Annotated in this window: 53 protein-coding genes (2 of these 53 only partly in view); 41 read left to right on the forward strand and 12 right to left on the reverse strand. The window is 65.9% G+C overall.

The window, feature by feature from the left end:
* Both rpoC and GGR90_RS16275 read left to right on the forward strand, forming a co-directional pair.
* On the forward strand, positions 1–1,339 hold the 3' portion of the coding sequence (gene rpoC, locus GGR90_RS16270; protein ID WP_167922432.1) for a DNA-directed RNA polymerase subunit beta'. Its footprint begins 2,948 nt before the window's first position; only the last 1,339 of its 4,287 coding nucleotides appear in the window; its start codon lies off the left edge, out of view; its stop codon occupies positions 1,337–1,339.
* Between the two features lie 310 nt (positions 1,340–1,649).
* On the forward strand, positions 1,650–3,245 hold the full coding sequence (locus GGR90_RS16275) for a helicase HerA-like domain-containing protein (protein WP_381448620.1): 1,596 nt from the start codon (positions 1,650–1,652) through the stop codon (positions 3,243–3,245).
* On the opposite strand, the gene GGR90_RS16280 is transcribed toward GGR90_RS16275, so the two are convergent.
* On the reverse strand, positions 3,238–3,399 hold the full coding sequence (locus tag GGR90_RS16280) for a hypothetical protein (RefSeq protein WP_167922433.1): 162 nt from the start codon (positions 3,397–3,399) through the stop codon (positions 3,238–3,240). The two genes, GGR90_RS16275 and GGR90_RS16280, sit on opposite strands and share 8 nt — an antisense overlap.
* Before the next feature lie 271 nt (positions 3,400–3,670).
* On the opposite strand from GGR90_RS16280, the gene sucC reads away from it, so the two are divergent.
* The 8 genes from sucC to GGR90_RS16320 all read left to right on the forward strand — a co-directional run bounded on the left by sucC (position 3,671) and on the right by GGR90_RS16320 (position 13,197).
* A complete protein-coding gene (gene sucC, locus GGR90_RS16285) occupies positions 3,671–4,876 on the forward strand; it encodes an ADP-forming succinate--CoA ligase subunit beta (protein WP_167922434.1) in 1,206 nt (401 codons plus the stop codon).
* Positions 4,877–5,100: 224 nt separating this feature from the next.
* Positions 5,101–5,850 (forward strand): electron transfer flavoprotein subunit beta/FixA family protein, encoded by a 750-nt coding sequence (locus tag GGR90_RS16290; RefSeq protein WP_167922435.1) that lies wholly within the window; start codon positions 5,101–5,103, stop codon positions 5,848–5,850.
* A complete protein-coding gene (locus GGR90_RS16295; protein ID WP_167922436.1) occupies positions 5,847–6,776 on the forward strand; it encodes an electron transfer flavoprotein subunit alpha/FixB family protein in 930 nt (309 codons plus the stop codon). Before GGR90_RS16290 ends, GGR90_RS16295 begins: the two co-directional genes overlap by 4 nt.
* Positions 6,777–6,782: 6 nt before the next feature.
* Positions 6,783–8,123: a DUF389 domain-containing protein gene (locus GGR90_RS16300; protein ID WP_167922437.1), complete on the forward strand. Its 1,341-nt coding sequence runs from the start codon at positions 6,783–6,785 to the stop codon at positions 8,121–8,123.
* Positions 8,124–8,215: 92 nt separating this feature from the next.
* Entirely contained in the window at positions 8,216–9,496 is a 1,281-nt protein-coding gene (locus GGR90_RS16305; protein ID WP_167922438.1) for a serine hydrolase domain-containing protein, read from the forward strand.
* Positions 9,497–9,581: 85 nt separating this feature from the next.
* Positions 9,582–10,469, forward strand: coding sequence for an energy transducer TonB (locus tag GGR90_RS16310; protein WP_167922439.1), 888 nt, complete (start codon positions 9,582–9,584; stop codon positions 10,467–10,469).
* A gap of 68 nt (positions 10,470–10,537) precedes the next feature.
* Complete coding sequence (locus tag GGR90_RS16315; RefSeq protein WP_167922440.1) at positions 10,538–11,881, forward strand: phosphotransferase family protein; 1,344 nt, start codon at positions 10,538–10,540, stop codon at positions 11,879–11,881.
* 20 nt (positions 11,882–11,901) lie between these two features.
* Positions 11,902–13,197 carry an acyl-CoA dehydrogenase family protein gene (locus GGR90_RS16320; protein WP_167922441.1) on the forward strand — a complete coding sequence of 432 codons (1,296 nt, stop codon included), beginning with the start codon at positions 11,902–11,904 and terminating at the stop codon, positions 13,195–13,197.
* Between the two features lie 149 nt (positions 13,198–13,346).
* Here the strand turns inward: GGR90_RS16320 and GGR90_RS16325 are convergent, their stop codons facing one another.
* Both GGR90_RS16325 and GGR90_RS16330 read right to left on the reverse strand, forming a co-directional pair.
* Positions 13,347–13,658, reverse strand: a complete 312-nt coding sequence (locus GGR90_RS16325) for an alkylphosphonate utilization protein (RefSeq protein WP_167922442.1) — start codon at positions 13,656–13,658, stop codon at positions 13,347–13,349.
* A gap of 17 nt (positions 13,659–13,675) precedes the next feature.
* Positions 13,676–14,425 (reverse strand): class I SAM-dependent methyltransferase, encoded by a 750-nt coding sequence (locus GGR90_RS16330; RefSeq protein WP_167922443.1) that lies wholly within the window; start codon positions 14,423–14,425, stop codon positions 13,676–13,678.
* Positions 14,426–14,549: 124 nt separating this feature from the next.
* Here GGR90_RS16330 and GGR90_RS16335 point away from each other — a divergent pair, with 124 nt between their 5' ends.
* Positions 14,550–16,289 (forward strand): N-acyl-D-amino-acid deacylase family protein, encoded by a 1,740-nt coding sequence (locus tag GGR90_RS16335; RefSeq protein WP_167922444.1) that lies wholly within the window; start codon positions 14,550–14,552, stop codon positions 16,287–16,289.
* Positions 16,290–16,395: 106 nt separating this feature from the next.
* Here the strand turns inward: GGR90_RS16335 and GGR90_RS16340 are convergent, their stop codons facing one another.
* Together GGR90_RS16340 and nhaA are read right to left on the reverse strand one after the other, a co-directional pair.
* The gene (locus GGR90_RS16340; protein ID WP_167922445.1) at positions 16,396–17,745 is read right to left on the reverse strand and encodes a DUF885 domain-containing protein; all 1,350 of its coding nucleotides are present in this window, start codon (positions 17,743–17,745) and stop codon (positions 16,396–16,398) included.
* A gap of 10 nt (positions 17,746–17,755) precedes the next feature.
* On the reverse strand, positions 17,756–19,000 hold the full coding sequence (nhaA, locus tag GGR90_RS16345) for a Na+/H+ antiporter NhaA (protein WP_245198734.1): 1,245 nt from the start codon (positions 18,998–19,000) through the stop codon (positions 17,756–17,758).
* Between nhaA and GGR90_RS19550 the strand changes: the two genes are divergently transcribed.
* The 6 genes from GGR90_RS19550 to GGR90_RS16370 all read left to right on the forward strand — a co-directional run bounded on the left by GGR90_RS19550 (position 18,921) and on the right by GGR90_RS16370 (position 25,317).
* Positions 18,921–19,124 carry a hypothetical protein gene (locus GGR90_RS19550; RefSeq protein WP_245198778.1) on the forward strand — a complete coding sequence of 68 codons (204 nt, stop codon included), beginning with the start codon at positions 18,921–18,923 and terminating at the stop codon, positions 19,122–19,124. The genes nhaA and GGR90_RS19550 overlap by 80 nt on opposite strands.
* A 42-nt stretch (positions 19,125–19,166) precedes the next feature.
* Positions 19,167–20,591, forward strand: coding sequence for a glycosyl transferase family protein (locus GGR90_RS16350; protein ID WP_167922447.1), 1,425 nt, complete (start codon positions 19,167–19,169; stop codon positions 20,589–20,591).
* Entirely contained in the window at positions 20,591–21,733 is a 1,143-nt protein-coding gene (locus tag GGR90_RS16355) for a hypothetical protein (RefSeq protein WP_167922448.1), read from the forward strand. Before GGR90_RS16350 ends, GGR90_RS16355 begins: the two co-directional genes overlap by 1 nt.
* Before the next feature lie 106 nt (positions 21,734–21,839).
* The gene (locus tag GGR90_RS16360; RefSeq protein WP_167922449.1) at positions 21,840–22,748 is read left to right on the forward strand and encodes a sulfite exporter TauE/SafE family protein; all 909 of its coding nucleotides are present in this window, start codon (positions 21,840–21,842) and stop codon (positions 22,746–22,748) included.
* Complete coding sequence (locus GGR90_RS16365) at positions 22,745–23,518, forward strand: TIGR02186 family protein (protein WP_167922450.1); 774 nt, start codon at positions 22,745–22,747, stop codon at positions 23,516–23,518. Before GGR90_RS16360 ends, GGR90_RS16365 begins: the two co-directional genes overlap by 4 nt.
* Before the next feature lie 209 nt (positions 23,519–23,727).
* Positions 23,728–25,317: an ATP-binding protein gene (locus GGR90_RS16370; RefSeq protein ID WP_245198769.1), complete on the forward strand. Its 1,590-nt coding sequence runs from the start codon at positions 23,728–23,730 to the stop codon at positions 25,315–25,317.
* Between the two features lie 106 nt (positions 25,318–25,423).
* On the opposite strand, the gene GGR90_RS16375 is transcribed toward GGR90_RS16370, so the two are convergent.
* Entirely contained in the window at positions 25,424–25,810 is a 387-nt protein-coding gene (locus tag GGR90_RS16375; protein WP_167922451.1) for a VOC family protein, read from the reverse strand.
* A 42-nt stretch (positions 25,811–25,852) separates the two neighbouring features.
* Positions 25,853–27,004 carry a cell wall hydrolase gene (locus tag GGR90_RS16380; RefSeq protein ID WP_245198735.1) on the reverse strand — a complete coding sequence of 384 codons (1,152 nt, stop codon included), beginning with the start codon at positions 27,002–27,004 and terminating at the stop codon, positions 25,853–25,855.
* 261 nt (positions 27,005–27,265) lie between these two features.
* Between GGR90_RS16380 and rimP the strand changes: the two genes are divergently transcribed.
* From rimP to rbfA, 6 genes are read left to right on the forward strand one after another with little or no spacing between them, the layout of a single operon-like run.
* On the forward strand, positions 27,266–27,811 hold the full coding sequence (rimP, locus tag GGR90_RS16385; RefSeq protein WP_167922452.1) for a ribosome maturation protein RimP: 546 nt from the start codon (positions 27,266–27,268) through the stop codon (positions 27,809–27,811).
* Positions 27,811–29,472, forward strand: coding sequence for a transcription termination factor NusA (nusA, locus tag GGR90_RS16390; protein ID WP_167922453.1), 1,662 nt, complete (start codon positions 27,811–27,813; stop codon positions 29,470–29,472). Before rimP ends, nusA begins: the two co-directional genes overlap by 1 nt.
* Positions 29,453–30,223 carry a DUF448 domain-containing protein gene (locus GGR90_RS16395; RefSeq protein ID WP_167922454.1) on the forward strand — a complete coding sequence of 257 codons (771 nt, stop codon included), beginning with the start codon at positions 29,453–29,455 and terminating at the stop codon, positions 30,221–30,223. Before nusA ends, GGR90_RS16395 begins: the two co-directional genes overlap by 20 nt.
* A 17-nt stretch (positions 30,224–30,240) precedes the next feature.
* Positions 30,241–32,793 carry a translation initiation factor IF-2 gene (infB, locus tag GGR90_RS16400; RefSeq protein WP_167922455.1) on the forward strand — a complete coding sequence of 851 codons (2,553 nt, stop codon included), beginning with the start codon at positions 30,241–30,243 and terminating at the stop codon, positions 32,791–32,793.
* A 36-nt stretch (positions 32,794–32,829) separates the two neighbouring features.
* Positions 32,830–33,384 carry a DUF1697 domain-containing protein gene (locus GGR90_RS16405; RefSeq protein ID WP_167922456.1) on the forward strand — a complete coding sequence of 185 codons (555 nt, stop codon included), beginning with the start codon at positions 32,830–32,832 and terminating at the stop codon, positions 33,382–33,384.
* A complete protein-coding gene (gene rbfA, locus GGR90_RS16410; RefSeq protein ID WP_167922457.1) occupies positions 33,381–33,791 on the forward strand; it encodes a 30S ribosome-binding factor RbfA in 411 nt (136 codons plus the stop codon). The genes GGR90_RS16405 and rbfA overlap by 4 nt, the downstream gene beginning before the upstream one ends.
* A 98-nt stretch (positions 33,792–33,889) precedes the next feature.
* Here the strand turns inward: rbfA and GGR90_RS16415 are convergent, their stop codons facing one another.
* Complete coding sequence (locus GGR90_RS16415; protein WP_167922458.1) at positions 33,890–35,311, reverse strand: WS/DGAT/MGAT family O-acyltransferase; 1,422 nt, start codon at positions 35,309–35,311, stop codon at positions 33,890–33,892.
* Positions 35,312–35,535: 224 nt separating this feature from the next.
* Here GGR90_RS16415 and GGR90_RS16420 point away from each other — a divergent pair, with 224 nt between their 5' ends.
* From GGR90_RS16420 to pnp, 6 genes are all read left to right on the forward strand, one after another.
* On the forward strand, positions 35,536–36,138 hold the full coding sequence (locus GGR90_RS16420) for a thymidine kinase (protein ID WP_167922459.1): 603 nt from the start codon (positions 35,536–35,538) through the stop codon (positions 36,136–36,138).
* A complete protein-coding gene (locus GGR90_RS16425) occupies positions 36,131–36,673 on the forward strand; it encodes a GNAT family N-acetyltransferase (protein WP_167922460.1) in 543 nt (180 codons plus the stop codon). The genes GGR90_RS16420 and GGR90_RS16425 overlap by 8 nt, the downstream gene beginning before the upstream one ends.
* Positions 36,674–36,807: 134 nt before the next feature.
* Positions 36,808–37,215 (forward strand): DUF6491 family protein, encoded by a 408-nt coding sequence (locus GGR90_RS16430; protein ID WP_245198736.1) that lies wholly within the window; start codon positions 36,808–36,810, stop codon positions 37,213–37,215.
* 33 nt (positions 37,216–37,248) lie between these two features.
* Positions 37,249–38,217 (forward strand): tRNA pseudouridine(55) synthase TruB, encoded by a 969-nt coding sequence (gene truB / locus GGR90_RS16435; protein WP_167922461.1) that lies wholly within the window; start codon positions 37,249–37,251, stop codon positions 38,215–38,217.
* Between the two features lie 26 nt (positions 38,218–38,243).
* Positions 38,244–38,513 carry a 30S ribosomal protein S15 gene (rpsO, locus tag GGR90_RS16440; RefSeq protein WP_167922462.1) on the forward strand — a complete coding sequence of 90 codons (270 nt, stop codon included), beginning with the start codon at positions 38,244–38,246 and terminating at the stop codon, positions 38,511–38,513.
* A 192-nt stretch (positions 38,514–38,705) separates the two neighbouring features.
* Positions 38,706–41,018 (forward strand): polyribonucleotide nucleotidyltransferase, encoded by a 2,313-nt coding sequence (gene pnp, locus GGR90_RS16445; protein ID WP_167922463.1) that lies wholly within the window; start codon positions 38,706–38,708, stop codon positions 41,016–41,018.
* Between the two features lie 301 nt (positions 41,019–41,319).
* Here pnp and GGR90_RS16450 read toward each other — a convergent pair whose 3' ends face one another.
* From GGR90_RS16450 to GGR90_RS16460, 3 genes are read right to left on the reverse strand one after another with little or no spacing between them, the layout of a single operon-like run.
* A complete protein-coding gene (locus GGR90_RS16450) occupies positions 41,320–41,853 on the reverse strand; it encodes an SRPBCC family protein (RefSeq protein WP_167922464.1) in 534 nt (177 codons plus the stop codon).
* Between the two features lie 2 nt (positions 41,854–41,855).
* On the reverse strand, positions 41,856–42,236 hold the full coding sequence (locus tag GGR90_RS16455) for an ArsR/SmtB family transcription factor (RefSeq protein ID WP_167922465.1): 381 nt from the start codon (positions 42,234–42,236) through the stop codon (positions 41,856–41,858).
* Between the two features lie 48 nt (positions 42,237–42,284).
* The gene (locus GGR90_RS16460) at positions 42,285–42,965 is read right to left on the reverse strand and encodes a hypothetical protein (RefSeq protein ID WP_167922466.1); all 681 of its coding nucleotides are present in this window, start codon (positions 42,963–42,965) and stop codon (positions 42,285–42,287) included.
* A gap of 151 nt (positions 42,966–43,116) precedes the next feature.
* On the opposite strand from GGR90_RS16460, the gene GGR90_RS16465 reads away from it, so the two are divergent.
* The 11 genes from GGR90_RS16465 (at position 43,117) to GGR90_RS16515 (ending at position 55,730) form a co-directional block, all read left to right on the forward strand.
* Positions 43,117–43,809 carry a peptidylprolyl isomerase gene (locus GGR90_RS16465; protein WP_245198737.1) on the forward strand — a complete coding sequence of 231 codons (693 nt, stop codon included), beginning with the start codon at positions 43,117–43,119 and terminating at the stop codon, positions 43,807–43,809.
* Between the two features lie 61 nt (positions 43,810–43,870).
* On the forward strand, positions 43,871–44,665 hold the full coding sequence (locus GGR90_RS16470) for an outer membrane protein assembly factor BamD (protein ID WP_167922468.1): 795 nt from the start codon (positions 43,871–43,873) through the stop codon (positions 44,663–44,665).
* 47 nt (positions 44,666–44,712) lie between these two features.
* On the forward strand, positions 44,713–46,380 hold the full coding sequence (recN, locus tag GGR90_RS16475) for a DNA repair protein RecN (protein ID WP_167922469.1): 1,668 nt from the start codon (positions 44,713–44,715) through the stop codon (positions 46,378–46,380).
* The gene (locus GGR90_RS16480) at positions 46,380–47,252 is read left to right on the forward strand and encodes a DUF2971 domain-containing protein (RefSeq protein ID WP_167922470.1); all 873 of its coding nucleotides are present in this window, start codon (positions 46,380–46,382) and stop codon (positions 47,250–47,252) included. Before recN ends, GGR90_RS16480 begins: the two co-directional genes overlap by 1 nt.
* Positions 47,253–47,289: 37 nt before the next feature.
* Complete coding sequence (locus tag GGR90_RS16485) at positions 47,290–47,937, forward strand: GNAT family N-acetyltransferase (RefSeq protein ID WP_167922597.1); 648 nt, start codon at positions 47,290–47,292, stop codon at positions 47,935–47,937.
* Positions 47,934–48,329: a putative quinol monooxygenase gene (locus GGR90_RS16490; protein ID WP_245198738.1), complete on the forward strand. Its 396-nt coding sequence runs from the start codon at positions 47,934–47,936 to the stop codon at positions 48,327–48,329. The genes GGR90_RS16485 and GGR90_RS16490 overlap by 4 nt, the downstream gene beginning before the upstream one ends.
* The gene (ligA, locus tag GGR90_RS16495) at positions 48,326–50,470 is read left to right on the forward strand and encodes an NAD-dependent DNA ligase LigA (RefSeq protein WP_167922471.1); all 2,145 of its coding nucleotides are present in this window, start codon (positions 48,326–48,328) and stop codon (positions 50,468–50,470) included. The genes GGR90_RS16490 and ligA overlap by 4 nt, the downstream gene beginning before the upstream one ends.
* Before the next feature lie 123 nt (positions 50,471–50,593).
* Positions 50,594–51,763: a sterol desaturase family protein gene (locus tag GGR90_RS16500; RefSeq protein WP_167922472.1), complete on the forward strand. Its 1,170-nt coding sequence runs from the start codon at positions 50,594–50,596 to the stop codon at positions 51,761–51,763.
* Positions 51,764–51,827: 64 nt separating this feature from the next.
* On the forward strand, positions 51,828–52,220 hold the full coding sequence (locus GGR90_RS16505) for a hypothetical protein (RefSeq protein ID WP_167922473.1): 393 nt from the start codon (positions 51,828–51,830) through the stop codon (positions 52,218–52,220).
* A 145-nt stretch (positions 52,221–52,365) separates the two neighbouring features.
* On the forward strand, positions 52,366–54,366 hold the full coding sequence (locus GGR90_RS16510) for a TonB-dependent receptor family protein (RefSeq protein ID WP_167922474.1): 2,001 nt from the start codon (positions 52,366–52,368) through the stop codon (positions 54,364–54,366).
* An 11-nt stretch (positions 54,367–54,377) separates the two neighbouring features.
* On the forward strand, positions 54,378–55,730 hold the full coding sequence (locus tag GGR90_RS16515; RefSeq protein ID WP_167922475.1) for a PepSY-associated TM helix domain-containing protein: 1,353 nt from the start codon (positions 54,378–54,380) through the stop codon (positions 55,728–55,730).
* On the opposite strand, the gene GGR90_RS16520 is transcribed toward GGR90_RS16515, so the two are convergent.
* Positions 55,727–55,990, reverse strand: a complete 264-nt coding sequence (locus tag GGR90_RS16520) for a hypothetical protein (RefSeq protein ID WP_245198740.1) — start codon at positions 55,988–55,990, stop codon at positions 55,727–55,729. The two genes, GGR90_RS16515 and GGR90_RS16520, sit on opposite strands and share 4 nt — an antisense overlap.
* 101 nt (positions 55,991–56,091) lie before the next feature.
* Here GGR90_RS16520 and GGR90_RS16525 point away from each other — a divergent pair, with 101 nt between their 5' ends.
* Positions 56,092–56,469 carry the 5' portion of a Crp/Fnr family transcriptional regulator gene (locus tag GGR90_RS16525; protein ID WP_167922476.1) on the forward strand. The gene runs 57 nt beyond the window's last position, so only the first 378 of its 435 coding nucleotides appear in the window; its start codon is at positions 56,092–56,094; its stop codon lies off the right edge, out of view.

The raw sequence follows: 56,469 nt of genomic DNA on the forward strand, positions 1-56,469 counted from the left end.
CCGCGAACGCGCGTCGCACAAGCTGCCTTATGGCGCGCAAATCCTGCACAAGGATGGCGAGAAGGTGAAGAAGGGCGACCGGATTGCCGAATGGGATCCGTTCACCATGCCGCTGATCACCGAAAAGCAGGGCGTCGTGAAGTATCAGGATCTGGCCGATGGCAAGACGCTGGTCGAGCAGGTCGACGAAGCGACGGGCATCGCCCAGCGCGTCGTGATCGAATATCGCTCGGCGGGCCGCGCCAAGAAGGAAGACCTTCAGCCGCGCCTGACCCTGCTCGACGACCAGTCGGGCGAAGCCGCGCGCTATCTGCTCGCGGTCGGCACGATGCTGTCGGTCGAGGACGGTCAGGAAGTGCAGGCGGGCGACGTGCTGGCGCGCGTCAGCCGCGAAGCGTCGAAGACGCGCGACATCACCGGCGGTCTGCCGCGTGTTGCCGAGCTGTTCGAAGCGCGCATTCCGAAGGACAACAGCGTTATCGCGAAAATCAGCGGCCGCATTGAATTCGTCAAGGATTACAAGGCGAAGCGCAAGATCGCGATCGTTCCCGAAGAAGGCGATTCGATCGAGTATCTGATTCCCAAGTCGAAGGTGCTGGAAGTGCAGGAAGGCGACCAGGTCAAGCGCGGCGACGCGCTGATTTCGGGCTCGCCGAACCCGCACGACATCCTCGACGTCATGGGCGTCGAGGCACTGGCCGAATATCTCGTCGCGGAAATCCAGGAAGTCTACCGACTGCAGGGCGTGAAGATCAACGACAAGCACATCGAGGTGATCGTTCGCCAGATGCTGCAGAAGGTCGAGATCACCGCGGGCGGCGACACCACGTTGCTGCCGGGCGAGCAGCTCGATTATCTGGAGATGATGGAATATAACGCCAAGCTGCCGAAGAACGGTGTTCCCGCGGAAGGCCGCCCGGTCCTCCTCGGCATCACCAAGGCGTCGCTGCAAACGCGCAGCTTCGTTTCGGCGGCGTCCTTCCAGGAGACGACCCGCGTCCTCACCGAAGCGTCGGTGCAGGGCAAGATCGACTCGCTGCAGGGCCTCAAGGAAAATGTCATCGTCGGCCGCCTCATCCCGGCGGGCACCGGCGCTGCCATGAACCGCGTCCGCGTCACCGCCTCGTCGAAGGATGCCGCTCTCCGCGCCGCGATGCGCGCCGCGAACCAGGAGCATCTGATCGCCCCGGCGACTGCCGCCGAAGAGCATGAAGCCGAACTGGCGCAGGGCCCCGAAGCGGCGCTCGGCGACGATCCGCTCGGCAAGGTGCAGGGCGAGGACTTCACGTCGGACGACGTGATGGTCGAGGACCGTCCCGAAGGCGAAGGCGGGGAATAAGCCCCTCGGCCCCTCGGGCCTGACAGAAAGGAGCCCCGCCGGAGCGATCCGGCGGGGCTTTTTCTTTTGGGGTTTTGGGGGCGGTTTCCAGACGTCCCCGTTTCCGTTCGTGTCGAGCGAAGTCGAGACACCCATCGACACAGCGCCCGGCGCGAGGGCATCTCGACTTCGCTCGATGCGAACGGGCTTGGAAAAGCTAGCGGCGGCCACCGGCCGAATGCCGCCGTCGCACCTGCGGCCCGTTTGCCGATTGCCTGTCCCCGCCCCCCGCTCTAGACCTCGGTAAAGGCTTCGAACGGGAGGACAGCGGGTGAGCGACGGCAGCACGGCGAGCGAAATCTATATCGGCCTTGGCGGCGGCGGGGCGACCGACGGGCCGCGCCAGTCGCTGGTGCTCAAACGCGCGAACCGCCACGGGCTGATCGCGGGCGCGACCGGCACCGGCAAGACCGTGACCTTGCAGGGGCTGGCCGAGGGCTTTTCGGCGGTCGGCGTCCCGGTGTTCGTCGCCGATGTGAAGGGCGACCTTGCCGGGATGGCGATGGCGGGCAGCCCGACGGCGAAGGTCCACGAGCCCTTTTCGAAGCGCGCCGCCGAAATCGGCGATACGACATGGGCCTATCGCGACAATCCGGTGATCTTCTGGGACCTGTTCGGCGAGCAGGGGCACCCGATCCGCACCACCATTTCCGAAATGGGCCCGCTCCTGCTCGCGCGGCTGATGGGGCTCAACGAAGTGCAGGAAGGCGTGCTCGCGATCGCGTTCCGGGTTGCCGATGAACAGAATCTGCTGTTGCTCGATCTGGGCGATTTGCAGGCGATGCTCGTCTGGTGTGCCGAGAACGCCGACGAACTCACGACCAGATATGGCAATGTGTCGAAAGCGACGGTCGGAACGATCCAGCGGCAATTGCTGACGCTCGAAAGCCAGGGCGGCGACCATTTCTTCGGCGAGCCCGCGCTCGACATTCAGGACATGATCCGCACCGACGAGAACGGCCGCGGCTATGTCAACATCCTCGCCGCCGACAAGCTGATGGCGAGCCCGAAGCTCTATGCGACATTCCTGCTCTGGCTCTTGTCGGAGATGTTCGAGACGCTTCCGGAAATCGGCGACCCCGACAAGCCCAAGCTCGTCTTCTTCTTCGACGAGGCGCATTTGCTGTTCGACGATGCGCCGCCCGCGCTCACTGAAAAGATCGAGCAGGTCGTGCGCCTGATTCGGTCGAAGGGCGTCGGCGTCTATTTCGTGACGCAAAACCCGATCGATATTCCCGAGGATGTCGCGGGCCAGCTCGGCAATCGCGTCCAGCACGCGCTGCGGGCATTCACCCCGCGCGACCAGAAGGCGGTGAAAGCGGCCGCCGACACCTTCCGCCCCAATCCGAAGGTTGACGTCGCGCGCGAGATCACCGAGCTGAAGGTCGGCGAGGCGCTCGTCTCGCTGCTGATGGCCGACGGCGCGCCGTCGCCGGTCGAGCGCACGCTGATCAAGCCGCCCTGCTCGCGCGCAGGTCCGCTCGAGCCCAAGGAGCGCGCGATCATCCGGTCGATCTCTCCGGTCGAGGGCAAATATGACACGCCGGTCGACCGCGAGAGCGCCGAGGAACTGCTCGCCGCCAAGGCCGAGCAGGCACAAGCCGCCGCAGTCGAAGCGAAAGCGCAGGAAGAGGCCGACAAACAAGCCGCGATCGCCGCGAAGGAAGAGGCGAAGCGCAAGGCGACCGAGGAGCGCGAGCGACTACGGCTCGAAAAGGCGGCGGCGCGCGACGCAGCGAAACCCTCGATGGCGGAGAAGATGATGCAGTCGGCGGCACGCTCGGCGGCGACGAGCCTGGGCCGGCAGGTCGCGGGCAAGTTCGGCGGCCAGCTGATGCGCGGCATTTTGGGCAGCCTGTTCAAATGAACCGCGGCATCCTTACTTGCGTCATCCCCGCCGCCCAGCCGAGGTGGCAGGCTGGAAAATTGGTGAGGTGCAGTTCGTAAATGAGCTGATCCGCGGCGCCGATGCGGGCGATATTCGGCGTTTCGGGAGTCGCGACATCGAGCGATTGGTTCATCCGCGCCGCTACCGGGACGGCGCCGGGAGCGTCAACAACGCCAAAACAAGAAGTTTCGCCAGCATCTTCGACTCGCTCACGCCGATCGCCGAACCCGTTCGATTATAAGTCCGGGCTCGGGACGCCATCGGGAAGACGGACCCGTCTGACCGCAAGCCTTGACCGCGCACAAGAATATCTGGGGCGTCCGGGGGTAGAATTGCCGCCGAACTTGTGCTTAGGCGGCGCCGATCCTCTCCCCTTTTCAGAGTCGAAAGGCCCGGCAGACCTTATGAACATCCACGAATATCAGGCGAAAGAACTGCTCGCGAAATTTGGCGTCGCTGTCCCCAAGGGCATCGCCGCGATGAGTGTCGAGGAAGCCGTCGCGGCGGCGAAGCAGCTTCCCGGGCCGCTCTATGTGGTGAAGTCGCAGATCCACGCCGGCGGCCGCGGCAAGGGCAAGTTCAAGGAGCTGGCCCCCGACGCCAAGGGCGGCGTCCGCCTCGCCAAGACGATCGAGGAAGTCGAAGCGCACGCCAAGGACATGCTCGGCAACACGCTGGTGACGATCCAGACCGGCGAAGCCGGCAAGCAGGTGGGTCGCCTCTACATCACCGACGGCGCCGACATTAAGCAGGAATTCTACCTCGCCTTGCTCGTCGATCGCGCCACCAGCCGCATCGCGGTCGTCGCCTCGACCGAGGGCGGCATGGACATCGAAACCGTCGCGCACGACACGCCCGAGAAGATCCACACCATCACCATCGATCCCGCCACCGGGATTCAGCCGCACCATGGCCGCAGCGTCGCCGCGGCGCTCGGCCTGTCGGGCGATCTCGCCAAGCAAGCCGCCAAAGTCCTCGGCGGGCTTTATGCCGCGTTCCTCGGCACCGATGCCGAACAGATCGAAATCAACCCGCTCGCCGTGTGTGAAGGCAAGGATGGCGACGAACTGCTCGTCCTCGATGCCAAGGTTGCGTTCGACGGCAATGCGATGTTCCGCCACAAGGACCTCGCCGAGCTTCGCGACCTGACCGAGGAAGACCCGGCCGAGGTCGAGGCGTCGGAATATGACCTCGCCTATATCAAGCTCGACGGCAATATCGGCTGCATGGTCAATGGCGCCGGACTCGCGATGTCGACGATGGACATCATCAAGCTCAACGGCGAGTTCCCCGCCAACTTCCTCGACGTCGGCGGCGGCGCTTCGAAGGAAAAGGTCACCGCGGCGTTCAAGATCATCCTCAAGGACCCCGCCGTGAAGGGCATCCTCGTCAACATCTTCGGCGGCATTATGAAGTGCGACATCATCGCCGACGGCATCGTCGCCGCGGCGAAGGAAGTGAACCTGTCGGTCCCGCTCGTCGTCCGCCTGGAGGGCACGAACGTCCAGCAGGGCAAGGACATCCTCGCCAACTCGGGCCTGCCGATCGTCGCGGCCAACGATCTCGGCGATGCGGCAAAGAAAATCGTCGCCGAGGTTCGCGCGGCGTAAGCTAAGCCCTCTCCCCTTGGGGAGAGGATAGGAAGACTTGGGCCGCAGGCCCTATCGGACTTGGTGAGGGCCTGTGACGTCTCACACCCTCACCAAGCTTCGACTAGGCAGCAAGCTGCCAAGTCTGCGCATCCCTCTCCCCAAGGGGAGAGGGTCAAGGTTGACGTTTACGTAAACGCCAATTATGACGCAGTGCACAATTTGCTGAGAGGAGCTTTGAGCCCATGAAAATCCTCGTCCCCGTCAAGCGGGTGCTCGATTATAATGTGAAGCCGCGGGTCAAGCCCGACGGCACCGGCGTCGATCTCGCCAATGTGAAGATGTCGATGAACCCGTTCGACGAGATCGGGGTCGAAGAAGCGATCCGCCTGAAGGAAAAGGGCGTCGCGACCGAGATTATCGCCGTCAGCGTCGGCCCGGTGAAGGCGCAGGAAACGCTCCGCACCGCGCTCGCGATGGGCGCCGACCGCGCGATCCTCGTCCAGACCGACGATGCCGTCGAGCCGCTGGCACTCGCGAAAATCTTCAAGGCGATCGCCGACGCCGAACAGCCCGGCCTTGTCATCCTCGGCAAGCAGGCGATCGACGACGACAACAACCAGACCGGCCAGATGCTCGCCGCGCTGACCGGCTGGGCGCAGGGCACCTTCGCCAGCGCGGTCAATGTCGAGGGCGATAGCGTCAACGTGACGCGCGAAGTCGACGGCGGTCTCGAAACGGTGAAGCTCAAGCTTCCCGCGATCGTCACCACCGACCTTCGTTTGAACGAGCCGCGCTACGCGAGCTTGCCGAACATCATGAAGGCGAAGTCGAAGCCGCTCGATACCAAGTCGCCCGCCGATTACGGCGTCGACACGGCGCCCCGCGTCAAGACGGTGAAGGTGTCCGAACCGCCCGTCCGCTCGGCCGGGGTCAAGGTCGCCGATGTCGATGAACTGGTTGCCAAGCTGAAGGCGATGGGAGTGCATTCATGAAAACGCTCGTTTGGGTCGAACATGACGGCAGCGCCGTCAAGGATGCCACGCTCGCCGCGGTGACTGCCGCGTCGAAGCTCGGCGAAGTCCACCTGCTCGTCGCCGGTGAAGGCGTCGATGGCGTCGCGAAAGCTGCCGCGCAGATCGCGGGCGTCGGCAAGGTCCATGTCGCCGACAATGCCGCTTTCGGTCATAACCTGCCCGAAAATGTCGCGCCGCTCGTCGCCGAGCTGATGGGCAGCCACGATGCGTTCCTCGCGCCCGCGACGACCACCGGCAAGAATATCGCGCCGCGTGTCGCCGCGCTGCTCGACGTGATGCAGATTTCGGAAATCCTGTCGGTCGAAGGTCCGAAGACCTTCACCCGCCCGATCTACGCCGGCAACGCGATCGCGACCGTCGAGAGTGGCGACGCGAAGCTGGTCCTGACCGTCCGCGGTACCGCGTTCGAAAAGGCCGCGACCTCGGGCGGTTCGGGCACTGTCGAAGCCGTCTCGGCGGGCAGCGATGCCGGTATCTCGAGCTTCGTTGGCGCCGAAATCGCCAAGTCGGAGCGTCCCGAGCTCACCTCGGCGAAGATCATCGTGTCGGGTGGCCGCGCGCTCGGCTCATCCGAGAAATATGAAGAAGTCATCGTCCCGCTCGCCGACAAGCTCGGCGCGGCGCTCGGTGCTTCGCGCGCCGCGGTCGATGCGGGCTATGTCCCCAACGACTATCAGGTCGGCCAGACCGGCAAGATCGTCGCGCCGCAGGTCTATTTCGCGATCGGCATCTCGGGCGCGATCCAGCACCTTGCCGGCATGAAGGATTCGAAGACGATCGTCGCGATCAACAAGGACGAAGACGCGCCGATCTTCCAGGTCGCCGACCTCGGCCTCGTCGCCGATCTCTTCAACGCCGTTCCCGAGCTGACCGGCAAGATCTGATCCGCCGTGACCGGCGACCATCCCGGAGTGCCCGGATTGGGCGACGCGCCCTTTACGGCCGGTGGGCGCCGGGCGGCCTGGGACGACGATGATGACGCAGCGGTCGAGGGCGACGACGCTCCCGACCGCTCGTTGATTCTGGCGAGCGTCGCGCGCGACGCGCGGCTCGACAAGAAATTCCTGCTGCTCATCACGCTGTCGGCGGCGATCGCGACGCTCGGCCTGTTGCAGAATTCGGCGGCGGTGGTGATCGGCGCGATGCTCGTGTCGCCGCTGCTCGGCCCGATCATGGGGATCGGCTTCGGTCTCGCGACGCTCGAAAGCAATCTGATCAAGCGCTCGCTGGTGACGATGGCGGCGGGCATGGCGGTCGCGATTCTCGTCGCGATGCTGCTCGTCTGGCTTTCCCCGATCGCCGACGTCACGTCCGAACTTCGCGCCAGAACGCAGCCGACGCTGCTCGATCTCGGCGTCGCCGTCGTCGGCGGTATCGCCGGCGTCTATGCGATCATGCGGAAACTGTCGGGCGTCATGGTCGGCGTCGCCATCGCCACCGCGCTCGTGCCGCCGCTCTCGACGATCGGTTTCGGTCTCGCGACGGGGCGGGCCGATTTCGCACTCGGCGCGGCGCTGCTCTTCTTGACCAACACGCTCGCGATCGCCTTCGCCGCGACGATCGTCGCGCGGCTCAATCGCTTCGGCCCGTCGCTGACCCCGCAGCATACGGCGATGCAGGTCGTCGGTATCTTCGTCACGCTCGGCATCCTCTCGATACCCCTCGCGCTGTCGCTCAACGACATCGCGCGCGAACTGCGGGCGCGCACGGCGGTCCAGTCCGAACTCGGCCGGTTGCTCGGCAAGGACGACCGGATCGACAGCCTGAACGTCCGGCTCGATGGCGATGACGTCGCGGTCGACGGCGTCGTTCTGGTTGACCAATATGCGTCGCGGCTCAACGCGGCGCTCGCCGGCAAGGTCGCGGGCCAGCTCGACCGCGACGTGCGCGTGAGCATCGTCCAGCTCCGGCAGCAGACGAATGCCGCCGCCGAATATGAAGAACAGCTGGGGCGTCGTATCGCCGCCCTCGAGCAGCGCGGGGGTGACAGCGACGCGATCCTCGCCGGGCTGACCGTCGGCGAATTGCTGCCGCGCGACCGCGTGCTGATCGACGCGCAGGCGCGCCGCGTGATCGTGCAGCGCGACCCCGAGGCCGAGGGCGAGCAGGTCGCCGCCGCGATCGACCGCATCATGGCGTCGGTGCAGGCGGATTATCCGCAATGGCTGATCCAGAACGGTAGCCTCACCGTGGCGGAAGCGCCCGCGGAGGAAGCTGCCGCGGCCGAATAGCCGTCCGCAGACCTATTCGCCTTGACCCGTCGCGCCCGATCGCATCGGATGGTTCCGATCGCGGCGAAGGACCGGGACAGGGGAGAGACGATATGCGCGGCAAGCGACTGGCACTGGCGATGATGATGGCGTGTGCGGGATCGGCGGTGATCGCCGCCCCGTTATTTGCACAAGCTGCCCCCGCTGAAACGTTCAAGATCGACAGGAAGCGGATCGACGCGGCGCTCGCCGCGATGATCGCCGACGGCCGCGCGGCGGGCACCTCGGCGCTGATCTGGCAGGACGGGCGCGAAGTCTATTTCGGCAACGCCGGAATGGCCGACCGCGAAGCGAAGCGCCCGATGCGCCGCGACACGATCGCGCAAATCTATTCGATGACCAAGCCCGTCACCGGCGTGGCGCTGATGCGGCTTTGGGAGCAGGGCAAGTTCCGTCTCGATGACCCGCTCGCCAAATATCTCCCCGAATATGCGAACATGCGCGTCTATGCGGGCAAGGATGCCGCGGGCCAGCCGCGCTACGTCGCCGCCGAGCGGCCGATCACGGTGCGCGACATCCTGCGCCACACCGCGGGCTTCGCCTATGGCGCCGGACCGACGCCCGCGCACGATGCCTATGTCGCCGCCGAGCCGCTCGCGCTGGCGGTCCCGCTTTCGGAAGCGAGCAAGCGCCTCGCGACGGTTCCGCTGCTCTATCAGCCCGGCACGCAGTGGGAGTATAGCATCGCGGTCGACGTGCAGGCGGCGCTGGTCGAGAAGCTTTCGGGCCAGCCCTTCGCCGACTATGTCCGCGCGCATATCTTCGAACCGCTGAAGATGACCGAGACCGCGTGGCGCCAGCCCGATGCGCGGCTGCCGCGCTTCGCGGCGATGAATGTGAAGCGGGACGGCAAGCTGGTTCAGCAGCCGGCGGCGGAGGCGCAGACGCTCAATTTCGAAGATCATGCGCTGACGCCAGGCGGCTTCGGCCTTGCCTCCACCCTCGACGATTATTCGCGTTTCGCGCGGATGCTGCTGAACAAGGGCAGCCTCGACGGCGTGCGCATCCTCAAGCCCTCGACCGTCAAGCTGATGGCGACCGATCAGCTCGACCCCGCGATCAAGGAGCGCGCGTGGCTTCCCGGCAAGGGTGCGGTCGGCTTCGGCTTCGACTTCGCCGTGCGCAAGTCGCCGCCACAAACCGCCGAGGAAAATCGCGGCGCGACGGGCGAGTATTTCTGGGACGGCATGGCCTCGACCTTGTTCTGGGTCGATCCGGCGAACAAGCTGACCGCGGTCTTTTTCGTCCAGACGATCCCCTATGACGGCACGCTCCACCACGATTTCCGCGCGGCGGTCTATGGGCCGGACTATCGGGGACCGGCAGGCGACTGAGGCCGGAACCCCAGGCGGCCGGGTTCGGTGACGGCGTTGCCGCCGGCTACTTGCGCGTTCCCGATCTCCGACTTAAGCTCGCACTATGGGGCGCAGGGGATTGGCGATTTCGGTCGGGCTGGCATGGCTCGCCGCGGCGGGAGCCGCGCAGGCGGCCGATGATGTGCTCGAGCTGACGCCGACCGCGCCATGGCACGTCCATTATGCCGACGATTATTGCCGGCTCGCGCGGATATTCGGCACCGACGAGCAGAAGATCATATTCTCGATCGAACAGGATGCGCCAGGCGACAGTTTTCGCATGACGCTGACGGGGCCGATGCTGGACGGGCCGACTCGCAAGGGCAAGGCGAGCATCACCTTCGGAGCGATGCCTGAGCAGCAAATCATGTTCTTCCCGGGGACGGTGGGGGAGGGTCAACCGGCCTGGATCTTTGGTGATTCGGCGCGGATCAAGCCCTATTCGGCGGAAAAAATCGCATCCGCCGACGATCAGGGCATCCGGTACGAGCCGATTACCGAGGCTGAAGAGGCGGCCGTCACCAGCGTGACGATCGGCCGGCCGCTTCGCGATCCGGTACGGCTCAAGACCGGACCGATGAAGGCGGCGTTCGCCGCGATGCGCAGCTGCACCGATGAATTGCTCGATCATTGGAGCATCGATGTCGCACGGCATCGCGAGCTTTCGCGCTGGGCCACGCCGATCGGCAATCCGGCGAAATGGCTGCGCAGCGGCGATTATCCGCGCGCCATGCTCACCAAATGGCAGCCGGGCATCGTGCGCTTCCGCCTCTCGGTCGGCGCCGACGGCACGCCGACCGCCTGCCATATCCAGCGTTCGACGAATAGCGAAGGGTTCGACGATGCGGTGTGCAAGGGGGTGATGCGCCGGGCGCGCTTCGAACCGGCGCTGGACAAGGACGGCCGGCCGATCGCCTCCTATTATGTCAACGTGGTCCGGTTTCAATTCTGACATATTTGCGCGCGCACCGGGCACGAAAACGGCTTGCGGTGATCGAAAATACTTAGCATCATTAAGTAATGACCGATCTCTCCGAACCGCTGTCCGCCTTGATGTCCCGCATTGCCGGGCCGGGCACCCTTTCGGGCTTGTCGCGGCTGTCGGGCGGCGCGAATATGGAGAGCTGGGCCTTCGAATGGGGCGAAGCGGAGAAAGCCGTCGCTTATGTTCTGCGCCGCGCGCCGTCGGCGGCCTATATGGCGGATCGTCCGTTCGGCCATGTCGACGAGGCGGCGCTGGTCGTGGCGTCATTCGACGCGGGCGTGAAGGCGCCCGAGGTGGTGGGGGTGCTGGAGGCGGGCGACGGGCTCGGCACGGGCTATGTGATGCGGCGCGTGATGGGCGAAGTGTCGCCGGCGGCGATATTGGATGCGCCGCCCCCGTCGCTGCTCGGCGACCTCGCGCGCGAACTGGCGCGCATCCACGCCGTCCCGCTGGAGAGGGTGCCTGCGGCGATCCCGCTGATGGACACCGGCGCGGCGCTGGCCGAACTCAAGGCGCGCTTCCTCGCCTATGGCGGCGACCGTCCGGTGATCGCGCTGGCAATCCGCTGGTGCGAGGAGCATCTGCCCGAGCCGGCGGCGCCGGTGCTGGTGCATGGCGATTACCGCATGGGCAATGTGATGGTCGACGGAAAGGGCCTTGCGGCGGTGCTCGACTGGGAACTGGCGCATCGCGGCGACGCGCATGAGGATCTGGCGTTCGGCTGCATGAGCGTGTGGCGTTTCGGGCGGCTCGACAAGCCGGCGTTCGGGGTCGGGAGCCTCGCCGATTATTTTGCCGCGTATGAGGCCGCGGGCGGCGTCGAGGTCGACCCGGCGCGCTTTCGCTTCTGGCTGATCTACCGCACGCTCTGGTGGGCGCTGGGGTGTTTGCAGATGGGGCAGGCGTGGCGGAGCGGCGCCGACCGGACGGTCGAGCGCGTCGTCGTCGGGCGGCGGACCGCCGAACAGGAGCTCGACCTCGTGCGTCTGCTCGAAGAGGAAGCGCCCGAGACTGAGCGGGCGCGGGCCTTGCCGCCACCGCCCGATCCGGCACCGGCGCCCACGGGCGAGCCGAGCAATGCCGAGATAGTGCAGGCGGTGCGCGACTGGATCGAAGGGTCGATCAAGCCCACCTCGCAAGGTCATGCCAAGTTCGAGGCGGTGGTGGCGATGAACGCGCTCGGCATCGTGTTGCGCGACCTCGGGGCGGACGTGCGCGCCGAGGATCGCGATCTGGCGGCCGCGTTGCTGCGCGGCGAACGGACGCTCGCCGAAGCGGGGCTGCTCGCGAAGCTGCGGCGCGATGTGCTGGGCAAATGCGCGGTCGACAGCCCCAAATATGCGCCGCTGGCGGCGGCGCGCGCCGACTGGCGCGAATAGAACAGGACAGGGAGAGAGACATGGATTTTGCGATGCCCGCCGACTTGCAGGCGTATCTCGACGAGCTCGACGCGTTTATCGAAGCCGAGATCAAACCGATCGAGCTCGCCGACGACAATATCCGCTTCTTCGACCATCGCCGCGAGCACGCGCGCACCGACTGGGACAATCAGGGTCTGCCGCGGCACGAGTGGGAGCAACTGCTCAAGCAGGCCACCCGCAAGGCCGATGCCGCAGGTCACTGGCGCTTCTCGGCGCCCAAGAAATACGGCGGCAAGGGCGGCAGCAACCTGTGGATGGCGGTGATCCGCGAACATTTCGCCGCGCAGGGGCTGGGGCTGCACAACGACCTCCAGAACGAGCATAGCATCGTCGGCAACTTCCCCTTCGTCGAGATGTTCGAGCAGTTCGCGACGAGCGAGGAGCAGAAGCAGGAATTCATCCTTGGCGGTTTCGAAGGCAGGCGCCGCACCGCCTTCGGGCTCACCGAACCCGATCATGGATCGGACGCGACGCATATGGAGACGCGCGCGGTGCGCGAGACCCGCGACGGCGTCGAGGGCTGGCGGATCGACGGCGCCAAGATGTGGACGACGGGGATGCACGTCGCGACGCACTGCGCGACCTTCTGCCGCACCAGCGGGAACGACGGCGACGCCAAGGGCATCACCTGCCTGCTCGTGCCGAATCCGTCGCCGGGGCTGAAGATCGAGGAATATCTCTGGACCTTCAACATGCCGACCGATCACCCGCGCGTCAGCTTCACCGACGTGTGGGTGCCCGACAGCGCGCGGCTGGGGCCCGAGGGGGGCGGCCTGTCGATCGCGCAGAGCTTCGTTCATCAGAACCGTATCCGGCAGGCGGCGTCCTCGCTCGGCGCGGCGGTCTATTGCATCGAGGAGAGCGTCCGATACGCGCGCGAGCGCAAGCCCTTCGGCGAGGCGCTGGCGAAGAACCAGGCGATCCAGTTCCCGCTCGTCGAACTCGCGACGCAGGCCGAGATGCTGCGGCTGCTGATCCGCAAGACCGCGTGGGACATGGACAATACGCCACACAAGGAAATCGAACGCACGCTCTCCGACAAGGTCAGCATGTGCAATTACTGGGCGAACCGGCTTGTCTGCGAGGCGGCCGACCGCGCGATGCAGGTGCATGGCGGCATCGGCTATTCGCGCCACAAGCCGTTCGAACATATCTATCGCCACCACCGCCGCTACCGCATCACCGAAGGCGCCGAGGAGATCCAGATGCGCAAGGTCGCGGCCTATCTGTTCGGCTATCTGGGGCCGCGCAAGGGGACGCTGGGGAAGGTCTGACGCCCCCCTGGATCACGTTAAAAAGGCCATGGGTCCCCGCGAAGGCGGGGACCCATCACCTGCCGGTGCAAGATCGAACCGACGGGAGATGGACCCCGCCTTCGCAGGAGCACATAGTTTCTCAAATGATCGAAGCTGAGCGCGTCGGACTACCGCTTCCGCACGAACTCCGTTCGCAACACCAGCCCCTTGATCCCCTCGTAGCGGCAGTCGATCTCCTCGGGATCGGCGGTCAGCCGGATCGACTTGATGACCGTGCCGACCTTCAGCGTCTGGCCCGCGCCCTTCACCGGCAAATCCTTGATCAGGACGACCGAGTCCCCGTCGCTCAGCACATTGCCGACCGCATCCTTCGCTTCGGGCAGCGCATTCGCCGCCGCCGCCCGCTCGCGCGCCGCGCTCGCGGGCAGCCATTCGCCGCTCGCCTCATCATAGACATAGTCTTCGTCGTCATTGCTCATCGCGCCGCCCTAGCGCCTCATCCCGGTTTGCGGAAGCGCAGCGTGAACTGGTCGGTCTTGCCGCGGATTTCCTTGTCGAAGACATTGGCGGTGCGCGGGTCGTCGGCGCGCCTGTAAAGATCATTCTCGGCTTCGAGTTTGAAACCCGCCTTGGTCAGCGCCGCGACCACCGCATCCTTGTCGATCCGATGCAGGCTGTCGGACAGGGTCGTTCCGCTGCCGTCGGCGGCGCTATGGTCGACGACGACCAGCGTGCCGCCCGGTTTCAGCGCCGCGAACAGCGCCGCGCTCGCCTTGTCGCCGGTTCCGGCGGGGAAGGGCTTCAGATACAGGTCGTGGAAATTCTGCACCGTGATGATCGTATCGAGCGGCTGGGGAAAGGCGGGCGCGGCGAACGGTCCGGCGACGGCGTCGACATTGTCATAAGCGGCATCGACCGCGGCCTGGTCGTCGCCATATTGCTTCTTGAAGGCGATGAATTCGGCGGGCTGGAAGCCATAGACCTTGCCTGTCGGGCCGACCGCGGCGGCGAGCAGGCGCGTGACATAACCGCCGCCCATGACGAAATCTCCAACCTTTTCCCCCGGCGCGATCTCGGCGAACGCAAGCAAGTCGGCGGGCTTGCGCGCGGCATCGCGTTCGCGGTCGGCAGCGGGGCGCGCGGGATCGGCGAGCGCGGCCTGATAGTCGGAGGCCGCGGCTTCTTTGGCGGCGAGCGGGGTCGCCGACACGGCGAGCAGCAGGGCGAGGGTAAGCGGACGGATCATGGCATCGACTCCCGTGGTGTATCGCGCCGGTAATAACAGCATCGCGGCGCCTTCGCGCGCTTATTTGCATCCGGCGATTTTGATGATAGGTTTTCTCGTGAAACTAAAAAATCGGGAGACGGACATGTATGATCTGGTGATTCGCGGCGGCACTATCGTCGATGGTTCGGGCGGCGCGCCCTTTGTCGCGGATGTCGCGGTCGACGGCGACCGGATCGTTGCGGTCGGTGAAAGCCTCGGCGCGGGGCGCGAAGAAATCGACGCCAGCGGCAAGATCGTCACGCCGGGCTTCGTCGACGTCCACACCCATTATGACGGGCAGGCGACGTGGGACGCCGAAATGGCGCCGTCGAGCTGGCACGGCGTCACCACCGTCGTCATGGGCAATTGCGGCGTCGGTTTCGCCCCCGCCAGGCCCGACCGCCACGAATGGCTGATTTCGCTGATGGAAGGCGTTGAAGACATTCCCGGCACCGCGCTCGCCGAAGGCATGTCGTGGGATTGGGAGACCTTCCCCGAATATATGGACGCGCTCGAACGCCTGCCGCGCACCGTCGACGTCGCGTGCCACGTCCCGCACGGCGCGGTGCGCGCCTATGTGCTCGGCGATCGCGAAAAGCCCGGCGCGATCCCGACCGACGAAGACATCGCCGAAATGTCGCGCATCGTCGAGGAAGGCGTGCGCGCGGGCGCGCTCGGTTTCTCGACCAGCCGCACCGTGCTGCATAAATCGATCGACGGTGAGCTCGTCCCCGGCACCACGGCTACGCCTGAGGAGCTGATCGCGATCGGCCGCGCGATGGGGCGTGTCGGTTACGGCGTGTTCGAAATGGCGAGCGATTTGAAGCGCGAGTGGAACGAGTTTCAGTGGATGGGCGATCTCAGCCGCGAAACCGGGCTGCCGGTGACCTTCGCCGCGCTCCAGTCGATCGCCAAGGAACTGCCGCTCGAAGAGCAGATCGAGGAAATGCGGCGCCAGAACGCCACCGGCGCGAACATCGTCGCGCAGATCGCGCTGCGCGGCAACGGCATTATCATGGCGTGGCAGGGGACCGTGCACCCCTTCCGCTTCAAGCCGGCGTGGAACGAGATCATCGATCTGCCGTGGGACCAGCAGCTCGCGAAGCTGAAGGATCCGGCGTTCAAGGCGCGGATGATCGAAGAGGAGAATGTCTGGCCCGAAAGCGACATCCTCGATTTCCTCAAGATCGTGGCGCTCGGCTGGCCGGTGCAGTTCGAAATGGACCCCGATTTCAACTATGAGCCCAAGATGGACGAAAGCATCATGGCGCGCGCCACCGCGGCGGGCGTCTCGCCCGACGAATATGCCTATGAGCTGCTGATGAAGGACGACGGCAAGGGCTTCATCTATTTCCCGATTTTGAACTACCGCGACGGCAACCTCAATTTCCTCGAGGATCTGCAGGCGTCGGACGACACGGTGAACAGCCTGTCCGACGGCGGCGCGCATTGCGGGACGATCTGCGATGCGGCCTCGCCGACCTTCATGCTCCAGCATTGGGTGCGCGACCGCGCGGGACACCGCATCGCGCTCGAACATGCGATCAAGCGTCAATGCCGCGATACCGCGCTGCTCTATGGGCTCGAGGATCGCGGCGTGCTCGCGCCGGGCTATCTCGCCGACCTCAATGTCATCGACATGGACGCGATCAAGCTCGGCAAGCCGTGGCTCGCCTTCGACCTGCCAGCGGGCGGCAAGCGCCTGCTGCAAAAGGCCGACGGTTATGTCGCGACGGTCAAGTCGGGCGTCGTGACGTTCAAGGATGGCGCGATGCAGGGGCCAACCCCGGGCGGCGTCATTCGCGGCCCGCAGCGCGTCGAAATGGCGATGGCGGCGGAGTAGCCGTTTACGTCATCCCGGCGAAGGCCGGGATCTCACCATGGGAACATGACGCGCCGGCGAGATCCCGGCCTTCGCCGGGATGACGGAGTTTGCTGGCTGCGGTGGGTCAGCGCGCCAGCAAATCCGACGGCAGCGTCGGTTCGCTGACGATCTTCGCCATCCGCCGCCACATCTCGTCGCGCGACGGTTGGCCGCGCTCGACCCAGGCGCGCACCATCGTCTCGCCGAGGCCATAGTTGATCACATAGCTGCGATACTGGTCGGTGAAGCTCACCGATTGTTCGGCGCGCTGCGGTGAGACAAGCTGATATTTCTGCGTCAGCGCGACCGCCGTGGCGCGGTCGATTTCGCCGTCGAGATATTGCTGCGCGATCGTCAGCCGCCCCCCCGACGCGCGCTTGATCGCTTTCAAGAGCTGCCAGTAGCGGTCGTCGGACGGCACCGCGATCTCGGCGATCGGCATCAATATGTCGCGCTCGGTGTCGGCCTTGCTGCTGTCGGGGAAGGCGAGGTCGATGCCGTAATTGGCGCTTCCCTCGGCGATCAGGCTCTGCGGGCTGTAGAGCGGATAGACGCTGAACTCGGTCCAGCCGCGCTCCTTCACCAGCTTTTCCTCGAGCTTCATGTTGAGGAGGTGGTGGCCGGGGTAACCCTCGTGACAGCCAAGATCGAGCGCGCGCGAGAGGCGGATCGGCAGGTCGGTGTTGACCTGGATCAGGCTGTGGTAGCCGCCCTGATAATAATTATAGCCGCTCCAGCTCTTGTCCGTGACGAATTCGAGGCGGAAACTCTCGCCTTCGGGCATCGGGATATGCGCCATGCTGCGCCCGCGGCAGCGCGCGATCGCCGCGTCGAAGGTTTTTTGCAGCCGGTCCTTGGGGATGGTGAATCCGTCGAGATAGGCCTCGACGCGCGCCCAGAGCGCGCCTTCGCCCGGCACCAGCCTTTCGATTTTGGCGAGTTCGGCGTCGTAGCTCGCGAGCGGTTTCAGTCGCGGGCGCACGCCGAACAGCCGTTCGGCCTCGTCGGCGAAGGCGAAGCGCGTGCCCTGCATCATCATCAGCCGCGTCTCGGCGGCGCGGAGCTGGGCGCGAAGAAACGTCGCGCGGCGCTTGGCGAGCGTGTCGGAGATGCGCCGCGCCGCGAGATCGACCTCCGCCATCAGCGCGCGCGTCGCTGCGAGCAGCGCGGGCTTGTCGCGCGGCGCCGCCTCGGCCGCCTCTTTGAGTTCGGGCGGGCCGTAATAAGCATCGATATAGCCGGGCTCGTGGGTTCCGATTTCGAGGCTCAGCCGCAGATAGGCAGCGGCAATCCCGTCGAGCGCCTTCGTCGAGGCGGCGGCGCGGCGCACGTCGAGCGTCGCCACACCGAGCTCGGCAGGGGCTTTCGGCCCGGTGGCGGCGCAGCCCGCGAGGAGCGCGGCGGCGATCAGCGATAGCGAAATCAGCTTGGTCATGCCGGGCTGCTTAACCGTGCGCTTCGGAGGTGTCACGCACATCGCCGTCGGCGGCGATTTCGCCGTTGGACACGCTTTCGACCGCATCATGCTGCGGATGGAGCGGGGCGAAGCGCAGCACGGCGAAGCCGATAAGCGCCGCCGCAAGCGAGCCCATCAAGATGCCGATCTTCGCTTCCTCGACGAGCAGCGCATTGCCGGGGAAAGCGAGCCCGCCGATGAACAGGCTCATCGTGAAGCCGATCCCGCACAGCATCGCGACGCCATAGACCTGAAGCCAGGTCGCGCCGCGCAGCCGTCCCGCGATGCCGAGTTTGACCGCGAGCCATACGCTGCCGAAAATGCCGATCTGCTTGCCGAGGAACAGCCCGGCGGCGATGCCGAGCGGCAGCGGCGCGAACAACTGATCGACCCCGAGCTCGCGAACATCGACCCCGGCGTTAGCGAAGCCGAAGAGGGGGACGATGGCAAAGGCGACCCAAGGGTGCAGCGCATGTTCGAGGCGGTGCAGCGGCGAGGTCCGGCTGTCGGGCCCGCCGGGGGTGCGCTCGAACGGGATCGTCATCGCCGCGAGTACGCCCGCGATCGTCGCGTGGACGCCCGACAGCAGCATCGCATACCAGAGCAGAAGGAACATCAGCAGGTAGACGACGAGGCTCTTCACCCCCGAGCGGTTCATCGCGAACATGAGAGCGAGGATCGCGGCCGCCGCGCCGAGCGCGACCATATTGATCTTGGCGGTATAAAAGAGCGCGATGATCGCCACCGCGCCCATGTCGTCGACGATCGCGACCGTGACGAGAAACAATTTGAGCGAGGTCGGCGCGCGCTTGCCGAGCAGTGCAAGCACTCCCATCGCAAAGGCGATGTCGGTCGCCGCGGGAATGGCCCAGCCTTGCGCCAGCCCGGGCTCATCGCCGGCAAAGAGCATATAGAGCGCCGCGGGCACCGCCATACCCGCCGCGGCGGCGATGAACGGCAACCGCCGCCGGTCCCAGCTCGCGAGCCGGCCATCGACGAACTCGCGCTTGATCTCGAGCCCGACGAGCAGGAAGAAGACCGCCATCAGCCCGTCGTTGATCCACAAATGGACGGTCATCGGGCCGAGCTTGTCGGTCAATGTCGGGCCCGCCACCGCATGGATCGCATCGTGATAAAGCGGAGCGAGCGTCGAATTGGCGACGATCATTGCCAAAATGGCAGCGAAAATAAGCAATATGCCGCCGGCGCTCTCGCTTTCCAGAAAATCGCGCAATGCGGAACGGGGCGGAAAACTGCGACGCATGGATAAGTTACTTCCTTATTTCGTCAGCGAATTTGACGATCAAGCCTTGATCTCGGCCAGGCTTTACAAATCGGGTCTGTTCACTAGCACTTAGATGAGGTGACATTAGGTCATCGAGGGGCGCGGGGCTAGCATATTGGGGCTGTCGACCGCATGGCTGGAATGGTTGGTGCTGGGGGCCGGCCATGAACTGATGCTGTTCGCATCGGTCGGCATATTGCTGATCGGGCTCGACGACCTGCTGTTCGACGCCCTGTGGCTGGCGACGCGCCGCCGCGACCCGGCGCCGATTCCACACGCGCCGCCGATCGACGGGCGCTTCGCCATATTCGTGCCCGCGTGGGACGAAGCCGAGGTGCTCCCGGCGATGCTGCACCGGGCGCTCGCGGCATGGCGGGGGGAGGATTTCCGGCTCTATGTCGGCTGCTATCCCAACGACGCCGCGACGCTGTTCGCCGTGTCGCCGCTGGTCGCGTGCGACCGGCGGCTGCGGCTGGTGATCGGCAACCGCGAGGGTCCGACGACCAAGGGCGACAATCTCAACCGGCTGTGGGCGGCGCTGGGCGAGGACGAGCGCGCCGAAGGCATGCGTTTTGCCGCCATCGTTCTTCACGATGCCGAGGATCACGTCCACCGCGAGGAACTCGCGCTTTATCGCCGCCATCTCGGCGACGATGCGATGGTGCAAATTCCCGTCGTGCCACTGATCAAACGCAAGGAGCGATGGGTTGGCGGCCATTATGGCGACGAATTTGCCGAGGCGCACGGCAAGGAACTGGCCGTTCGCTCGCGCCTTGGCCTGCCGTTGCCCTCGGCGGGTGTCGGTTGCGCGCTGACGCGGAGCACGCTTGCGCTGCTGGCGATCGAGCGCGGCGGCGAGCCTTTCTGTTGCGACAGCCTGACCGAAGATTATGAGATCGGAATGCTGATCGGCGCCTATGGTCTTGGAACGCGCTTCGTCGACACGGTCGGGCCTGCCGGCGACCGGATCGCGTCGCGCGGCGCCTTCCCCCGCGAGGTCGAAAAGGCGGTGCGGCAGAAATCGCGCTGGATCGCGGGGATCGCACTCGCCGGGTGGGATCATCTCGGCTGGCCGGGCTCGCAGCGGAACGACGTCGGCGTTGCCGCGAGCCGCGCCTGGCTCGCGCGCTGGATGCTGTGGCGTGATCGCCGCGCACCGCTTGCCGCACTCATTCTCCTCGCCGCCTATGCCGGAGCGATCCTGACCGGTCTCGGCGTGGCGGGAGAGTGGCTTCTCGGCTGGAAAGGGATCGTCCTTGGAGAAGGCATGCGGCTGCTCCTCGCTTTCAATCTGCTGCTGCTCAGCTGGCGAATGGGAATGCGCGGTCATTTCACGGCGCGCTGGTACGGGCTTCGCGAGGCGCTGATTTCGGTGCCGCGCGCCTTCGTCGCGAACGTCATCGCGATTCTCGCGGCGCGCCGCGCGGTCACCATCTACTGGCGAATGCTGCGATCGGGCGAAGTGGTGTGGGACAAGACCGACCATTGCCAAGGCGAGCCGGTCCATCAGGATGCCTTCATCCGGCGGGCCGTGCGATGATGGTCCGGCGCATCGGCGCGCGCCGCGATGCGCCGGCGCTGCGCTTTCTGACGTTGTGCGTCGGCGGCTGGATAGCCCTGCGCGTTATGATGGTCTGGAGTCCCGCCATGTCGGTGCCCCCCGATGCCCCGGCGGCGCCGTGGGCGCCGCCATCGCCCTTTGCGGCGGGCGATGGCGCTGCGGATCGCCGGCCTTTTTCCGATAGTATGACAGCGGGGCTAATGGGCGCGCGCGGCGCGAGCCTGCTTCGTCCTGTGGCGGCGCAGCGGCCGAACGCGCTCGATGCGCTGCCCGCTGCCGATGTAGAGGCTCTTTCGGGAGGCTTTGGCGTCGACCGTCACAGTCTGCGCCTCGCGTTGATGGCGCGGCTGTTCCCGGCACGGCCGGGGGCCGGCGCGCGTTCGGCGGTCGGCGCGGGTGGGGCTTCATGGTTTCCGCTCGCGCCCGCCGCGGAGTCCGCGCCGGGGCAGGGCACGCCCTTCTGGATCCGGCGCCAGCTTTCGAACTGGTCGCTCGGCAGCTGGCTCTATCTGCGCGAAGGGGCCGGGAACGCGTCGGGGACGATCGGCGGGGCCAGCCAGCTTGGCGGCAGCCAGGCCGGACTTCGGCTCGCTTATGGTTTCGGCGAGACCGGACGGCTGCGCGCCTATGGCCGCGCCACGATGGCGCTGGGACGAACGCGGCAGCGCGAGCTTGCCTTTGGTCTTGCCTTCGCCCCGTTGGCGCAGCTGCCCGTCGATCTCGCGGTCGAGCAGCGCGTCGCGGCGGGCCCGGAAGGCCGTACCGCGCTCGCCGTCATGGCCAGCGGCGGCGTCTCGGATGTCGCGCTGCCCGCGGGTTTCCAGCTCGATGCCTATGCGCAGGCGGGCATCGTCGGCGCGCGGCGGCACGACGGCTTCGCCGACGGCGCGATCGTCGTCGACCGCCGTCTGGGCGACAGCGAAGCCTCGCTGCGGCTCGGCGCGCTCGCGGCGGGCGCGGTACAGCCGGGCGCGGCGCGCGTCGATGTCGGGCCGCGGCTGACGCTGCGCCTTCCCGAAGTCGGCGAAGGCAGCCGGATCGCGCTCGACTGGCGCCAGCGCGTCGCGGGCGATGCGCGCCCCGACAGCGGCCTCGCCCTGACCCTCGCCGCCGACTTCTGATCGCGGGAAAAAATAGCCGCCGCAGCCGATTCCCCGCCCGGAAAAAATACTCTAGGGTCGCGGGACTCGGCGCGGTTTCGCGCGTCGGCGAGCTTTAACGGGACCCATGGATCTCTACCTTCCAGTCGCCAATCTGTCGGTCAATGCGCTGGTCATCATCCTGCTCGGCGGCGGGGTGGGCTTCCTGTCGGGCATGTTCGGCGTCGGTGGCGGTTTCCTGACCACGCCGCTGCTCATCTTCTATGGCATTCCGCCGACGGTCGCGGCGGCGTCGGCCGCGACGCAGGTGACGGGGGCCAGCGTCTCGGGCGCGCTCGCGCATCTCGAACGCGGCGGGGTCGATTTGCGGATGGGCGCGGTGCTCGTCGCCGGCGGCCTGATCGGATCGCTGGTCGGCGCGGGGCTGTTCGAACTGCTCACCGCCTGGGGCCAGATCGATACGGTCATCAATATCCTCTATGTCGTGCTGCTCGGCTCGGTCGGCGGGATCATGGCGCGCGAGGCATTAGGCGCGCTGCGCAACATGCGCGCGGGGCTGCCCGCGCCCGCGCGCAAGCGGCGCCATCATCCGATGGTCGCCAATCTGCCGCTGCGTTGGCGCTTCTATCGCTCGGGCCTCTATATTTCGCCGCTCGCGCCGCTGATCCTGGGCATCATCGTCGGCATATTGACGATGCTGCTCGGCGTCGGCGGCGGCTTCATCATGGTGCCCGCGATGATCTTTCTCCTCGGCATGGGGACGCAGGTGGTCGTCGGCACGTCGCTGTTCCAGATATTGTTCGTCACGATCGCGGCGACGATGGTCCACGCGTTGACGACGGGCGCGGTCGATATCGTGCTCGCCGGGCTGCTGCTGCTGGGCAGCGTCACCGGGGCGCAAATCGGTGCGCGCTTCGCCCAGCGGGTGAAGCCCGAATATCTGCGCATGGCGCTGGCGGTCATCGTGCTGCTCGTCGCGGCGCGGATGGCGGTCGACCTGTTCATCCGTCCCGACGAAATCTACACGGTCCAATGACCGCGGTGCGCGCCTTGATCCTCGCGCTCGCGCTCCTATTGCTGCCGAGAGCCGCGGCGCAGGCCGCCGACCCGCGGCTCGTCCCCGACGTGTCGAGCCGCGCGATCGACATCCAGTACAGCTTCACCGGCGAGGAACTGCTGCTGTTCGGCGCGATCCTCTACCCCGGCCAGCGCCTGCCCGACGATCGCGCCGATATCGTCGTCGTGCTGAAGGGGCCGGTGCGGCCGATCGTGCTGCGCGAAAAGCAGCGCGTCGCGGGGATATGGGTCAACGCCAGCAGCATCCGGCTGCGCACCTCGCCCGGCTTCTATGCGATCGGATCGTCGCGTCCGATCGACAAGCTGGTCGATGAGCGGACCGCGGCGATCTTCGAGCTCGGCCTTGCCAATCTGTCGATGTCGCCGACCGGATTTCCGGAAGCGAAGACGCTCGAACGGTTCGAAGCGGGGCTGATCGACCTTTATCGCCGCGCGGGGCTCTTCGTCGAAAACCCCGCCTCCGTTGAAATTACCGAAGGCGTGCTCTATCGCGCCCGCATCCCCGTGCCGGCGCGCGTTCCGGTGGGGACGTACCGCGCCGAAACCTATCTGATCAGCCGCGGCCGCGTGCTCGCGGTCGCATCGCGCGACGTTCAGATCCGCAAGGCCGGTTTCGAACGGTTCGTCGCGCTCGCGGCGGAGCGCCACGGCTTTCTGTACGGTCTTTCGGCGGTGCTCCTGTCGCTGGTGCTCGGCTATGGCGCCTCGGCGATTTTCCGCCGTCGTTGAACATAAGCTTTTAGTCCTAAGTTCACGGCCTATTTACCCTCGTCTGCGATAGCCGGAGCCGGGACCACAATAGGCGGGGCGGACATATGGATATGCAAGGTGGCGGATTCGGCGCCGGGGATCTGACGGCGGCGCAGCACGTCCGTCTGGCGGGCGGCGGCGTGGCGGCGCCGGTCGCACCGGTGGCCAACCATCATTGCGACGACCTGATGATCGGCGAAGTCGTCGATATTTCGGGTTCGGCCTCGCGCATCCTGCTCGATGCCGCCGCGCTCGGCAAACTGGCTTCGTCGAGCGATGCGGCGGTGGCGATGGCGGGGCAGGTCGGGGCGCAGGTCAAGGTGCGCGTCGGCACCGTCTGGCTGATTGCGAGCATCCGCGACCAGCAGCTCGACGCGCGCGGCGAAGGGCTGGTCGTCGCAACGATCGACTTCCTCGGCGAAGGCGAAGAGGAAAAGATCACCGGCCGCATCCATAATTTCCGCCGCGGCGTCACGCGCTATCCGATCCCGGGCAGTCAGGTTTTCGCCGCGACCAGCGCCGACCTCAAGCAGATTTACGCCGCCGACGAGCGCGCGCATGTCGAGATCGGCACCGTCTATCCGACCAAGGATATTCGCGGCTCGCTCTATGTCGATGCGATGCTCGGCAAGCATTTCGCGCTGCTCGGCTCGACCGGTACGGGCAAGTCGACGAGCGCGGCGCTGATCCTCCACAAGATCTGCGAACTCGCGCCGCAGGGTCATATCGTGATGATCGACCCGCACGGCGAATATTCGGCGGCCTTCAAGGGCACCGGCGCGCTGTTCGACGTCGACAATCTCGCGATGCCCTATTGGCTGATGAATTTCGAGGAACATTGCGAAGTCTTCGTCACCGCCGAAGGGCGCGACCGTCAGGCCGATTGCGACGTGCTCGCGCGCTGCCTGCTCCAGGCGCGCAGCAAGAACCGGCTGGCCGAAGGCATGACCAAGATCACGGTCGACTCGCCGATCCCCTATCTGCTCTCCGACCTGCTCAACATCCTCCAGAACGAGATGGGCAAGCTCGACAAGGCGACCTCGTCGGCGCCCTTCATGCGCATCAAGGGCAAGATCGAGGAAATGCGCGCCGACCCGCGCTATAATTTCATGTTCTCGGGGATGCTCGTCGCCGACACGATGGCCAATTTCCTCGGCAAGATCTTCCGCCTGCCGTCGGATGGACGGCCGATCTCGATCATCGACGTGTCGGGGGTGCCGTCGGATATCACCGGCGTCGTCGTCGCGGTGCTGTCGCGGCTGACCTTCGACTATGCGATCTGGTCGCGCGGCGAACCGCAGCGCCCGATCCTGCTCGTTTGTGAAGAGGCGCATCGCTACATCCCGGCGAAGGACGTCGGGACCGGACAGGCGGTGCGCAAGATTCTCGAGCGGATCGCCAAGGAAGGCCGCAAGTACGGCGTGTCCCTGGGCCTGATCACCCAGCGTCCCTCGGACCTTGCCGAAGGCGTGCTGTCGCAGTGCGGCACGATCATCTCGATGCGCCTCAACAACGAACGCGACCAGCATTTCGTGAAAGCGGCGATGCCCGAGGGCGCGCGCGGCTTCATCGATTCGATCCCGGCGCTGCGCAACCGCGAATGTATCATCTGCGGCGAAGGCGTCTCGATCCCGATCCGCGTCTACCTCGACACACTCGACGAGGAAAAGCGGCCCGCGTCGAGCGATCCGCTCTTCTCGAAGCTGTGGCGCGAAACCGGCGGCGAGGCGGAAATCCTGGAGCGCGTCGTCAAGCGGTGGCGCAGCCAGGGTAGATAATAGCGTCCATCATCGACAAACTAAACTGTCAGCCCGGCGAAGGCCGGGTCTCGACGGGGCGTTGTAACGAGGTGGCGAGATCCCGGCCTTCGCCGGGATGACGATGCTATGCTTTAGGCGGCTCCCACAGCTCGATCGGGTTGCCCTCGGGATCGTGTACGCGCGCGAAGCGGCCCACCGCGGGATCGTCCCACTCGTCTTTCGTAATGATCTCGTCGCCCGCCTCGCGGAACGGCGCCAGCACCGCGTCGAGATCGTCGACGCGCAGGTTGACCATGAATTGGCGGTCGGCCGCGAAATAATCGGTGTCGGCCTTGAAGGGCGCGAAGACCAGCGGCCCCGCGGTGACGTTCCACACCCACTGGTTCGGCGGTACGCTGTCGTCGGCGCTGCATCCGCCGCCGACGCCGAGGCGCTCGCGATACCAGGCGGAAAGTGCCTCCGGGTCGCGCGCCCGGAAAAACAGTCCGCCGATGCCTTTGACATGTCCCATGCTGCCCTCCCGTGATGACCGGAGCAGCCTAGGCCGAAAGGCTCAGCCTTTCCACTCTCCGCTCTTGCGGAATTCCTCGCGGATCTGGCCCGACTGGTTGAGCCGCGGATCGGTGTAGGTCGGCGCCGCGGCGGGCGGCGGCGCGGCCGTCGTTGGAGGCGTCATCGCGCCGGGCAGCGGCGCGGGCGCGGTATCGGGCAGCGAAGCGGCGGGTCCGGTCAATATCGGTGCGGGACCCGCGCCGGGGGCGAGGCCCTGGCCTTTGAGGATCGCGAGCTGCTGCGCGAGTGGCAGATAGGGACCCGGCACCGGCTCGCGGCCCAGATAGGGCGCGCGGAACGCGTCGGGCATTCCCCAGCGGCCGCGCCAGCGGTGAAAGATATGCGCGCCGACGATATTGGTCATCACCAGGCTCTTGCCCCAGCGCGGCCAGATCGCTTGCGTGTGATAATGCGTCGCGAGCCCGACCTTGGGAAAGACATATCCGCCGAGCGCCGCCGAGGCGATGCGGCTCGCGCGTAGCCAATTGCGCCGTTCGGGCGCGCGCGCCATCGCGCCGTCGCAGCTGAAGGTGAACTGGCACACGCCGGCGCGCTGCGATCCCTGGAAGACGACGCCGCACAGGGTGTTCGGAAAGCTCGGGTGGCGGACGCGGTTGATCACCGTCTGCGCGACGCCGCGCATCCCGTCGTCACTCTCGGACGCCGCCTCGTAATAGATGGCGGCGGTCAGGCAATAATGCGCGCGCTCGCGGTCGAGCGCGGTGACCCCGCGAAAGACATAAGCTTTGGCGGGCGGCCCGACAAAGGCTTCCTCGCGCAGCAGCGCGGGATCGGCGGGGGGCATCGCGGTCGCATTGCTGTAGCCGACGCTCCCCGGGTCGGGCAACGTCGCGTCGATCTGAAGCGCCGCCTGATAATCCTCGGCATTCATGATCGCCCAGCGTTCCGGATCATAGGCCCGGAAATCGAGCGGCACCGACACGCTGTACGGGCCAAATGCCGCGGGCGCGCGCAATTGCCCGCTCGACAGCAGGAAGGCGAGACACGCGACCGCGATCACCCCGGCGATCGCCGCCCAGAAGGCGCGCCCCGGCCCTGCCGGTTTTTCCGGCACCGGGTCGCGCCACGTCGAGCGGGCGGTCAGGGACAATTCGGGCTTCATGCGCGTTTCAGGTTCCGTTGCGCCGGTCATGCGATTCGCATGAACGGGGCCAGTCCGCCCTTATACGCTGAAACGCCAACAAAATGTTTCACGGCATATCGGGCGGTCCGCGATGGGAGGATCGCTTGTTATCGCTCGAAAACAGCTGCGGCCTTTCCCCTTGCCGACTCGCGCCACAAAGCCTATATGCCGCCTACTTCTTGACATGGTTAGCCAGTTGGGACGTCGGGGCCGCGGGCCGCGGCGGCTATACCCACATGCTTTCCGGTCATCCGGATTGGAAAGACGGACTTGGTCGATTTCGACACCCTCAATGCGATCATCGCGCCCGAAGCCGAGGCGATGGGCCTTGCGCTCGTGCGCGTCGCCTTCTTCGGCGGGGACAGCGATCCGACGCTGCAGGTGATGGCCGAGCGGCCCGAGACGCGCCAGCTGACGATCGACGATTGCGCCGACCTGTCGCGCCGCATCTCGGACCGGCTCGACGCGCTCGAGGAAGCGGGCAAGGACCCGATCGACGCCGCCTACCGGCTCGAGGTGTCGTCGCCCGGCATCGACCGGCCGCTGACGCGCCGCGCCGACTTCGCCGACTGGGCGGGGCACGAGGCGAAGATCGCGCTGAAGGAAAAGCGCGACGGACGTCAGCGCTTCAACGGCGAGCTGATCGGCATCGACGGCGATGTCGTTACGATTTCGGATAAAGAGGGTGTGGAACACAAGCTGCCGTTCGACTCGATCGACACCGCGAAGCTCGTTCTCACCGACAAATTGATTGCCGCAACCGTCCCGCTCTCGATCGAGGGCGCCGACGAAATGGAAGAAGAAGGACAGGACTGATGGCCACTGCCATTTCCGCCAACAAGGCCGAACTCCTCGCGATTGCCAATTCGGTCGCCAGCGAGAAGATGATCGACAAGGCCATCGTCATCGAGGCGATCGAGGAAGCGATCCAGCGCGCCGCGCGCGCCCGCTACGGCGCCGAGAACGACATCCGTGCGAAGCTCGACGCCCAGACCGGCGATCTTCGCCTGTGGCGCGTCGTCGAGGTCGTCGAGACCGTCGAGGATTATTTCAAGCAGGTCGACCTCGCGGCCGGCCAGAAGCTGCAGAAGGACGCCCAGCTTGGCGACTTCATCGTCGATCCGCTGCCCGCGGTCGACCTCGGCCGCATCGACGCCCAGTCGGCGAAGCAGGTGATCTTCCAGAAGGTCCGCGAAGCCGACCGCGAGCGCCAGTATGAAGAGTTCAAGGACCGCGCGAGCGAGATCATCACCGGCGTCGTCAAGTCGGTCGAATTCGGCCACATCGTCGTCAATCTCGGCCGCGCCGAAGGCGTGATCCGCCGCGACCAGCAGATCCCCCGCGAACTGATGCGCGTCGGCGACCGCGTCCGCGCGCTGATCCTGTCGGTGCGCCGCGAAAACCGCGGCCCGCAGATTTTCCTCAGCCGTGCGCACCCCGATTTCATGAAGAAGCTGTTCGCGCAGGAAGTGCCCGAAATCTATGACGGCATCATCGAGATCAAGGCCGCGGCGCGCGACCCGGGTTCGCGCGCGAAGATCGGCGTCATCAGCTATGACGGCAGCATCGACCCGGTCGGCGCGTGCGTCGGCATGAAGGGCAGCCGCGTCCAGGCGGTCGTCCAGGAAATGCAGGGCGAAAAGATCGACATCATCCCCTGGTCCGAAGACACCGCGACCTTCGTCGTCAACGCGCTCCAGCCCGCGACGGTGCAGCGCGTCGTCATCGATGAAGACGACAGCCGCATCGAGGTCGTCGTTCCCGACGACCAGCTGTCGCTCGCTATCGGCCGCCGCGGCCAGAACGTCCGTCTCGCCAGCCAGCTCACCGGCAGCCAGATCGACATCATGACCGAAGCCGACGCGAGCGAGAAGCGCCAGCGCGAATTCGTCGAACGCTCGACGATGTTCCAGGAAGAACTCGACGTCGACGAAACGCTCGCCCAGCTGCTCGTCGCCGAAGGTTTCGGGGAACTCGAAGAAGTCGCCTATGTGCCGGTCGAGGAACTCGCCGGCATCGAAGGCTTCGACGAGGAACTGGCGCAGGAACTCCAGAGCCGCGCCGCCGAAGGGCTCGAACGCCGCGAGGAAGCGTCGCGCGCCGAACGCCGCGAACTGGGCGTCGAGGACGATCTGGCGGATATTCCGCACCTGACCGAAGCGATGCTCGTCATCCTCGGCAAGGCCGGGATCAAGACGCTCGACGATCTCGCCGATCTCGCGACCGACGAACTGATCGCCAAGAAGCGCACCGACAACCGCCGTGGCCCGCCGCGCAGCGAGCGCGCCGAGGACAAGGGCGGCGTGCTGGGCGAATATGGCCTGAGCGAAGAACAGGGCAACGAGATCATCATGGCGGCGCGCGCGCACTGGTTCGACGACGAAGAGTTGGCCGAACCGGCTGTTGAAGCGGCGCAAGCCGGGCCCGCGGCGGAGCCGCAAACCGGGGAGGCCGCCGATGCGGACCCCGCACAATGATCAGCTGAGCGAACCAGACCGCGCTGGTCGGCGCGGCCAGCATGTGCCCGAGCGGCGCTGCGTCATCACCGGCGAGGTTTCGCCGGCCGAACGGCTCGTGCGCCTTGCGCTCGGGCCCGACGGCGGCATCGCGCCCGACGTCCATGGGAAGGCGCCGGGCCGCGGCGCGTGGATCGGCGTCGATCGCCGGGCCCTCGAAGCCGCACAGGCCAAGGGCAAGCTCAAGGGCGGGCTCGCGCGGGCGCTGAAAGACGGCAACTTCACCATCCCCGATGACCTCGGCGCGCGCATCGAGGCGCAGCTTCAGCGCGCGACGCTCGACCGGCTGGGGCTGGAATCGCGATCGGGCACCTTGCTCAGCGGCAATGAAAAGATCGAAACCGCGGCGCGCAAGGGCCAGGTTCGCCTGCTCCTCCACGCCAGCGATGCGGGCGAGGATGGGCGCAAGAAACTGGCACAGGCGTGGCGCGTCGGCGAGGATGCCGAAGGGTCTGGCCGCGAGGGTCAGGTCTTGCCGGTGGACCGCGGCACCCTATCTATGGCATTGGGGCGCGAGAATGCGGTGCATCTGGCGTTGACCGACGCCCGCGCAGCAGACCGGGTGCTGGCGCATTTGAGCCGCTGGCAGTTTTTCACAGGATGGAGTAGGGACGCGGCCAACCGCGATTCCGACCCGCACGCCGCGCCGGCTTCTGGCGAGGAAAATATTGGGGCGTTGCCGACCAGCGACGTCGCTTCGGACGCGTTTTGAAGGAATGATGGTTTTCGATGAGTGACGAACAGGACAAACCGACCCTTACCCGCAAGCCCCTGGGGCTGAAGCGGACGGTCGAGGCCGGACAGGTGCAGCAGCAATTCAGCCACGGCCGCCGCAATACGGTGGTGGTCGAGGTGAAGCGCCGCCGTGTGCTTGGCCGTCCGGGCGAAGCCGCCCCGGCACCCGAAGCCGAAGAGGTTCAGGCCGCCCCGGCGCCTGCACCGGTTCCGGCCCCGGCACCCGCGCCCGCTCCGAAGCCGGCACCGCGGGCGAGCGAGAACGACAGCCTGATGTCGCGGCAGGAACGCCAGGCGCAGCTGCTGCGCGAGGCCGAAGAGTCGCGCATGAACGCGCTTGAAGACAATCGTCGCCGCGACGAAGCCGCGCGCGCGCGCGCCGCCGAGGAAGAAAAGGCGCGCGCCGAAGCGCGTGTCGAACAGGCCGCCGCCCAAGCTGCCGAGCCCGCACCGGCTGCGCCCGCCGCCGCCGAACCTGCCGCTGAAGCGCCTGCCGCCGCTGCCGAGCCGCAGGGCGAGGCCGCGCCCGCATCGCGGCCCGCGACCACCAGCGCCGCTCCGGCGCCGCGCCGCTTCACCCCGGTCGAAGCGCCGAAGCGCCCCGAACCCAAGCGCCCCGAGCCGAAGGCGAACCGCGGCGCCGACAATCGCCGCCAGTCGGGCAAGCTGACCGTCACGCGCGCACTCAACGAGGATGAGGGCGCCCGCGCGCGCAGCCTCGCGGCGCTCAAGCGCGCGCGCGAAAAGGAAAAGCGTTCGCACACCGCTTCGTCGGGCCCGCGCGAGAAGCAGGTCCGCGAAGTCGTCGTTCCCGAAAGCATCACGGTTCAGGAACTGGCGAACCGCATGGCCGAAAAGACCAACGACCTGATCAAGGCGTTGTTCAAGATGGGCAGCCCGGCCGCGGGCACCGACACGATCGACCAGGATACCGCCGAACTGCTCGTCACCGAATTCGGGCACGAGATCACGCGCGTCAGCGAAGGCGACATCGACATCCGTCACGACGAGGATGTCGACGACGCCGAACATCTGAAGCCGCGTGCCCCGGTCGTCACCATCATGGGCCATGTCGATCACGGCAAGACCAGCCTGCTCGACGCGCTGCGCGGCGCCAATGTCGTCTCGGGCGAAGCCGGCGGCATCACCCAGCATATCGGTGCCTATCAGGTGAAGACTCCCGACGGCAGCCTTGTCACCTTCCTCGATACGCCGGGCCACGAAGCCTTTACCGAGATGCGTCAGCGCGGTGCGAACGTCACCGACATCGTTATCCTGGTGGTGGCCGCCGACGACGGCCTGAAGCCGCAGTCGATCGAAGCGATCGCCCACGCGAAGGCGGCCGGCGTGCCGATCATCGTCGCGATCAACAAGGTCGACAAGGAAGGCGCCAATCCGCAGCGCGTCCGTGAACGCCTGCTCGAGCACGAGCTGGTGGTCGAGGAAATGGGCGGCGACGTCCAGAATATCGAAGTATCGGCGCTGAAGAAGACCGGCCTCGACAAGCTGCTCGACGCGATCGCGGTGCAGGCCGAGATCATGGAGTTGAAGGCCAACCCCGACCGCGCCGCCGAAGGCACGGTGGTCGAGGCGAAGCTCGACAAGGGCCGCGGCCCGGTGGCGACGATCCTCGTCCGACGCGGTACGCTGAAGGTCGGCGACATCTTCGTCTGCGGCGCCGAAAGCGGCCGCGTCCGTGCGTTGATCGACGACAAGGGCCAGCAGATCAAGGCGGCGACCCCGTCGATGCCGGTCGAGGTCCTTGGTCTGGGCGGCGTCCCGATGGCGGGCGACACGCTGACCGTCGTCGAGAATGAGGCGCGCGCGCGCGAGGTTGCCGCCTACCGCCAGGAACAGGCGACGCGCAAGCGCACCGTGCAGGCGCCGGTCAGCCTTGAGGGCATGTTCGAGGCACTCGCCGACAAGGCCAATGTCATTCAGTATCCGGTGGTCATCAAGGGCGATGTGCAGGGCAGCGTCGAGGCGATCGTCAACGCGCTCAACAAGATATCGACCGACGAGATCAAGGTCCGCGTGCTCCATTCGGGCGCCGGCGCGATCACCGAAAGCGACGTGACGCTGGCGGCGGCGACGGGTGCCCCGATCATCGGCTTCAACGTCCGTCCGAACGCCAAGGCGCGCGAGATCGCGAAGCGCGAAAAAGTGCGCTTCATGTACCATGACGTCATCTATCACCTGACCGACGAGGTGAGGAAAGAGATGGCGGGCGAGCTGGGTCCGGAACGCATCGAAAATGTCGTTGGCCGCGCCGAGGTCAAGGACGTCTTCCCGGCCGGCAAGCGCGACAAGGCCGCGGGTCTGCTCGTGCTCGAAGGCTCGATCCGCAAGGGGCTGCACGCGCGCCTCACGCGCGACGACGTCATCGTTTCGGCGACGACGATCGCCTCGCTCCGCCGCTTCAAGGACGACGTCGCCGAAGTGCGCGCCGGCCTCGAATGCGGGGTCGTGCTGGCCGATACGAACGACATCAAGGCGGGCGACCACCTCGAAGTCTTCGAGGTCGAACTGCGCGAACGGACGCTCTGACGCGCGTCCGTTCCGCATAGCAGGGAAGGCGGCACCATGGCGCGCTACGTCGCCCTGTTCGGCAGCATCAACGTCGGGGGCAACCGGCTGAAGATGGTCGATCTGCGCTCGGCCTTCGAGGCCGAGGGCTTCAGCGACGTCGAGACCGTCGTCGCGAGTGGCAATGTGCTGTTCAACCATGATGCACGGCCGACGCGCGGGCTCGAAGAAAAGCTCGCGATGATGGTCGGCGACCGCTTCGACATGACGAGCGCGGTGGTGGTGCGCGACCGGGGCGAACTGGCTTCGGCGATTGCGGACAATCCCTTCGCCGGCACGAACGAGGACCGGTTCGTCCACACCATGTTCCTGACCGACCAGCCGAGCGAGGAGCAATTCGACCGGCTGGTCGGCGATCATCTGGGCCGCGGCGGCGAAAAGCTCGCGCTCGGCAAGCGCATGCTGTTTCTCGACTATGGCGACGGCGTCGCCGACAGCAAGCTGACCGGCCCCTTCATCGAAAGGCGCTTGGGCTGCAAGGGCACCGCGCGTAACATGCGCTCGATCGCGCGCATCGTCGCGAAACTGGACGAAGAAGAGAAGGCGAAGTGAAGAAAGCCGAAAAGGACAAGGGACCGTCGGTCCGGGTGCTGCGCGTCGGCGAGCAGGTGCGCCATCTGCTCAGCGAAATCCTCGCGCGCGGCGACGTGCATGACGACCTGCTCGCGACGCACCCGGTGAGCATCACCGAAGTGCGCATGTCGCCCGACCTCAGGCACGCGACGGTGTTCGTGAAGCCCTTGCTGGGCAAGGACGAGGAAGCGGTCCTGAAGGCGCTCCGGACCAACACCGCCTGGCTGCAAAAGAGCGTCGCCGAGAAGATGAGCATGAAATATGCCGCGAAGCTGAAGTTCCTGTCGGACGAAAGCTTCGACGAGGCGAGCCATATCGACAAATTGCTGCGCGACCCCAAAGTGGCGCGGGATTTGACGAGCGGCGAGGGCGAAAACGACACCTGACCCCGTTCGCATCGAGCGAAGTCGAGATGCCCATCGGCTTGGCGCTGTCCTGAGGGGTGTCTCGACTTCGCTCGACACGAACGGGGATATGGTCGGCGTTATGCTTTCCCCTTGATCCCCGCCGCGGCTTCCAGCTCGACCAGCGCCTCCTCCAGATAGTCGATCATCCGCTGCGCGTGCGGCACGCTGCGGCGGCAAGCGGTGATGCCGAAGTCGATGTTCCGGAAATTCGACACCTGCGTGATGTTCATCGCCATGCCGTCGACCGGAATGCTCGCGGGATACATGCCGTCGAGCCGTGCGCCGTTCCAGTACATCTGCTCGCGCGGGCCCGGGACGTTCGAGATCGTCACCGAATAGGCGGGGAATTTGTCGGCGGTGCGCGTCAGCGCGGTGAGCATCATCGGGAAGCTGGTGATCGCGGTATAGAGCTGGATCTGCGCCGCGGTCATCGCGCGCAGCTGCGCCTTTGCCGAGTTCATCGATTCCTGGATCATCGCCATGCGCGTCGCCGGATCGTCGATATGCGTCGCCAGATTGGCGGTCACCGACGCGACCGAATTGCCCGAATCCACATCGTCCTTCGGCCGGATCGACACTGGCGCCATGGCTTTCAGCGGCTTGTCGGGCAGCTCGTTCAGCGATTGCAGATATTTGCGCATCGCCCCCGCGCACATGCCGAGCACCGCGTCATTGATCGTGCCGTCATAGGCCTTGCCCATCGCGCGCACGCGTTCGAGCGACCAGCTTTGCGCGACGAAGCGGCGCGCGCCGGTGATGTTGCGGTTGAAGCTGGTGCGCGGCACCCCGGCAAAGGGCGTCGCGAGGCCGTCGCCGCCGATGCCGAACATCGCCGCGAGATACTGGTTCATCGCCTTGGTCACGCCGACGCTGTTGCCCCATTGCTCCTTCAGGAAATCGCCGATCGCCTTGATGTCGGTCAGGTTCGGACGCGCGGGCTTTTTCGGCGACGGGAACTGGCGCTTATAGGCTTCATAGGCCTCGACCGAGAGCGGCGAGGCGGCGCGCCGATCCTCGGGGTCCGCCGACAGCATCGAGTTATAGAAATGAATGCTCGCCGCGCCGTCCATCAGCGCGTGGTGGACCTTCTTGAAGGTCGCGATCTGCCGATTCGGCAGGCCGGAGATCAGCGTGATCTCCCATAAGGGCCGCGTGCGGTCGAGCAGCCCGGAATGGAGGCGCGAGGCGAGTTCGAACATCTCGCGGTAGCGCCCGGGCTTGGGCAGCGCCGCGGCGCGGACATGATAGTGCATGTCGATGTCGCGGTCGGGGGTGAGCCGGATCGGGCCGTACTGGCCGAAGGGGGTCAGTTTCAGCACTTCGCTGAATGGCCGCCTGAGGCCTTCCGACTGGCGAAGCAGCGTAAGCTGTTCGTTCAGCCACTCGGTCTCGTCGACGCCTTCGGGCAAAGTGTAGAGATTGATGCCGCCGATGTGCATCGGCATCTCGCGACTCTCGCCCCACAGGAACATCGCGTCGGTCACCGGCATCAACCGCATCGGCAGCTCTCCCCACTTAAAAATGCTGCATCATTTGACGCGCAGCATGACAGGGGGCGTTGGCGTGTCAAGCACGGCCGGCGATCAATAAATAGGGACGGTCCCCATTTAATCGCATGATTCCGGACGCGCCGCCGGCCGTCCCAATTAAATAGGGACAGTCCCTATTTATTGCCTGCGCGGACAGGATTGGCGGAGGCGGGCGAACCCGTTATCGCTGTCCCATGGCCAAGCTCTATTTCTATTATGCCAGCATGAACGCGGGCAAATCGACGACGCTGCTGCAGGCGGATTTCAACTATCGCGAGCGCGGCATGGAAACGATGCTGTGGACCGCGGCGCTCGATGATCGTTACGGCGCGGGGCAGGTGACGAGCCGCATCGGGCTGATGGCCGAAGCGCATAAATTCGACCCCGACAGCGAGTTGTTCGCGGCGGTGATCGCCGAAAACGCCGAACGCCCGCTTGCCTGCATACTCGTCGACGAGGCGCAGTTCCTGACGCGCGCGCAAGTGCTCGACCTCGCGCGGCTCGCCGACGAGGCGGACATCCCGGTGCTTTGCTATGGCCTTCGCACCGATTTTTCGGCCGAGCTTTTTCCGGGATCGGCGGCGCTGCTCGGTATCGCCGACGCGCTCGTCGAATTGAAGGCGGTGTGCGAATGCGGCCGCAAGGCGACGATGAACCTGCGGGTCGACGAGAGCGGCCGCGCGGTCGTCGAGGGTGCGCAGACCGAGATCGGCGGTAACGACCGCTATGTCGCGATGTGCCGGCGCCATTTCATGGCGAAGCGGCGCGAAGCCGCGGAGGCGCTGACCGATGCTTGACCGTCTCTATACCGAACTCGCCGACGGCGACCTGCGGCTCGTCAAGCTGGCCGAGCCGCATCGCGCGGCGCTGCGCGCCGCCTGCGCCGCCGATGCCGACGTCTGGCCGATCTATTCGTCGAGCTTCGGTCCCGACCATTTCGACCAGAGTTTCGACACGCTGATCGGCGGCAAGTTTCGCATGCCCTATGCGATCTTCGACGGCGAGCGGCTGGTCGGCATGACCGCCTGGCTGCGTCCCGACATGTCCGCGCAGACGGTCGAGATCGGCAACAGCTACATCCACCCCGATGCGCGCGGCACGGGTCTCAACGGGCGGCTCAAAAAGCTGATGATCGACCACGCCTTCGCGGCCGGCATCCGCCGCATCGAATTCCGCATCGATGAGCGGAACAAACGCAGCCAGGCGGCGGTCGCCAAGCTCGGCTGTACCAAGGAAGGCGTGCTCCGGTCCGAGCGCATCACCTGGACCGGTTATGTGCGCGATACGGGACTCTGGTCGCTGCTCGCGGGTGAGTGGCGCGTACGTCCTTAATCCGTCATCCCGGCGAAGGCCGGGATCTCACCGGTGCGTAAGGGCGGGAGGTCGAGATCCCGGCCTTCGCCGGGATGACGGAATAGTTTGGGTCAGCATCAGTTCAGGCTGCCGTTGCTAAAAGCGTCGCCGTTATGAAACAGAAACTCGCACTCTCCCTGGCCGCCATGCTGCTTCCCCTTTCCGCGGCGGCGGCCATCGAGCCGGCCGAGGAACCGCGCGCGCTCGGCGTCGAGGCGAGCATCGTCTTCCCCAGCGACAGCTCGATCCGCAACTGGCGGGCCGACCGCGGCCGCGGCATCTGGATTCAGGACCGCCAGCGCAACTGGTATTACGGCACCTTCGCCGGCTTTTGCCGCGACGTCGATTTCGCGCAGGCGATCGGGGTCGAAACGCGCGGCGCCGGGCGGCTCGACAAGTTCGCGTCGATCATCGTGCGCGGCGAACGCTGCCCGCTGACCTCCTTCGTGACATCGGCGCCGCCGCCGTCAAAGCGCGACAAGGCGAAGGACATCATGGGCGAAAAGCCCGCGGCAAATTGACAATTGCCGCCCGGCGCGCCTAGCGGCGCTGCGATGAACGGCTGGATCATATTCGACAAACCCGTGGGGCTCGGCTCGACGCAGGCGGTCGGCGCGGTGAAGCGCGTGTGCCGCGAGGCGGGGCTCGGCAAGGTCAAGGTCGGCCATGGCGGCACGCTCGACCCGCTGGCATCGGGGGTGCTGCCGATCGCGCTCGGCGAGGCGACCAAGCTCTGCGGGCGGATGCTCGATGCGAGCAAGGTTTACGATTTCACGGTGCGGTTCGGCACCGAGACTGCCGGGCTCGACGCCGAGGGCGAGGTTGTGGCGACGAGCGATGTGCGGCCGACGATTGCGGAGGTGGAAGCGGTGCTGCCGCGCTTCACCGGTCCGATCGAGCAGGTGCCGCCCGCTTTTTCGGCGATCAAGATCGACGGCCAGCGGGCGTATGACCTCGCGCGCAAGGGCGAAGCGGTCGAGATGAAGGCGCGGGCGGTGACGGTCTACGCTCTTTCCCCCCTCCCCTTCGGGGGAGGGGTTGGGGGTGGGGGCTCTCGGTCTGAAGCAGCATTTACCGATGGCCCCCACCCCAACCCCTCCCCTGAAGGGGAGGGGCTTGATGAGATTACCCTCACCGCGCATGTTTCGAAGGGCACCTATATTCGCTCCCTCGCACGCGACATCGCCCATGCCGTCGGCAGCGTTGGGCACGTCACCATGCTGCGCCGCACCAGGGCGGGGCCGTTCGACCTGGCACAGGCGATTTCGCTGGACAAATTAAACGCTTTCGGTCAAGGCGCCGCCCAATCAGAAATTATTCTGCCGCTCGAGGCAGGGCTGGTCGACATCCCGGCTCTGAACCTTTCCCCGGAAGCGGCAGGGGCGATCCGTCAGGGTCGCGTCTGGGCCGGGGTAGCTACGGATGACGGGCTCTATTGGGGAAGGGACAGCGACATGCGTCCCGTCGCCCTGATCGAGGCTTTGGCGGGAACGCTGAAGGTCGTCCGGGGCTTCAATCTGTAAACAAGGATGTTCGAGGAAAAAAGTTCATGTCGATTACCGCCGAGCGCAAAGCCGAAGTCATCAAGGACAATGCCCGCGACAAGAGTGATACCGGTTCGCCGGAAGTCCAGGTCGCGATCCTGACCGACCGCATCAACACGCTGACCGATCATTTCAAGGCGCACCACAAGGACAACCACAGCCGCCGCGGCCTCCTGATGATGGTCAACAAGCGGCGCACCCTCCTCGCCTATCTGAAGAAGAAGGACGAGGGTCGCTATCAGGCACTGATCGCGAAGCTGGGTCTCCGCAAATAAGAATTTCTGGCGGCCCCGGACTTCCGGGGCCGCTGTCATATTGGCTCCGCGCAACGTGCCGGACCACAGGGCCGCTCCCGCATCCGGCGGGACCGCCATCGGGGCAGACAGACGCCCTACACCGCCCCGGGCCGGATTGCCCGGACACAGAGGCCCCGCCCGGCATAGGGCCCGGCGGGCGAAGGAAACACCATGTTTGACGTGAAAAAAGTATCGATCGAGTGGGGCGGTGAAACGCTGACCCTCGAAACGGGCAAGGTTGCCCGTCAGGCCGATGGCGCGGTTGTCGCGACGCTCGGCGAAACGATGGTCCTGGCCGCGGTGACCGCCGCCAAGACGGTCAAGGAAGGGCAGGACTTCTTCCCGCTTACCGTCCACTATCAGGAAAAATATTCGGGCGCGGGCCGCATCCCCGGCGGCTTCTTCAAGCGCGAGCGCGGCGCGACCGAAAAGGAAACTTTGGTTTCGCGTTTGACCGATCGTCCGATCCGTCCGCTGTTCCCCGAAGGTTTCTACAACGAAATCAACGTCATTGCCCAGGTCTTGAGCTATGACGGCCACAATGAGCCCGACATCCTGGCGATGGTCGCGGCGTCGGCCGCGCTCACCATTTCGGGCGTGCCCTTCATGGGCCCGATCGGCGCCGCGCGCGTCGGTTATGTCGATGGCGAATATATATTGAACCCGACCGACGCGCAGGTTGCCGAAGGCGACCTCGACCTCGTCGTCGCCGCCACCTACGATGCGGTGATGATGGTCGAATCCGAAGCCAATGAGCTGTCGGAAGAGATCATGCTCGGCGCCGTGCTGTTCGCGCACGACGCGTGCAAGGAGGTCGTCAAGGCGATCGTGAAGCTGGCCGAACAGGCTGCCAAGGATCCCTGGGACATGGCCGAACAGGGCGACCTGTCGGCTGCCAAGGACAAGCTGAAGAAGCTGATCGGCAAGGACATCGCCGCCGCTTACAAGCTGACCGACAAATCGGCCCGTTCGAACGCGCTCAACGAAGCGCGCGCGAAGGCGAAGGCCGCTTTCGCCGACGCCGCGCCGCAGGACCAGATGGCCGCCGGCAAGCTGGTGAAGAAGCTCGAAGCCGAAATCGTTCGCGGCGCCATCCTCAAGGACGGCAAGCGCATCGACGGCCGCACGACGACGCAAATTCGTCCCATCCTTGCCGAAACGCACTTCCTCCCCCGCGCCCACGGCTCGGCGCTGTTCACGCGCGGCGAGACGCAGACGATCGCGACCTGTACCCTTGGCACCAAGGACAGCGAGCAGATGATCGACGGTCTCAACGGCCTCAGCTACTCGAACTTCATGCTGCACTATAACTTCCCGCCCTATTCGGTCGGCGAAGTCGGTCGTTTCGGGGCGCCCAGCCGCCGCGACATCGGTCATGGCAAGCTCGCATGGCGGGCGCTGCACGCGGTGCTGCCGACGAAGGACGAATTCCCCTACACGATCCGCATCACCAGCGACATCACCGAGTCGAACGGCTCGTCGTCGATGGCGTCGGTTTGCGGCGGTTCGCTGGCCATGATGGACGCCGGCGTTCCGCTTAAGCGTCCGGTTTCGGGCATCGCGATGGGCCTGATCCTCGAAGGTAAGGATTTCGCGATCCTGTCGGACATCCTTGGCGACGAGGATCACCTCGGCGACATGGATTTCAAGGTGGCGGGCACGTCCGAAGGCATCACCACGATGCAGATGGACATCAAGATCGCGGGTATCACGCGCGACATCTTCGAAGCCGCGCTGAACCAGGCGAAGGAAGGCCGCGCGCACATCCTCGGCGAAATGGCGAAGGCGCTGGGCGAAGCCCGCACCGAGCTGTCGGCGCATGCGCCGCGCATCGAAACGATGCAGATCGACAAGTCGAAGATCCGCGACATCATCGGTACCGGCGGCAAGGTGATCCGCGAGATCGTCGCGACCACCGGCGCCAAGGTCGACATCGACGACGAAGGCCTGATCAAGATCTCGTCGAGCGACCTCGACCAGATCGAGGCGGCCCGCAAGTGGATTTCGGGCATTGTCGAGGAAGCCGAAGTCGGCAAAATCTATGACGGCAAGGTCGTCAACCTCGTCGATTTCGGGGCGTTCGTGAACTTCATGGGCGGCAAGGACGGCCTCGTCCACGTCAGCGAAATCGCCAACGAGCGCGTCGAAAAGGTCTCGGACGTCCTGGCCGAAGGTCAGGAAGTCAAGGTCAAGGTCCTCGAGATCGACCCGCGCGGCAAGGTTCGCCTGTCGATGCGCGTCGTGAATCAGGAAACCGGCGAAGAACTCGAAGACACGCGTCCGCCGCGTGAACCCCGCAGCGACCGTGGTCCCAGAGGCGATCGGGGCCGTGATGGCGGTGACCGTGGCGACCGCGGCCCGCGTGGCGGTGGTGGCCGCGATCGCGGCCCGCGCCGTGACGGCGGCGGCGACCGCGGTCCGCGCCGCGAGCGCAGCGAAGGTCCGGAAGATCAGGGCCATGTGCCCGACTTCCTGAAGGACTAAGGCTTTCGCCAAAGGAACAGGAAAGGGGTCGCCGTGGCGGCCCCTTTTTTGTTGCGGGTCATGGGGCGGCTTTGGGGTGGGGAGCGGACGTTAGCCCTCTCCCCTTCAGGGGAGAGGGTTGGGAGAGGGGGCTGAAGCGGTTCATGCCCCTCTCAACTTCGGCTAGCCGGGCAAGCCGGCAAGCCTGCGTATCTCTCCCCTGAAGGGGAGAGAGCAATTCTTACAATGTCGCCTTTCGGCCGCCTCCGGTCATAAAGAAAGGGCCGCTTGCGCGGCCCTTTCCTTCAGCATTGCGGGTGCATCAGCCGAACAGCCGCTCGGCATAGACCTCGCGCAGGCGCGTCCAATTATCCCAGTGCGGCGCCGCCGGCGTTTCGCGCGCGCGCGCTTCGAGCACGTCGAGGTGCGCGTGCCAGCCGGCGCTGACATTGAGCAGCACCTCGGGATCCTCGATGCGCTTGTGAACGATGGTGAGCAGCACCTCGTCGCCCCGTTCGTCGAGCGTGAAGGTCACGCCGCCGGTGCTGCCCCAACTGATCGACAAGCGGCGTGGCGCATCGATCGCCGTGACCTCGCACGTCATCCGGTGCTCATCGCCAAAGCCTTCGGGGCGCGTCCCCGACGGGTCGGTGAGCTCGTCGTTGCGCCAGACGAGATCGACCGGCGCGCCGGCCATCTGCTTCATCGCGCCCGCGGCAAGCCATTGGCGGCGAAGCTCGCTGTCGGTCAGATAGGCCCAGATGCGTGTCGCGGGCCCCGGAAGGAGGCGGGTGATTGTCAGCGTCGCAGGTTCGGTGAGCAGGCCGAAATGATCTTGTTCAAGCATCGTCGTCATCGTCATTCTCCTTCTTTGCCGGGAGGGGCTTCTTTGGGGGGAGGGGGGGGCGTGGCATCCTTTGCGCGCAGAATTTTCTCGAGCACGTCGAGGCGATCGGTCCAGAAGCGGCGATAGATGCCGATCCACCGGTCGGCACGCATCAGCGGCACCGGATCGAGGCTGCACATATGCGTCCGGCCGCGGATATCGCGGCGGACCAGCCCGGCGGCCTCGAGCACCTTGATATGCTTCGACGCCGCGGCGAGCGACATGGCGAACGGTTCGGCGAGTTCGCCGACGGTGCGTTCGCCGGCGGCAAGTTCGCCCAGCATAGCGCGTCGCGTCGTATCGCCAAGCGCGTGAAAGATCGTGTCGAGCGTGTGCGAATCATGTTCAACCATGTGGTTGAATATGAAGGCTCGATTTTAATTGTCAACCGATCGGTTGAATTATTCGGAATCGCCTCCCGCGATCCGGCGCCCCGCATCCTCGTCGTAGAGCGACCAGTCGGCGGGGCATTTGTTCACCGGCTTCGGCAGCCCCTGCATGCCCTCAATCACCCAGCAATCGTTGAAGATCGAGCAATAGCAGGACCGCACCGCGAGTTTCCACCGCTCGGCGTTGAAGGCGCGCCAGACCTTCTCCGACGCGGGGGTGCGCGGCAGGCTGACGATCTCGATGCTCTCGCCGGGGCGTATCGCGATGCGGCTCGACGGTGAGGTCGCGAAGGACAGGCCGCGCGCGTCGGTCGCGCCGCAACAGCGTTCGAGCAGATCGACCGGCGTCGCGATCGGCTGGCCCCGATAGCGGATCTCGATCGGGCCGAGGATCGCCGGGCCGACGCCATTGTTCGTCAGCGTCAGCGAAATATCCGTATTGCCCTCGTCATCGACATTGCTGGTCCCGAAGGTGACGAAGGGCATGACGCCGCCGGTCTGCATCTTCTGCGTCGCATCGGCCTGCACGAAAGCGAACCAGGCGAGCGCGAGCGAGGCGATCAGCGCGGGCAGGCCGATGAGAAAATGCGCGGTGGTGATGAGCGGGAGGTAGCGCAGGAAGCGCGACCCGACGTCGACCGCGGCCGACGGCGCGGCGGCGGGCTCGGTTTCGCGGGGCGGAATCTCGTCCATCGCTTCTTCTGCCTTGGTTGTTCGCGGGCGTGCGGAGCTTGCCTAGCGTGCCTTGGGCGCTTTTCCAACACCGGCGGGGCGGCTTCGGCGCGAACGCCGGGCGTGCGAAAGCGCTCGCATCGCCGGCGCGATTGCGTTTATGATCGGCGCCATGCTGACCCTTTTCGCCGCGCTCGCGCTCGCCGCTCAATCGACTCCCATACCCCCGCAGGCAACCCAATTGCCGCCGCCGGTGCCGCCGATTCCGGCGCCCGTCACTCCCGTGGTCGAGGCCGACACGCGGCCCTATGTCGCGCTCGTCACCGATCTCGGCACGATCATAGTGCGGGTCGAGGACAAGCGTGCGCCGATCACGGCGGCGAACTTTCTGCGCTACATCGATGCGAAACGGCTCGACGGCTTTAAATTCTATCGCTCGACGAAGAGCTGGGGCCCGGCGAACCAGCTGATCCAGGCGGGCAATCGCGGCGATGCGCGCCGGAATTTTCCGCCCATCGCGCACGAGCCGACGACGATAACCGGCCTCACCAACTGCAAGGGCGCGCTGTCGATGGCGCGGCTCAACCCCGGCGATGCGACGAGCGACTTCTTCCTGCTGCTGTCGGACATCAAGGACTTCGATGCCGATGCGCCGGGCGGCGACGGCGCGGGTTTCGCGGTTTTCGGCGAAATGGTCGGCGGCGCCGACGTCGCCGAGGCCATTTTCAACGCGCCGATTTCGCCCACTGCGGGCGAGGGTGTGATGGTCGGGCAGATGCTCGAGCCGCAAGTGACGATCAAGACCGCGCGCCGCGTATCCGCGCCGGCCGATGCTCCGGCGGGCTGTGTCGTCAAAACGCCGTAAAGCCGCGCCCGACCCCCATCATTTATTTTGCGTTCATCCGCGCTGTGGCTATACCGCGCGCATGACTCAGCGTTCCTCCTTGCGCGTCACGACGCGCCTGCTCGCCGCCACCCTCGTGATCACCCCCTTGCTGGCGGCCTGCGCCGGCGGCGGCGGGGTCAAGAAGGACACGCGTTACGTCGCGCGCGACGTCAATACGCTGTACCGCGCGGCGCAGGACCGGCTCGACCGCAAACAATATGGGCTGGCCGCGGCATTGTTCGATGAGGTCGAGCGCCAGCACCCCTATTCGCCGTGGGCACGCCGCGCGCAGCTGATGAGTTCGTTCAGCTATTATATGGACCGCGAATATACGCCGGCGATCGAGGCCGCGCAGCGCTTCCTCGCGATCCATCCGGGCAACAAGGACGCGCCCTACGCCTATTATCTGATCGGCATTTCCTATTATGAGCAGATCAGCGACGTCACCCGCGACCAGAAAATCACCCAGCAGGCGCGCGCCGCGCTCGGCGAGGTGATCCGCCGCTATCCCGACACCCGCTATGCCGCCGATGCGCGGCTGAAGGTCGATCTGGTGCAGGACCATCTCGCGGGCAAGGAAATGGAAATCGGCCGTTTCTATCAGCGCAGCTCCAACTGGCTCGCCGCATCGATCCGCTTCCGCGAGGTCGTCGACAAATATCAGACGACCAGCCACGCCGCCGAGGCGCTCTACCGCCTCACCGAATGCTATCTCGCGCTCGGCATCCCGGCCGAGGCGAAGAAGTCGGCGGCGGTGCTCGGCGCCAACTATCCCGGCAATGAATGGTACCAGCGCGCGTACAAGCTGATGCAGAAGCACGCCCCGAGCGCTTGATTGCGGCGGGAATAGATTCTGCCTTTGTTCTGCGGTAAGGACGGCCCGTGCTGACCGCCTTGTCCATCGCCAATATCGTTCTGATCGAACGGCTCGACCTCGACTTCGAGGCGGGGCTCGGCGTACTCACCGGCGAAACGGGGGCGGGCAAGTCGATCCTGCTCGACGCGCTCGGGCTCGCGCTCGGCGCGCGCGCCGACAGCGCGCTGGTGCGGCAGGGGAGCGGGCAAGCGCAGGTGACGGCCAGCTTCACTCCGCCTGCGGCGGACACGCCGCTTGGCGCGCTCCTCGCCGATAACGAGATCGCGCTGGAGGCGGGCGAGCCGCTGCTGATCCGCCGCACCTTGAAGGCCGATGGCGGCAGCCGCGCCTTCCTCAACGACCAGCCCTGCTCGGCCGCCTTGCTGCGCGAAGTCGGCGGCCATCTGGTCGAAATTCATGGCCAACATGACGACCGCGGGCTGCTCGCGCCTGCCGGGCACCGAGCCTTGCTCGACGCCTATGCGCGCGCCGACACCGGCGCCGTGGCGGCCGCGCATGCGGCGTGGCGCGCCGCGGAGGACAAACTCGCCGCCGCGCGTGCCGCCATTTCCGAAGCCGAGCGCGACCGCGAATGGCTCGAACATTGCGTCGCCGAATTGCAGGCGCTTGGCCCCCAGCCGGGCGAGGAAGCCGAACTCGCCGAAGCGCGCGCCGCGATGCAGAAGGGCGAGCGGATCGCGGGCGATCTCGGCGCGATCCTCGAAGCCTTCGACGGCAGCGCGGGCGGCCCGGCGCTGCTGCGCGGCGCGGCGCGGCGGCTCGACCGGCTCGCGGGCGATCACCCGCTGCTCGCCGAGGCGCTGGCGGGGCTCGATCGCGCGATCATCGAGGCCGACGAGGCCGAGACCAGGCTCCACGAAGCCGCGCGCGCGATGGAATATGACCCCGAACGACTCGAGGCGACCGAGACGCGCTTGTTCGAACTGCGTGCGATGGCGCGCAAACATAACGTCCAGCCCGACGAACTCGCCGAACTCACCGGCACACTCGCCGCAAGGCTCGACGCGATCGAGGGCGGCAGCGCGGGGCTGGCGAAGCTCGAAGCCGCCGTTGCCGCAACCGCATCGGCCTATACCCATGCCGCAACCGCCCTGTCCGACCAGCGCGCCAAGGCCGCCGTCCGCCTCGACGCCGCGGTCGCGGGCGAACTCGTACCGCTCAAGCTCGACGCGGCGCGGTTCCAGACCGCAATCGAACGCCTGCCCGCCGAACGCTGGGGCGCCGAGGGGATCGACCGCGTCGAATTTCTCATTTCGACCAACCCCGGCGCGCCTTTCGCGCCGCTCGCGAAGATCGCGTCGGGCGGCGAACTCTCGCGCTTCATCCTCGCATTGAAGGTCGCGCTCGCCGAAGAGGGCGGCGCCGACACGATCATCTTCGACGAAATCGACCGCGGCGTCGGCGGCGCGGTCGCGAGCGCGATCGGTGACCGGCTGGCGCGGCTTTCGGGCGCGGGCAAGCAATTGCTCGCGGTGACGCACAGCCCGCAGGTCGCGGCGAAAGGCGCCTTCCATTTCATCATCGCCAAATCGAGCGAGGGAATTGTCACCCGAACCAGCGTCCACGCCCTCGACGACGCCGGCCGCCGCGAGGAAATCGCGCGTATGCTCTCGGGCGCCGAAGTGACCGCGGAAGCGCGCGCGCAGGCCGAGAAGTTGCTGGAGGTGGCTTGATGTCGATAATAATTGAGACTGATCACAACAAGGCGAAATCATCGTCAGCAATTGGGACTCTGACTCCTCAGATATCCGATTCGCAGTCAATATTTAAATTTATTTCACTTTCTACAAAGACATCTTGGACGTATTTGGAGAGAACCATTAAAGAAAGCGTCCTAGTTGGCAGCACTTCTACCGCATTGAATGATCCGTTTGAACTTTGTCCTGTATTAATTGATGATCTGTCGAAAGAATCTATAAAAGAATCTCTTAAGTTCTACAGTAAAGGTGGATCTGCCTGTCAAATGGATCCCGAGTTCGATCTCGAAGATTTGGAAAGTTGGCGAGAAAAATGCCGAAGAACGTATAGGGGCACTGTTAGGCGTGCAAGAATTCTCTCATTTAGTGACAATCTGGATTCTCCGTTGTTATGGTCCCATTACGCGGCGGCACATAAAGGGGCTTGTCTTCATTTTACAGGTCGAGCGTTCAATGAGATGAGATATAGAAAAGGGGTTGTCTCATATAAAAGGCAACGGCCAACTCTTCCTTTCAGTTTATTGCTCAGGGCATTGACATACCGAAAAGAAGAATGCTTGGACGAAGAATTTCAAAGAGTGCAATCTGAGCTTAATGATTCTATGTTTTTTACAAAGCCTTCAGACTGGTCGTATGAAGGAGAGTATAGAGTAATATACAATGGTGATACGGAAACTGGTGCAGAGTTCAATCAGGCTGGACTAATAGAAGTCATACTGGGTTCTCGGATGTCCGACGAGAATGAGGAAAGGCTCAGAGCGCTGTTGGCTGATTCTGCATTCGAGAAAATTGCCGTTCGCAAAGCAAAAATATCTCATCGTACTTTCTCTGTTGACCTTGAGAGTTGACGTGACGGCGCACCCGCTCGACCGTCCCATCTGGAGCATGCTCACCGGACGGCAGGCGCATCTTGCCGAGGGGGAGGCTCCAGCGCTGCGGATCGATCGCGGCTATGGCGTGTTCGGGGTTGCCGCCGACACCGGCGCCGAGGCGCAGGCGGCGCTGGCCGCGTTAATACCGGACGATCGCGAACTCTGGATCGTCGAGGGTGAGCCCTGGCCGGTGCCCGACGGCACGCGCGAGGTGAAGCGCGCGGTGCTTGCGCAAATGGTCGCCGACGGCGCGCCGCCGGCCGCGCGTCAGGGCGAATCCGCGATCCTCGCGCTCGGCGAGGCCGACGCGGCCGAAATGGCGGCGCTCGCCGATCATGCCAAGCCCGGCCCCTGGGGGCCGACGACACATCGTTACGGCCCCTTCTTCGGAGTCCGCGAAGCGGGGCGGCTGCTCGCGATGGCGGGGCAGCGTATCCTCGTTCCAGGCATGGCCGAGGTCAGCGGCGTCGCGACATGGGCCGATTGCCGCGGGCGCGGGCTCGCGCGGGCGCTGATCGGGCATGTCATGCGCGAAATGGTGGCGCGCGGCGAGACGCCCTTCCTGCACAGCTATGCCGACAATGCGGGGGCGATCGCCCTCTATGAATCGCTCGGTTTCCGCATCCGCCGCGAGGTCCATGTGCTGGTGCTCGCCAAATGAACCGTCGCGAGCATCTCGCCGTGATGCTTGCGATGGCGGCGGCGCTGCTCCCCGCGACGAAACTCCGCGCATTGGAGGCGAAGATGGAAGAAGCCGATCCGCAATATGGCCTGCTCGGCCAGATGATGGCGCAGCCCGGTCAGCGCGCCGCGCTCGTCGCGATCCTCTCCGGAGGGACAGGCAAGATGCCCGGCAACATCGCCTATCTGATCGGCGAGGATAGCGCGAACCCCGACGCGATCTGGATCGTCGAACTGTGGGACAGCAAGGAGGCGCACGCCGCCTCGCTGAAGCTGCCCGCGGTGCAGGCAACGATCGCAAAGGGACGCCCGCTGATCGCCGGATTTGGCACTCGCGCCGAATTCACGCCGGTGGCAAAGACCGGTGCATGACCGAAATCGAATCGCTGTCCGAGGCCGCGGCCGCCAATGAACTGATGCGGCTGGCGAAGCAGATCGCCCATCACAGCAAGCGTTATCATGCCGAGGATGCGCCCGAGATTTCGGACGCCGACTATGACGCGCTCGTCCGCCGCAATAACGAGATCGAGAACGCCTTTCCGCAGCTGATCCGCGCCGACAGCCCGAACAATCAGGTCGGCGCCGCGGTCGAGGGCTCGCCGCTCGCCAAGGTCGCGCACGCCCAGCGCATGATGAGCCTCGACAACGCCTTCGCCGCCGAGGATGTCGAGGAGTTCGCCGCGCGCGTCCGGCGCTTCCTCAATTTGGGCGCGGACGCCGCGGTCGCGATGACCGCCGAGGACAAGATCGACGGCCTCTCCTGCTCGCTGCGCTATGAAAAGGGCCGGCTCGTGCAGGCCGCGACGCGCGGCGACGGCAGCGTCGGCGAGGACGTCACCGCCAACGTCCGCCACATCGCCGACATCCCGCAGGAGCTGAAGGGCGCTGCGCCCGATGTCTTCGAGATCCGCGGCGAGGTCTATATGGCCAAGACCGATTTCACCGCACTCAACGCGCGCCTGCTCGCCGAGGCCGACGACCCCGAAAAGGCCCGCCAGTTCGCCAATCCGCGCAACGCCGCCGCGGGCTCGCTGCGCCAGAAGGATGCGAGCGTCACCGCGTCACGCCCCTTGCGTTTCCTCGCGCACGGCTGGGGTGAGGTCAGCGCGCTTCCCGCCGATACCCAAGATGGTGTGATGAAAGCGATCGCGGGCTGGGGCGTCCCGGTGTCGCCGCTGCTGAAACGCTATGAGGGCGTCGAGGACGTCCTCGCGCATTATGCCGAAATCGAGCGCCGCCGCGCCGAGATGGATTATGACATCGACGGTGTTGTCTACAAGGTCGACCGGCTCGACTGGCAGCAAAGGCTGGGCTTCGTCGCCAAGGCGCCACGCTGGGCGATCGCGCACAAATTCCCCGCCGAACGCGCGCAGACGACGTTGGAAGCCATCGACATCCAGGTCGGCCGCACCGGCAAGCTCACCCCCGTCGGCCGGCTCACCCCGGTCACCGTCGGCGGCGTGGTCGTATCGAACGTCACGCTCCACAACCGCGACGAGATCGGCCGGCTCGGGGTGCGCCCCGGCGACCGCGTCGTCATCCAGCGCGCGGGCGACGTGATCCCGCAGGTCGTCGAGAATCTCACCCGCGGCGAGGATCGCGCGGCCTTCGCCTTCCCCGACCATTGCCCGGTGTGCAAAAGCGAGGCGGTCGCCGAAGAGGGCGAGGTCGACGTGCGCTGCACCGGCGGCCTCATCTGTAACGCGCAGAAATTCGAGCGCCTGCGCCACTTCGTCAGCCGCGGCGCGCTCGACATCGAGGGGTTGGGCGAAAAGAGCATCCAGGAGTTTCTCGACCTCGGCTGGCTCGACAAGGGGCCCGCCGACATCTTCCGCCTCAAGGCGCACCGCGCCGAACTGCTCGGGCGCGAGGGGTGGAAGGAAAAATCGGTCGACAATCTCTTCGCCGCGATCGAGGCGAAGCGCGCGCCCGACGCCGCGCGCCTGCTGTTCGGGCTCGGCATCCGCCACGTCGGCGCGGTGACCGCGCGCGATCTGCTCAAGGGGCTGGGCGACATCGCGAGGCTTCCCGCAAAGGCGGCCGAAATCCACGCCTATCTGGAAGCGAACCCGCAGGGCGAGGGCGAATCCGACGGCAAATATATGACGCGCAAGGTCGAGGCGTTCAAATCGATCCTCGAAGTCCGCGCCGATGGCATCGGCCCCGCCGTCGCCGAGGCGCTCGCCGATTTCTTCCACGAACCGCACAACCGCGACCTGTGGGACGATCTGCTCTCCGAAGTCGCGCCGCCGCTTTACGTCGTCGAGACGCGGACAAGCGAGGTGTCGGGGATGACGGTCGTCTTCACTGGCAAGCTCGAAACGATGAGCCGCGACGAAGCAAAATCTCAAGCAGAGGCGCTCGGCGCCAAGGCCGCGGGCAGCGTCAGCGCGAAGACCGACCTCGTTGTCGCGGGGCCCGGCGCGGGCTCGAAGCTCAAGCAGGCGAGCGCGCTCGGCATCCGCGTGATCGATGAGGCGGAGTGGGCGGAGATTGTCGCCGCAGCGGGTTGACGAACACCCTATTTCCGTTCGCCCTGAGCTTGACGAAGGGCTGTTCTTCTTTCTTTCAACGTTGCAAGAAAGAACGGTCCTTCGACAAGCTCAGGGCAAACGGGAAAAGGGGAAGCCCGGTACATGGCAAAGCGTGACTATCTTCAGAATCTGATGCGCGATCTCGAATCGCACACCGAGGTGCGGCGGTTCGGCAGCGGGTGGCTCTCGGGCTTCTTCGGTCTGCTGTTCGCGATCGCGGGCTTCCTCATGGTGATCGCGCTGCGCTTCCCCGACTGGTTCGCGACGCCCGAACTCGAAATTCTCAAGGATTGGGGCGGTTTTCGCGGCTTCGTCCACGCGACCTTGCTCGTCAGCTACGGCCTCTCGCTGCTCAGCCTGCTGCTGCGCCCGCGCAAAGTGCTCGGCCTTACCGCGCTGATGATCGGGCTCGCCGCGATCCTCGTCGGCGGCGCGAACGTCCAGCCGCAGGAGACGCGCGACTGGGGCATTTTCTTCGGGCTCGACTTCTTCGTCGTCAACCTGCTCGTCACCGGCTTCATGTTCGCGCCGCTCGAACGCGCCTTCCCGCATCGCCGGACGCAGCGCCTGTTCCGCACTGAATGGCGCGAGGATCTCTTCTATTATCTCGTCAGCACGATGTTCGTGCAGGTGCTGGGCTTCCTCGCGCTCGCGCCGTCGACGATCATCAATGCGAATACGAGCAATTGGGAAGCGTTCCGCGCCACCATCGCCTCGCTGCCATGGATCGTCCAGTTCGTCATCGTGCTCGTCGCGTCGGACGTGGCGCAATATTTCTTCCATCGCAGCTTCCACCGTTACCCCTTCCTCTGGGGTTTCCACGCGGTGCACCACAGCGCGAAATCGATGGATTGGCTCGCGGGGTCGCGGATGCACTTCGCCGAGATCATCCTGCTCCGCTCGATCACCTCGCTGCCGCTGTTCACGCTCGGTTTCTCGGCCTCGGTGATGCAGGCCTATATCGGCTTCGTCTATGTCTGGTCGTCGCTGCTCCACGCCAATGTCGGCGGCAATTTCAACCGGCTCGGCCACTGGATCGCGACTCCGCGCTTCCACCACTGGCACCATGGGCTGGAGCGCGAGGCGTTCGACGTCAATTTCGCGATCCATTTCCCGTGGATCGACAAGCTCTTCGGCACCTTCCACTTGCCGAAGGACCGCTGGCCCGAAAATTACGGCATCCCCGAAGATGTGCCCAAAGATTATTGGGGCCAGTTCCTCTACCCCTGGACGCGTACGGGCAAGAAGACCGACGAGACGCCCGCCGAATAGCAGGGGGCGAAGTGGGCAATCTGTCCGCTTGCCAGCCGCGCAGCCGCGCCATAAGGCGCGGGGCGTGGGCCTGCTCGCCGCCTTTCGCCGACCCGGCATCCTGCTGCTTCTGCCGCTGATGCTCGCGCTCGCCGCGCGAATGCTCGTCGCGCCGGGCTGGATGATCGAGAGCGACGCCGGCGGGTCGATCACCGTGCGCATCTGTTCGGACCCCGCCAACCCCGGCGGGATGGTCACGATTCCGCTCGAAAAAGCCGGTAGCCACGACGGCGGCGAGGCGCAGCAAAATTGCCCGTGGGGCGCGCTCGCGGGCGCGCCGATCGTTCCCGATCTGCCGGTCCTCGCCGCCGCGCCGATGGCCGTCGAGCCCGTCCCGGTCGCACCGCCTGCGCTCGGCTACGCACCGGGCATCGCCTCACCGCTGCCCCCGAGTACCGGGCCACCTTCCCTGACATAAATCCCGTCACCCCGGCGAAGGCCGGGGTCTCGCCCTCGCGCCCTGACGCGGCGTCGAGATCCCGGCCTTCGCCGGGATGACGATGTGAGATGTCGCGCTGGCCAAGCCGCGCGGCCCCATGCCTGTTTCCGGGAAGATTTTTCCAATGACGAATCTCATTCATCGCGGCGCGCCCTTGCTGGCGCTCGTTACCTGTATTGCCGCCATTCCCGCCCATGCCGAAGAGGCCGACTCGACGATCATCGTCACCGCGCCGCAGCTCACCAACGAAGCCGAAGAGCGCGCGGCGAAAACGGCGGGCGGCACCGACGTCGTCTCGCATGAAGATTATGCCGACAAGTCGATCGTCAGCTTGCGCGACACGCTCGCTTTCTCGCCCGGCGTCTATGTCCAGCCGCGATACGGGCAGGAAGTGCGCATCTCGATCCGCGGATCGGGCCTCTCGCGCGGCTATCATATGCGCGGGCTGACGCTGCTGCAGGACGGCGTGCCGATCAACCACGCCGACGACAATGGCGATTTCCAGGAACTGGAACCGATCTTCTTCGACCATCTTGAGGTGTATCGCGGGTCGAACGCGCTGCGCTTCGGCTCGGGCACGCTCGGCGGCGCGATCAACGGCGTGACGCCGACCGGACGGACCGCCGAGGGTATCTATCTGCGCGGCGATGTCGGCAGCTTCGACAGCGTGCGCGGGCTGGTCTCGGCCGGGGTCGCGACCGACCGCGTCGATGCGTGGGGGGCGATCAGCGCCGATACGTCGGACGGCGACCGCGATCATCTGAAGCGCAAGAGCGTCCGCTTCAACGGCAATGTCGGCATGCGGTTCAGCGATGTGGTGTCGAACCGGCTGTACGTCAGCGTCAACAGCATCGACCAGCAGCTCCCGAGCGCGCTGACGATGGAACAGGCGCTCACCACACCGCGCCTTGCCACCGCGGGGACGATCGCGGGCGACCATGGCCGCGACGTGGATTCGATCCGTATCCAGAACCGCACGCGCTTCGACTGGGGCGCGGTGAAGCTCGACGTCGGCGCCTTCGTCAACGCCAAGTCGCTCTATCACCCGATTTTTGAGGTGGTCGATCAGGAAGGACTCGATCGCGGCGGCTATTTCCGCCTCGATTACGCCGGCGACATCGTCGAAGCGACCTTCGGCGGCGAACTGCGCGTCGGCGACATCCGGGCAAAACGTTTCGTCAATCGGGGCGGCAAGCGCGGCGCGCTGCGCGTGAACGCCGACCAGCACGCGCGCGCGGCGTCGCTTTATGGTGAAGTCCGCGTCCGCCCGGTGGCGGAGCTGACGCTGATCGCGGGGGGCATCTATGCCGACGGGAAACGGCGGCAGGTGATGAATTTCAACGCCTCCGATCCGGCGCAGAACGGCACGGTCGGCCGCGCCGACTTCGATGCCTTTTCACCCAAGGTCGGGTTGTTGTTCGAACCCTCGGCGGGCGTGCAATTCTACGCCAATTACAGCCGGTCGGTCGAATTTCCGGGTTTCATCGAGCTGGGTCAGGTCGCCGCTTTCGTCCCGCTCGACGCGCAACGCGCGTGGACGGCTGAGGTCGGGACGCGCGGACGGTCGGGGCCGCTGAACTGGGACGTCACCTATTACCGCTCGACGATCAAAGGCGAATTGCTGCAATTCGACATCGGTCCCGACATACCGGCGTCGACCTTCAACGCCGGCCGCACGCTCCACGAAGGCGTCGAAGCGGCGCTGGAATTTCAGGCGGCCGAATGGCTGAAGCTGCGCCAAGTCTATACCTACAGCAACTTCCGCTTCCGCAATGACACGCAATTCGGCGACAACCGGCTGCCGGTCGTGCCCAAACACGTCTACCGCGCCGAGCTGCGGGTCGGCAGCGACGCGCTGCACATCGCGCCGAACCTCGAATGGGTGCCCGACGGCCCCTTCGCCGATTATCGCAACCGGGTGTCGACGCCGGGCTATGCGCTGATCGGCGTGACCGGCGGGGCGACGATCGCGCAAGGCATCGACGCCTTCGTCGACGTTCGCAACATCATCGGCAAGAAGGCGATCGGCGACATCAGCGCGGCGATCGCGGTGACATCGACGTCGGCGATCTATTATCCCGTCGAACGCCGCGCGATCTCCGCCGGCATCCGCGCGCGCTTTTAAGGGGGGAGGGGATGATCGACACGGGCCGCGTTCCGCTCCATCGCACGATCTGGCGCTGGCATTTCTATGCCGGCTTGTTCGTCATCCCCTTCATCCTGCTCCTGTCGGTGACGGGCGCGGCTTATCTGTTCAAGCCCGATCTCGACCGGTGGCAGGAGCGCGCGTGGCGTGGCCTGCCGACCGTGGGCGTCGTCGACGCCGATGCGCAGGTCGCCGCCGCGCGCGCCGATTTTCCGGGCGCAAGTTTTCACCATTACCGCATCCCCGAAGCGCCGGGCGATGCCGCGATCGTCCATCTCGGCCTGTCGAACGGCACGATGCGCGACGTCGCGGTCTCGCCGCAGGGGCGCGTGATCGGTTCGGCCGATCCCGATCAGCGCATCTCGGCGTGGCTGTCGCGCATCCACGGCAGCCTGCTGATCGGCCGCGCCGGCAGCTTGCTGGTCGAACTCGCCGCGAGCTGGGCGATCGTGATGATCCTGACCGGCCTCACTCTCTGGTGGCCGCGCGGGCGCGGGGCCGCAGGGGTGATCTGGCCGCGCCTGTCGCTCGGCGGACGCACCGCGCTGCGCGATCTCCACGCCGTCACCGGCTTCTGGGTCTCGGGCCTCGCACTCGTCCTGCTCTTCACCGCGCTGCCGTGGACCGACGTCTGGGCGAGCGGCTTTCGCGCCGTCCGCGCCGAAATGGGCTGGGTGTCGGGGGTGCAGGACTGGAAAGGCGGCGGTGCCGACGAGCACGCCGCGCACGATCATGGCGCGATGGCGATGGCCGATCATTCGGGCCACGCCGCTGCCCCGGCAGTCCCGCTCGCGCGCATCGTCGCGCTCGCCCGCGCCGAGCATATGCCCGCCCCCGCGATCGTCCAGCCGCCCGGCGCGCCCAACCTCTTCGGCCCGCCGAACGGCGAGACATGGACGCTGACGACGCAGACGCAGAACCGGCCGCAGGTGCGCAAGATCAGCTATGATCCCGCGACCGGCGCCGAGGTCGCGCGCAGCGGCTTCGCCGACAAGCATGTCATCGACCGCGTCGTGAACATCGGCATCGCCTGGCACGAGGGGCAGCTTTTCGGCCGCATCAACCAGTTGATCGGCGCCCTGACCGCGCTCGCGCTGTTCACGCTCGCCGTCTCGGGCTTTCTGATGTGGCGCCGCCGCAAGCCCGAAGATGCGCTCGGCGCGCCGCCGGCGACGCGTGATCCCGCGCGGCTCCGGGGCGTCGCCGCGATCATCCTGATCCTCGCCGCGCTCCTGCCGCTGCTCGCCGCGTCGCTGATCCTGCTCTGGATCGCCGAGCGGCTGGTCCTGCCGCGCCTGCCGCGCGCCGCACGCTGGCTCGGCGTGGCGCGCGGGGCGGGTTAGGTCAGCGGGACCGCCTTGGACGTCGCCGGCGCGGCGCCGGCGATATGCGCGTCCATATCCCTGTTCTCGGGAAAGATCGGCCACAGCAATTGCTGCCCCAGCGTCGCGGGCGGCAGATTCTCGACGCCATAGCTTTGCGGGAAACGCCGCGTGATCTTCGCGGTGCCGAACAATATGTCCCAGAAGAACAGTTCGAGCAGGCAGAAGCCGAGATAGATGCCGGCGACGAGCAGGCTCGATTGCGCAGTGGTCAGATACATATGCCGTCTCCCAGCCAATTGAGCGGTCGTTCGCCGCTTGCCTTTGCGCGTGTCATCGCACAGCGTCGCGAATCGAAATGCAAAGAAGTTATCAATTCGCCATGGCCGAACGGTCGCGGCTGTCGGCGCGCGAGCTCGATGAACTCGCGGCGCAGAAACGGCCGCAGTCCTTTGCTGACGGCCAGTTCGTCCAGCATCGGGGCGATCCCGGCGATGCTTTCTGGGCCGTCGTCGACGGGCATGTCGCGGTCGGGCGCTATGCCGAGGACGGCGGCTTCACCCTGTTCGCGGTGCTCGCGGCGGGCGATCTGTTCGGCGAGCTCGCCTTTTTTACCGGCGTGCCGCGGCAGGTTGACGCTATCGTCAGCGGCAATGCGCGGCTCGTCGCGATCGACCGGCCGCTGCTGCGCCGGATGATGGCCGCCGATGTCGGCTGGGCCGAACTGCTGCTGCGCAGCCTCTCGCGCCAGCTGGCGGGC

Origin of the sequence: Sphingopyxis italica, from assembly GCF_011926545.1 — a bacterium.
Lineage (GTDB): Bacteria > Pseudomonadota > Alphaproteobacteria > Sphingomonadales > Sphingomonadaceae > Sphingopyxis > Sphingopyxis italica.

Bases quoted from the DNA above. Each gene is read 5' to 3' on its own strand.
- GGR90_RS16370 (WP_245198769.1), top strand. From the start codon at position 23,728: ATGATCGGCGAAGTCGTCGATATTTCGGGTTCGGCCTCGCGCATCCTG.
- GGR90_RS16375 (WP_167922451.1), bottom strand. From the start codon at position 25,810: ATGGGACATGTCAAAGGCATCGGCGGACTGTTTTTCCGGGCGCGCGAC.
- GGR90_RS16520 (WP_245198740.1), bottom strand. From the start codon at position 55,990: ATGTATCTGACCACTGCGCAATCGAGCCTGCTCGTCGCCGGCATCTAT.
- sucC (WP_167922434.1), top strand. From the start codon at position 3,671: ATGAACATCCACGAATATCAGGCGAAAGAACTGCTCGCGAAATTTGGC.
- GGR90_RS16365 (WP_167922450.1), top strand. From the start codon at position 22,745: ATGACCGCGGTGCGCGCCTTGATCCTCGCGCTCGCGCTCCTATTGCTG.
- GGR90_RS16325 (WP_167922442.1), bottom strand. From the start codon at position 13,658: ATGAGCAATGACGACGAAGACTATGTCTATGATGAGGCGAGCGGCGAA.
- infB (WP_167922455.1), top strand. From the start codon at position 30,241: ATGAGTGACGAACAGGACAAACCGACCCTTACCCGCAAGCCCCTGGGG.
- GGR90_RS16515 (WP_167922475.1), top strand. From the start codon at position 54,378: ATGATCGACACGGGCCGCGTTCCGCTCCATCGCACGATCTGGCGCTGG.
- GGR90_RS16280 (WP_167922433.1), bottom strand. From the start codon at position 3,399: ATGAACCAATCGCTCGATGTCGCGACTCCCGAAACGCCGAATATCGCC.
- GGR90_RS16340 (WP_167922445.1), bottom strand. From the start codon at position 17,745: ATGACCAAGCTGATTTCGCTATCGCTGATCGCCGCCGCGCTCCTCGCG.
- GGR90_RS16330 (WP_167922443.1), bottom strand. From the start codon at position 14,425: ATGATCCGTCCGCTTACCCTCGCCCTGCTGCTCGCCGTGTCGGCGACC.
- GGR90_RS16335 (WP_167922444.1), top strand. From the start codon at position 14,550: ATGTATGATCTGGTGATTCGCGGCGGCACTATCGTCGATGGTTCGGGC.
- GGR90_RS16310 (WP_167922439.1), top strand. From the start codon at position 9,582: ATGGGGCGCAGGGGATTGGCGATTTCGGTCGGGCTGGCATGGCTCGCC.
- GGR90_RS16425 (WP_167922460.1), top strand. From the start codon at position 36,131: ATGCTTGACCGTCTCTATACCGAACTCGCCGACGGCGACCTGCGGCTC.
- GGR90_RS16460 (WP_167922466.1), bottom strand. From the start codon at position 42,965: ATGGACGAGATTCCGCCCCGCGAAACCGAGCCCGCCGCCGCGCCGTCG.
- GGR90_RS16485 (WP_167922597.1), top strand. From the start codon at position 47,290: ATGCTCACCGGACGGCAGGCGCATCTTGCCGAGGGGGAGGCTCCAGCG.
- GGR90_RS16470 (WP_167922468.1), top strand. From the start codon at position 43,871: ATGACTCAGCGTTCCTCCTTGCGCGTCACGACGCGCCTGCTCGCCGCC.
- GGR90_RS16490 (WP_245198738.1), top strand. From the start codon at position 47,934: ATGAACCGTCGCGAGCATCTCGCCGTGATGCTTGCGATGGCGGCGGCG.
- GGR90_RS16430 (WP_245198736.1), top strand. From the start codon at position 36,808: ATGAAACAGAAACTCGCACTCTCCCTGGCCGCCATGCTGCTTCCCCTT.
- GGR90_RS16395 (WP_167922454.1), top strand. From the start codon at position 29,453: ATGCGGACCCCGCACAATGATCAGCTGAGCGAACCAGACCGCGCTGGT.
- GGR90_RS16320 (WP_167922441.1), top strand. From the start codon at position 11,902: ATGGATTTTGCGATGCCCGCCGACTTGCAGGCGTATCTCGACGAGCTC.
- GGR90_RS16465 (WP_245198737.1), top strand. From the start codon at position 43,117: ATGCTGACCCTTTTCGCCGCGCTCGCGCTCGCCGCTCAATCGACTCCC.
- GGR90_RS16480 (WP_167922470.1), top strand. From the start codon at position 46,380: ATGTCGATAATAATTGAGACTGATCACAACAAGGCGAAATCATCGTCA.
- truB (WP_167922461.1), top strand. From the start codon at position 37,249: ATGAACGGCTGGATCATATTCGACAAACCCGTGGGGCTCGGCTCGACG.
- GGR90_RS16355 (WP_167922448.1), top strand. From the start codon at position 20,591: ATGGTCCGGCGCATCGGCGCGCGCCGCGATGCGCCGGCGCTGCGCTTT.
- GGR90_RS16420 (WP_167922459.1), top strand. From the start codon at position 35,536: ATGGCCAAGCTCTATTTCTATTATGCCAGCATGAACGCGGGCAAATCG.
- GGR90_RS16315 (WP_167922440.1), top strand. From the start codon at position 10,538: ATGACCGATCTCTCCGAACCGCTGTCCGCCTTGATGTCCCGCATTGCC.
- rpsO (WP_167922462.1), top strand. From the start codon at position 38,244: ATGTCGATTACCGCCGAGCGCAAAGCCGAAGTCATCAAGGACAATGCC.
- ligA (WP_167922471.1), top strand. From the start codon at position 48,326: ATGACCGAAATCGAATCGCTGTCCGAGGCCGCGGCCGCCAATGAACTG.
- GGR90_RS16455 (WP_167922465.1), bottom strand. From the start codon at position 42,236: ATGGTTGAACATGATTCGCACACGCTCGACACGATCTTTCACGCGCTT.
- GGR90_RS16305 (WP_167922438.1), top strand. From the start codon at position 8,216: ATGCGCGGCAAGCGACTGGCACTGGCGATGATGATGGCGTGTGCGGGA.
- GGR90_RS16290 (WP_167922435.1), top strand. From the start codon at position 5,101: ATGAAAATCCTCGTCCCCGTCAAGCGGGTGCTCGATTATAATGTGAAG.
- GGR90_RS16380 (WP_245198735.1), bottom strand. From the start codon at position 27,004: ATGACCGGCGCAACGGAACCTGAAACGCGCATGAAGCCCGAATTGTCC.
- GGR90_RS16295 (WP_167922436.1), top strand. From the start codon at position 5,847: ATGAAAACGCTCGTTTGGGTCGAACATGACGGCAGCGCCGTCAAGGAT.
- GGR90_RS16500 (WP_167922472.1), top strand. From the start codon at position 50,594: ATGGCAAAGCGTGACTATCTTCAGAATCTGATGCGCGATCTCGAATCG.
- pnp (WP_167922463.1), top strand. From the start codon at position 38,706: ATGTTTGACGTGAAAAAAGTATCGATCGAGTGGGGCGGTGAAACGCTG.
- GGR90_RS16510 (WP_167922474.1), top strand. From the start codon at position 52,366: ATGACGAATCTCATTCATCGCGGCGCGCCCTTGCTGGCGCTCGTTACC.
- GGR90_RS16405 (WP_167922456.1), top strand. From the start codon at position 32,830: ATGGCGCGCTACGTCGCCCTGTTCGGCAGCATCAACGTCGGGGGCAAC.
- GGR90_RS16450 (WP_167922464.1), bottom strand. From the start codon at position 41,853: ATGACGACGATGCTTGAACAAGATCATTTCGGCCTGCTCACCGAACCT.
- GGR90_RS16360 (WP_167922449.1), top strand. From the start codon at position 21,840: ATGGATCTCTACCTTCCAGTCGCCAATCTGTCGGTCAATGCGCTGGTC.
- nusA (WP_167922453.1), top strand. From the start codon at position 27,811: ATGGCCACTGCCATTTCCGCCAACAAGGCCGAACTCCTCGCGATTGCC.
- GGR90_RS16415 (WP_167922458.1), bottom strand. From the start codon at position 35,311: ATGCGGTTGATGCCGGTGACCGACGCGATGTTCCTGTGGGGCGAGAGT.